We start from the raw sequence: 45,756 nt of genomic DNA, 5'->3' as shown, positions 1-45,756 counted from the left end.
TGGGGGGGGGGGGGGGGCGGGTATTTTAAAAACCCCCCCCCCCCGCCGCCCCCCCCCCCCCCCCCCACCGCACTCACCCCTTCGCCGCAAACGTCCCATGGAAGCCCAGTGGCACCGCATACGGCAGCCATGCCTGCGCCAGCGGACCCTCATCAATCCGCCGCGCATCCAGCACCGCAATGCCGCTGCGTTGGTTCGCCGAATCCAGCAGCGTACCGACCAGCCAGCCGTCGTCCGCCTTGCGGCTGCCCGGACGTGGCACGAACACGTGCTCCTCGGCCAGGATATCGGTGCCATAGCGCCACACCTGGCGGCGGCCACGGTCGACGTCAAACCCGGCCACACCATTGAAGTAGGGCGCGCTGTGCTCGCCCTGGATCACCGGGGTGTACAGGCGAGCACCCTTGTCACCGGCAGTGCGGCTGTCGAACATCGGGAACTCGATGCCGCGGATGCCCGTCTCTTCCCAGCGCGCGGTGCCGCTGCGCAGGTCTAGGTGCAGCTCCAGCAGGCTGGCGTCGGAGTTGGCGGCGTGGGCGGCATCGCCCTCCATCGCTTCCTTCATCGGCGAGCGCGCTTCATCGATGTCGTCATGACGCACCGTGCGCATCACGATGCGGCCGTTCTTCTCGTACGCATCGCCGAAGTGGTAGGCGGCGGTGAACGCCGCTTCGAACCAGCGCGCGGTATCCGGGGCGGACTTGGGCACCACCGCGATCCGGCACGGGCGCTGCGGTGCGAACTGCATGCGCTCGAAGAACGCGCCACCGCCTTCCTTGTAGTCGAAGGGCATCAGCATGAAGACCAGATGCGAATCGGTCATCGCAAACGCATGCATGTAGCCCATGAACGGGGTATCGACCACACTGGCCGAGCGTAGCTGCCCGTCGGCACCGATGTGCCATACCAGCAACCCGGTGCCACCCAGCAGCGAGATGCTGCCGAAGTTCCAGACGCTGCCATCGCGATCCACCAGCGGGTGCGCCGAGAACGGGATCGATGCCAGATCCGGGCGCCAGGTCGTGGCACCGATCGTGCTCAGTTCCTGCGGGTCCATCTCGAAGGCCGAGCCTGCCTCGCACAATGCGAACAGCCGGCCATTGACCACCATGACCGAGGTGTTGGCCGCATTGGCGTCGTCGTTGTTACGTACTGCTTGGCGGTTCGGCACATCGGTGCCGGCGGCAGGGTAGAGGAAGCGCCCGGCTTTCTGTTCGCGGGTGAACTTGGGCGTGGTCACCATCTGACCGCGATGGGTCAGAGTGCCATTGCCATTGAACTGCCAGCCGTGAACCATGCCGTCGCCATCGAACCAATGGTCGTAGCGGAAGCCGTTGCGTTCCTTCCAGGCCGGCCCGTTGCGGTAGAGGGTGCCGGCAAACCCCGCCGGCAGCCGGCCCTGCAGATCCACCGTGGCCGGTCCGAGGCTTTCGGTGGTGACGCTGCGCCACCCGGTCAGCCACGGATGCTGCTCGCGGGCCTGGGCAAAGGCGGCCGCATCGCCGGCCAGTGCAGGTACGGCGCGCAAGGCAACGCCGCCGATGGCAGCGGTGGTGGCAACAGACAACAGCGACTGCAGGAAGCGGCGACGGTCCATGTGGGATGCCTCAGCGCAGGATGATGGTGATGGTGGAACCTTCGGCCGGCACGTGCACGCGGGCTTCTTCCCAGGTGGGCTTGCGCATCACCTGCGGGTTGTTACTGAAGCCGTAGCCTTCCACCGGTACGCCCAGCATGTTGGTGTCCAGCTTGCCATTGTCATTTTCGTCCTGGGTGACCATCACCGCGTAGTCGCCCGCCGGCAGGTTCTTGAAATCGAAGTGGGCGGTGTCGCCGGTCACTTTGGCCGACTGCGCCTGCACCGGCTTGGCCTTCTGGTTCCAACCGTCCGGACCATCCACCACCGACATGTGCAGGGTGCCGGTCTGGACGCGGATATCCTGCAGATTCACCTGCAGGTCGCCCGCATTTGCAGAGGCAGCCACCAGCAGGCAGGCATAGGGAAGGCAGTTCATCAGGCTGCGGATCATGGCGCTCGCTCCAGGTTGGGTGTGTGGGGCCAGTCTGCCCAGCCCGGCCACCTCAACCCATGCCCAGTGGTCATCGATCCGCAGTGCCAGAAGTCACTTTCTGCCCCACCCCCATTGCCGAACCGGGCAGCGGGCGGGCAGCATGCGGCCATGCCCTCCTTTCTGCGCAACCTGATCAGCCCCCTCAGCCTGGCCGGCCTGCTGACCATCGTGGCGGTGGGGCTGTCGCTGGGCGTCGCCACCCAGGGCGAGCAGACCCTGCGCTGGGTGGCCCTGGGGGTGTTCATGCTGTTGTTCGTGAGCTACGACCACCTGCCCATCCGCTCGCACTGGCGGCTGGCCAGCGATGTGCTGCTGGCGCTGATGGCGCTGTCCCTGGTCTGGCTGGAGCCGCGCGTGGGCACCCTGCCGGTCCTGCTGGTGGTGCTGGTGGCACACCTGGCGGAACATTGGCCGCCGCGCACCGTGCTGCTGTCGGCACTGGGATTGAATCTGTGTCTGTATTTCGCCCTGCGGCTGGGCGGGGCGACCCATCCGTTCCTGGTCGTGGTCATCTACGCCGGCTTCCAGGCCTTTGCCGCGCTCACCGCCCACTATGCGCGCAGTTCCGAACTGGCCCGCGAGGCCCTGGCCCGGGTCAACGCCGACCTGCTGGCCACCCGCGCCCTGCTGGCCGACAGCGCCCGCGACGCCGAGCGCCTGCGGTTGGCGCGCGAACTTCACGACGTGGCCGGACACAAGCTCACTGCGATGCGCCTGAACCTGCGTGCCCTGGCCAGCGACGCCACCCCGGCCACGCGCGAGCGCGTGCAACTGGTGGAACAGCTGTCGGCGGAACTGCTTGGCGACATCCGTCAGGTCGTACAGAGCATGCGCGACGAGCGCGGACTGGACCTGGCTACGGCGCTGCAGGCGCTGGCCACCCCGTTCCCGCGCCCGGGTCTGCAGGTGCATATCGGCGAACAGGTGCGCATCGCCAACCCGCTGGTGGCCGATGCCGTGCTGCGGCTGGTGCAGGAGGCGTTGACCAATGCCGCACGGCATGGCGATGCCGATACCGTATGGCTGAACATCGACAGGGAAGAACACGGCGTGCGCATCGACATCCGCGACGACGGCCAGCGTGCCGAGCGCATCCGCGAAGGCAACGGCATCACCGGTATGCGTGAGCGACTGGCCGCTGTGCATGGGCATCTGGAGCTGGCGCGTACCGAGGCCGGTGGCATGCATCTGACCGCGAGGTTGCCCACATGAGCGCGGTGCCCGCGCTGCGGGTAGCCCTGGCCGACGACCAGGCACTGGTGCGTGCCGGTCTGCGCGCCCTGTTGCAGGGGCTTGGCATCGAGGTGGTGCTGGAAGCCGATGATGGCCAGGGGTTGCTGGATGGCTTGGTCGCGCACCAGGTGGACGTGGTGCTGAGCGACGTGCGCATGCCCGGTGTGGACGGTATTGCCGCCACCCGGCAGCTGCGTGAACGCGGCGACACCACGCCATTGCTGCTGCTTACCACCTTTGATGAAAGCGACCTGCTGCTGCAGGCCAGCCAGGCCGGGGCACAAGGCTTCATGCTCAAGGATGCCGCGCCGGAAGATCTGCACGAGGCCATCCTGAAGGTTGCCAGCGGAGAGACCCTCCTGCTGCCGGTGAGCACCGACCCGGTGCGGGCGCGTTATCGTTTCCACGACGAGGCCCCGCCGAGCGACACCTTTGGTGAAAAGGAAGTGGCGATTCTACGGCTGCTGGCGGGTGGGTACTCCAATAAGGAGATCGCACGCACGCTGTTCCTCGCCGAGGGGACGGTGAAGAACTACGTCTCCACCATCCTGGACAAGCTGGGCACGCGCGATCGTACGCGGGCAGTGTTGAAGGCGATCACGCTGCGGATCATTTGAGACGCGAACCCAAAGCGTCACTCCGCTAGCCAGTATCGCTCCAACTCGAACGTATCCTTGTCCAAACGTCGAATCCAGATGAAGCCCCTTTGGTCTGGAACGGTCACGCGCACGACCTCTTCCACCCATTCTTCAGAGTACGCGGTCCCTTCTTCGGTCTGGAACCACGGACTCCACCAGATCTGATAGCTCGGAAGATGGGTTCCGATGTCATACCGGACACTGAAGACGCTGAGAGGGTTCTGCTTCAGTTCGATCCGCGCGGCGTTCTTCCAGAATTCCGGGAACAGACCCGCAGACACGTCTGAGGCGAATGCCAATGCACCGTCAATGTCATCGAACGCCTGATCAATGCTTTCCTCGGCAATCGCCAACCTGCTCGCCATTGATGACTGGTCGTCATACTGGACGTAGACCATGACTCTGCCAACCTGGAACTCGCAGATATTTAGATTTCCTTCCTCCGCGTCCCAATGACCGAGCATTTTGTCAGGGTGCGGGGATATCCTCATGGTCCGCACTGCGTCTTTCATCCGTAAATTTAGGCAATGGTACACGGTTGAATGGGCTGGGCATCGGCAGCGACCACTTCAGATTCACCCCCAACGTTCCCAACACAATCATTCCCACGCCAACCAACTGGATCGCGCTCAACCGGTGTCCGTACACCGCATAGTCAAGCAACAGCGCGACCAACGGGTACACAAACGCGATCACTGCAATGGTTGCCACCGGCAAATGGCGGTACGAGGAGTAGAACAGCACATACACAACGCCGCTGTGGATGATGCCCAGCCCGATCAGCCACACCCAGTGGCCGCCCAGATGCAGCGCACTGGCGTCGGCAAACCCCGCGAGCATCACCACACCCACCAGGCACTGCACTGTCACCAGTGCGAACGGGCGTTCGCGTCCGATCTGCCGTGACATCAGCAACGACGCCCCACACAGCAGCGCCGCCAGCAAGGTCAATCCGATACCCAACAGGTAGCCGCTGCTACCGGACAGCACCTGCATCGGATCGGCCGATGCAGCCACACCGACGAAGGCCAGCACCGTCCAGCCCCAATCCGCAGGACGCGTGCGCTCCTTCAATACCAGCGCAGCCAGGATCAGCATCACAAACGGGAAACAGTGATACACCATCGTGGCGACGCCGATGGAGGAACGCGCCATACCGGCGAACAACGCTACCCAGTTCAGCACCAGCAGTACGCCGGAGATCACCGCGCCGCGCAGGAACACCCGGTCACGCCACACGCCGTGCAGGTGACCACGCGCGGTACCCCACGCCAGCAGGAAGACCGCACCGAACAGGCAGCGGTAGAACACCGCCGTGATCGGGTCTTGTCCACTCTCGTGCACAAACACGCCGACCGAGCCGATCAGAATTTCGGCCACCACCAGCTGCCACAGGGCCAGCCGGGTCTGGGAGGGGGAGGACGCCTGCATGGCCGTATCCAGTTGGGGGGACGGCCAGTCTGTTCCTCCACACCCGACCGATACAGACTCAGCTAGAATCAATTTCGACCAGTACAGATGGCAACACCATGCTGCTCTACTCCGCCATTGCCGCCACCCTGCGCGATCAGATCGCACAAGGCGTCCTGCGCGCCGGCGAACGCCTGCCGTCGATCCGGCAGCTCGCCAGCAGCCACGGGGTAAGCCCCGCCACGGCGGTGCAGGCCTGCCTGCAGCTGGAACGCGAAGGATTGGTGCAGGCGCGGCCGCGCTCCGGCTACTACGTGCAGGCCAGCCCGTTGCCACCGCGAAGCAGCGCGCCGCGCCGGCGCGTGCCGCACCCGGTCGACAACCCCGCCCTGGCGCGCCTGCACGAACTGCTGGCACGTACCGACCTGCTGGCCCTGCACAACGCCTCGCCCGCCACCGAGCTGCTGCCCGCCAGGGCACTGGCTACCTCGATGGCCCGCACCTTGCGGCACAGTCAACGGCAGGCGTTGGACTACGCGCCGCCGCAGGGACACGCACCGTTGCGGCGCCTGATCGCCCAGCGCTACGCGCGCCTGGCCACCGACGTGTCACCCGACGAAGTGGTGGTCACCGCAGGATCGATGGAGGCAATCAGCCTCGCGCTGCGCGTGCTGACCCAACCCGGCGACGTGGTCATCGTGGAAACGCCCACCTACCACGGCATTCTGCAGGCCGTAGCCGCGCACGGTCTGAAGGTGCTGGAACTGCCGCACCGGCACGGCGGCGGGCTGGATCTGGCGCGGCTGGACGTGCTGCTGGAACAGACCCCGGTGCGTGCCGCTGTGCTGGTGCCCAACTTCCATAACCCGCTCGGGACGGTGCTGGCTGACGCCGACAAAGTGGCCCTGCTGGACAGCTGCGCCCGCCATGGCACCGTGGTGATCGAAGATGACATCTACGGCGACCTCAGCTGGTCGGGCGAGCGCCCACCACCGCTGCGCCACTTCGACACTCGCGGCCAGGTACTGACCTGCAGTTCATTCTCCAAGACCTTGGCACCAGGCCTGCGCGTGGGCTGGATCCTGGGCGCCGGCTGGACCGACGCGCTGGTGCGCGCCAAATACCACTCCACCGTGGGCAACCCGACCCTGCCGCAGCTGGCCCTGGTGGACTACCTCGAACAGCACGACCTTGACCGGCACCTGCGCCGGCTGCGCCAGCAGCTGGCCGACAATGCCTGCCGCATGCAGGACGCCATCGCACGTTACTGGCCAGACGGCACGCGGTGCAGTGCGCCGAAGGGCGGGCTGTCTCTATGGCTGCAGCTGCCCGACAACGGCGACGCCGATGCATTGGCGTCTGCCGCGATGGACGAGGGCATCGGGATCTCACCCGGCGTGCTGTTCTCCAGCCGTGGCGACTACCGCGACCATGTGCGGCTGGGCTGTGGAATGGTGTGGGACAAGCGACTGGAGAACGCCGTGCAGCGATTGGGGACGTTGGCGGCGCAACGCCGTCTTCCCGGAAATGTTCCATGTCATCATGACCGTACTCCAGCGGTCCCGGAATCACCATGAAGGTCCACTTCGTCATCCATGAGTCCTTCGAGGCCCCGGGGGCCTACCTGCAGTGGGTGCAGGAACGCGGTCATACCGCGACCTTCAGCCACCTCCACGGTGGCGACACGCTGCCCGCGGATGCCAGCCAGCACGACATGCTGGTGGTCATGGGGGGCCCGCAGTCGCCCGCCACGTCGCAGGCCGAGTGTCCGCACTTCAACGCGAAGGCCGAGATGGCCCTGATCCGGGCGTTTGTCGACGCGGCCAAGCGGGTGGTAGGTGTCTGCCTGGGCGCGCAGCTGCTGGGCGAAGCCTTGGGTGGGCAGCACGAACACAGCCCGGAGAAGGAGATCGGTAAGTTCCCGATCACGCTCACGCCGGAAGGGCGCGCCAACCCGAAGTTCGCCGGTTTCGCCGATGTGCTGGATGTCGGCCACTGGCACGGTGACATGCCGGGACTGACGCCTGAGGCAACGATTATTGCCTACAGCAAAGGCTGCCCACGCCAGATCATCGAGTACAGCCCCCGCGCCTACGGCTTCCAATGCCATATGGAATTCACGCCGGAGGTGGTGGAGATGCTGATTGAAGCGTCCACGCAGGAGCTGGCTGCATTGCGAGATCGTCCGTACGTGCAACAGGCTGATGTGCTGCGTGCACAGGACTGGTCACAGATGAATCAGGCGCTGTTCGGCTTCCTGGACAAGCTGGAGGCTGAACGCGCCTCCTGAGGGCGACCGCAGACCCCGCTCTGGTAGAGACGGTCGCAAGACGTCTGCCGATAGCAACGATTACTGCTTTAGCGCATGAAAGCGGCCCGCTATCATGCGATCACCGAATTCGATTTCCGCTGGGGTCCAGGGTGAAAGCTGTTGTGATCATTGATGTTCAGCAGGGCCTGTTCGGACCGGACCCCACGCCGGCCAGTTCGAACGAGGTGATCTTCCGCATCAATCGGCTCACCGAGCGCGCCCGGCAGCACAATGTGCCGGTGATCTTCGTGCAGCACGAGGCGGCGCAGGGCGACCATTTCCGCCATGGCAGTGAGGCGTGGGCCTTGGTATCCGAGCTTGAAATCGCCGAGACAGACCTGCTGTCGCGCAAGACCACGCCGGACTCCTTCCACAACACCGACTTGGCCGCCACGCTGTCCGGCCTGGGTGTCACGCATCTGGTGGTCTGCGGCTACGCCACCGAGTTCTGCGTGGACACCACGGTGCGCCGCGCCGCCGCGCTGGGCTATGAGATCACGCTGGTCGCCGACGCACATACGACCCATGACAAACCGCATGCACCGGCGACGGCGATCATTGTCCACCACAACGCGACGCTGCCCAGCATCCGCAGCTTCGGGGTGAAGATTGCCGCCGTACCCGTAGATGAGGTTGTGTTCTAGGCGTTGCCACTGGTCGCGGGCAGCCGTGCCGGCGTCGGGCTTCCGTGCTTCAAGCCAAACAGCGGCCGCAGCCATGCCACCCGGCGGATGGCCTCATACAGGAAAAGCGCCAGCGCAAAGGTCATCAGCACCAGCAGCGGCCCTTCCACACCCGGTGAAAGCCCAAGCGGCTTCAAGTTGTGCGCGGCCACCACAATGATGGTCTGGTGCAGGATGTAGACCGGGAACACTGCCGACACCAGATAGCGCAGCGCGCGACTATCCCCAGGGCTCCAGTGCCGGGCAAAGCCCAACACCGCCACGATGGCGCACCACTGGTCCAGACCCCACACGGCACGCATGGCTATGCGCAGCATTTCTGGTGGGTCGGCGTCGGCGTAGGCGTAGCCGCGGAAGTACGCAAGTAGACCGGCCCAACTGGCCAGCCACAGCAGCAGCGCCAGCCAACGTAGGCGCGCGAGTGCCTTCCAGAAGGGCGCAGCGCGCGCCAGCAGAAACCCCAGCAGAAACACGCTGAAGTACTGGGCATGACTGTACCAGTCATCGATCAGCGCATGGGTCTGCTCGAATCGACTGGCCAGCGCGATGCGCAGCACTCCCAGCAGCAGTGCCGGCAGAATCAGAGCGCCCAGTCCGGACAGCGGTCGCTCCAGGACCTGCCCCATCAGCTGCAATACACGCGGAGCAAGCGCCCAGATCAGCCAGAGCACGGCGGTGTAGGCCCACAGGTAAGCAACGAACCACAGGTGGTTCCAAGTGGGCACGTACAGGCAGCCCTCGGCATCGCAGAATCCGTCGTAACCAGTGAAGTACTGCCCCAGGAAGGCGAAGTAGCCGGCGTGATACCCCCCGGGCAGCTGCTCCACCACTTCATAGTAGGACTGCGGCGGCACGACCACGGCAATGCCGAACGCCAGCGGCACCAGCAACCGCCAGGAGCGGGATCCCAGCAGCCGGCGCTTGCTGCCTGCGTCGGGGTCGGTCCCGGTCGGCCCGCCAAACAGATACGCGGTGGCCACCCCGGACACCAGGAACAGCAACGACAGCCGCCATGGGGAGCTCAGCATCATCAGCGGCTCCAGCGTGTTACTGGCGTATGGGCTCTTCACGTGCCAGCTCCAGGTCACGTAGTACATGCCCACGTGGTAGAGCACCAGTACCCCGAAGGCGCAGACACGGACCCAGTCCAGATCGTAACGGCGGTGCATGCCCAGCTCCTGTCGAAAGAGTGCCTACGCTGCAACATGTTCGACAGGGGTATTAGCGCAGAGGGCCAAACGGCGGGGGTTTGGGGACGAACCGACCGCGGATAGTGACGAACGGAGATGGTCGTCAGGGCATGTGCTACCTAAACTGGCACCATGACCCCCCCAGCCTTGATGCCCTACGAACGTTACCTGCCCTGGCGGCGCGTGTGCGAAGCCGGATTCTGGCTGCTGCTTATCGGCGCGAACCTGGTAGGCAACAGCATCACCACGCTCATCGAACTGCGGCGGTCCGATCCTGCCGCCGAGGTCTGGCAGCCCGTCGTCTGGGAGGCCAGCAGTGCGCTGATGTGGCTGCTGCTCATTCCCGTGCTGGTGGCGTACACGCGCCGGTTTCCCTTGCATTGGGACACCTGGCGGCAATGGGCAATGGCCTTTGTGCCATTGAGCGTCGCTGTCTGTCTGGTGCACGTGGCCGGAATGGTCACGCTGCGCGTACTGGCCTACCGGGTAATGGGAATGGAGTACACCTTCGGCCCCTGGTCGCGCGAGCTCGCCTACGAGTATCTGAAGGACGCGCGCAGCGTTGCCACCATCATCCTGCTGATCGAAGGCTATCGCTTCCTGCTGCGGCGCTGGCAAGGTGAAGCGAGCGTACTGACCGAGCCGGATGAAAGCCCACCGGTTGAGTCCGTGGAACGCCCCGGCCGCTTCGTGGTGCGCAAGCTGGGTCGCGACTTCCTGATTGCCGCTGACGACATCGAATGGGCGCAATCCTCCGGGAACTATGTGAACCTGCGTGTACGCGGTCATGACTATCCGCTGCGCAGCACCTTGGCCAGTCTTGAGAGCCTGCTCGACCCCAGTCGATTCCAGCGCATCCACCGGAGTTATCTGGTGGCGCTGGACCAGATCGCTTCGCTGGAACCGCTGGATACCGGCGATGCCCGTGTGCACCTGCGCGACGGCACTGCGCTGCCCTGCAGCCGGCGCTATAGGCAGGAGCTGCGGGAGCGGGCTGGACTGGGGGTCAGTTCAGCAGCGACCGGAGGATAAGGACGCCTGCAACCACAAGCGCGCCCCAGAACAATAGACCCACCACTGCGCAGGCCGTTTCGGATGGCTCCTTGCTGGGCCGAAGCGTCACCAGCACGATATGGCCGGTGCCCTTGATGATGGCCTCGAAGAAGATGCCCACGAGTACGTAGACCACGAAGCGGAACACGCCGCCGAGCAGGCCTCCTGCGATGTCGTCCAATGGCATGTGTGGTCCTTACTGCCGGGCTTTCGGGTCAAGCAGCCACACCAGCACATCCCGATGCAGGGCTTCGACTTCAGTCGGCGTTTTCCCGCCCCCAAGGCTGTGCCGCATGCCGGGCACTTCCCGGTAACGGAACAACACACCTGTGTCCCGCATGCGCTCGGCCAGTTTGCGTGCGGACGCCACCGGCACCGAGCCATCGCGCTCGCCATGCACCACCAGCAGGGGGGCGCGAAGATCACGAAGGATGTTAGCTTCCACCGCATCCAGGCGACTGGCCCAGGCGGCATACGTGTTGGCCTCGCCCATCCAGTCACGACCGGGCACCGGCTGCATGCGGATCTCGTCCATCTGCTGGCGCAGCGAGGTTCGGCATTCGGTGGCGTCCGCATTCGTGGCACACACCATGTCTTCCATCGACGCCGCCATCGGTACACCGCCGCCGAAGCCGATGAGGGCCACTGCGTGTGTTTGCGGGTAGTACGACGCAAGCCGTGCACCCACGCGCCCGCCGTCGGAGAATCCCCAGATCAGCAGATCTCCGTTCCACCAGTCCGCATGGGCGCGCAGGTATTGAAGCGCGCGCAGGTGGTCCACGACGCGCTGATCGATCGTGTAGTACTGCTTGAATTCCTGGCTGCAGGCAAAGTCCGGACCAATCTCAATATCACCGTCGGCGTTCTTCTTCGGGACGGTGGGACCAGGCTTTTCGACGATGGCGACAGCGTAAGGTTCTTTCGTCGTGTCTCGATGCAGCAGCCACTGCGCCGTTTCGTCCTCGGTCGAAGGTATGCACAGTGAACCACCTATGTAGATCAGCAGCGGGACTTTTTCCTGAGTGACAGGACGCTGCAGGTGAACGCCCAGAGAGGAGCCATCCAATCGGGCGATCTGAAGGGGACTCTGCACATCAACGTTGCCGGCGGTAGCCAGCCACGAGGTAGAAAGCAGGAGCACAATGGCGCTGGATCGCGCCCAGCGAGCCAGACGTCCTTGAGCGGGCTGCACGGCTATGTTCGTTCCCTGAAGTAGTCCAAGGATAATGCCGTCATCCACATTCCCGGACAAGCGGGTCGGAATGCCTCGGCTTACATGTCCAGACACCAGTACGGCGGCGAGCCGATCGCCTCCAGAATGAACGCCGAAACGGTCTGCACCTTGCGCGAGCGCATCTTGTTCTCCGGCGAGAGCATCTGCAGGTAGATCTGGTCCGGTTGGGTGGAGAACTGCCACTGCGGCAGCAGCTTCACCATGTCGCCGCGTGCGAAGGTGCCCTGCTCGAACATCCAGTCCGGGAACAGCACGATCCCACGCCCGGCCACGGCCGCCGCCAGCAGCGCCTCGGCGTTGTTGCTGCGAAGGGGTCCGGTGACGTTGAGTACCTTCAGCGGTTGCTCGTCGCCGGCATTGACGTACCAGCGCTGCATGCCCAGCTGCCCTTTGTAGACCAGACAGCGGTGCTGCAGCAGGTCTTCGGGAGTTTCCGGCGTGCCATGGGCTTCGAGATACGTCGGGCTGGCCACCAGCTGATGGCGGTTGGGCGAGATCACCTTACCAATCAGCCCCGAGTCCACCAGCGGACCGATGCGGATGGTGATGTCCACGCCGTCCTGCACGGGATCGATGTACAGGTCGGTCAGGGTCAGCTCCACCACCAGTGCCGGATGCAGCTCCTGCAGTTCGGCGATGATCGGCGCGATGTGCCGGCGGCCCAGCGATTCCGGTGCGTTGATGCGGATCAGCCCGCTGATGCCCGCATCCTTGCCCTCCATCTGTTCGGCGGCCTGGTCGAGGATCTCCAGCGCGTCGCGCACTTGGTGATGGAACAGCTCGCCGGCCTCGGTGAGGCGCACCGCGCGCGTGCTGCGATAGAGCAGCTGCTTGCCCAGCTCCTTCTCGAGCGCGGCAATGAAGCGCGACACCGACGAGGCTGGAACACTGTATTGCCGGGCGGCGGCCAGGAAGCTGCCGGTGGCGGCAACGGTCAGAAAGTAGCGGAGAGCCTTGAGCTGCATGGGCGGCGCGGCACCGATAGGTAAATTGCGATTCCAGCAATAGTGATTTGCCGGTCGGCGTGATTGTAGCCCGTTTGGCAAGCCCCTAGCTTGATGGGCAGCGCGCAGCCACCTGCGCCCCTTCCCTACCGCAGGACACCCTGATGAGCCGTTTGTTTGAACCCTTTGATCTGGCTGGCACCCCGCTGAGCAACCGCGTGGTGATGGCCCCGCTGACCCGTGCGCGTGCACCGAATGACGCCGCCGACGAGCGCACCGCGCTCTATTACGCCCAGCGCGCCAGCGCCGGCCTGATCGTGAGCGAGGGCACCCCGATCTCCCGCGAGGGCCAGGGCTATCTGTTCAACCCGGGCATCTTCACCCCGGAGCAGATCGCCGGCTGGCGCTTGACCACCCACTCGGTGCGCGCCAACGGCGGCCGCATGTTCGCCCAGCTGTGGCACGTGGGCCGCGTGTCGCACCCGACCATCCAGTTCGACAACCAGCAGCCGGTCAGCGCCAGCTCCAAGCAGGCGGTGGGCGCACAGGCCTTTGGCTACAACGCGCAGGGCGAAGCGGCGTTGATTGAGACCCCGGCCCCGCGTCAGCTGGAGACCGATGAAATTCCGCGCATCGTGGAAGCTTTCGCGCAGGCCGCGGCCAATGCCATCGAGGCTGGCTTCGATGGCGTGGAAATCCACGGGGCCAACGGCTACCTGCACGAGCAGTTCCTCAATCCGCTGGTGAACGATCGCAGCGACGCCTACTCCGCCGCCACGCTGGAGAACCGGCTGCGCTTCACGCTGGAAGTGATTGATGCGGTGGTGGCGCGTATTGGAGCCAAGCGCACCGCGATCCGCCTGTCGCCGTATGGCCAGCTGTTCGACATGCCGCTGTACCCGGAGATCGGCGCAACCTACACCGCGCTCGTACGAGAGATCGGCAAGCGCGAACTGGCCTATGTGCACCTGATGGACCAGTCGGGCTACAAGATGGGGGACCGGCCGGCCGACGGCAGCGGCGATGGCGGCTTTGAAGGCCTGCTGCACAGCCTGAAGCCGCACCTGCCGAAGACGGCGCTGATTCTGGCCGGCGGCATGACCCGCGAGCGCGCCGAGCAGTTGATCGAAGACGGCGTGATCGATCTGGCTGCGTTCGGTGCCAGCTTCATCAGCAACCCCGATTTGGTGGCGCGGTTGAAGAATGGCTGGCCGCTGGCTGCGCCGAAGCGCGAGTCGTTCTATGGCGGTGGCGCGGAAGGGTATATCGATTATCCGACTTACGCTGAGGCGTAATGGCGGAGTCCGCACCGCCGGGTTTCAGGGCGGTGCGGTTCCAACCAGACGGGTGCATGGTGCGAGCAACCGGCATCAACGTGGTGGTAGGCCTTGACGCCAATCTGTCGCAGACCCCAGGGAAGGACCAGATAGCGTTGCACATGGGTTGTGCCGTGCAGATCGAATGGCACGAAGTACATCGTCTCTACCAGGAAGGGTGCTTCGACACGGGCAAAGACATCGGCCCTTCCCAGCGCCACCTTGCGTCCACCGAACTCGAGACCGGTGACGCCCCGGCGCTGGATATCCTGAAACGTCAGGTCAGCGCATACCGGTACGGCGCGCCATGCAAGTGCATATCCTGCGCCGATCACAAGCGCCATCGCTGCAACGGTACCGATGGCGAACACCTTCCACTTCTGCATGCTGGATTCTCTCACTTCTCAGTATCTGCGGCATTGATCGCCGGGCAGACATCAAGTTCTTCGGAGACGTGCAGACGGCCTTCTGTATCCCTCACTCGGGCTCGAACTTTTCCCGTATAGCCCGGTCCTGGCCAAAGTTCGGCGGTCACAAAGACGTCCATCTGATCACCGGATTCAAAGCGAACCTGACGCTCTGAGCGGGCGTACTCATCCAGGTCTCCGCCGAAAATCTCGTAAGATCGTGGCGGAACGAACTCGATGTCGAACGAACGCGCATGAAGCCAGTCACGCTCCTGTCCAGGTGCAGAGAGATGAAAAGCGATGCGTTCCGTAGAGCGATTGGTCAGCCGTAGTGGAATACGCGTGTTGTCCCGCGTATCCAGACACGTCGTGCCCTTGGGCTGCACAAGCACAAGCTCAGACCCGATGGGCGCTGCCTGAGAAAGCGCCTGGCCCGAAGCGAACAGTGAAACTACAGCGGCAGACATCCAGAGGCGCATGGTGACGATCCTTCGCGGCGTGTGTACACGTACCCATCATCCCGCATTCCGGGGATGCAGGTAACCATCCCCGGCCCTGTACGAGTCCAGAACCTGTGCTAACGTCCGCCTGAGACCCGGGCCATCCGGCCCGATCCCATGGAAGAGGGAGGCGCGCAATGGAAGACGACGTCAATCTGTACCGGCCCAAGAGCCTGAAGAAACGTGATGCCCATCACGATGCTCAGTTGGCGCGTGAGGTGGAGACCATCAACAGGGGTATTCGCCGTGCACTGGGGCCCTTACCGTTGGGCGGATTGCCCAAGGTGATCAAACGCAAGCCGCTGTTAGCCAACCCTGGTAGCCCAGCGGAGGCGACCGCAGATCCCGATCATGCATCCACGCCTTCAGCCGTAGTCCCATAGCCCTTCGCTGAAGTCGATGCTCTCCGCGGTGACGTTGCACGGTTAACGCCATTAGCGACGCGACCTGTCGTCATTGGCCTTAGGTGATGTGTCTCAACAATCGCGCCAAAAACCTGTGCTACCGTCAATTTCAACGTCGGCGTGCATAGCTGACGCATCGGAAGACGGATACGTACGATGGACGATGACGAGAAGCGCTTGATGCCCAGAATTTCCAAGCACATGGCTGCTGCCGCCAGCCTTGCCTTGGCGGCCTGTGCCACCACAGGGGGCGCATCGCCTCCCACCCACAAAATGCAGGAGAGTGCACCGATGGCACATGCGCGGTTTACGTATCCAGAGACGCCGGTGCTGACGAGTGGTGAGCTGGCTCCGGCGGGTGATCCTGCCAAGGCAGCTGAGATGAATGATCAGGCACCCGCATGGCCGCTTCGCTTCGACAAACACAACTTTTCGGCACGCTGCCACGACACGCTTACCTGCGAAGTGGTTTACGACGGTGTTCACCATGGTTCGGATAAGCCGACTCGCGCTTCTGCGTCGTATGGTCCGGACTATCTGAAGGATTGGAACGGCGGGCATGGCGGCGTGCGGAACTTCCCGCCGCCGGCAAAAGTGGTGTGGACCTCAAAGGACGGGACGTCGCACGAGACGGAGATCGACATCGGCGAAATCTTTGCGGATCAGCTGGTTCGGCACTATGTGCCGAGGGAGGAGGTCGCTGCAGTACCCAACGGGCGGATCAGCGTGAACCCGGCGATTCTGCTTGAGGTCAACGACCGGACCATTCGCGTCTACATGAAGGCCTTCATTCCTACCAAACACCTGCAGGCACCAGGAAACCCGCTTTCTGCGGTGCGTAGGGATCTCGTACTGGTCAAGACATACACCTACTGAGCCAAAGGAATGATCCCATGGGTGAGCTGAGCTCAAGCACAGGAAGCCGTCCTGCCAGCGCCGATGATCTTCGACTGGAGCAGACACTGCGCGAACAGATGGCGCAGCTATCTGTCCCGCTGCTACAACGCAGCGCCAATACGCATGAGCACCTTTTCTTCGCGTTTCTGGATGGCACAGGGCAGGACCTCAATAACCCCAAGCTCGGTGCTCCCACGACTATCGGCTTGGCGTTTAAACAGGCCCAGGTGATTGCCGATGAGCCAGATAGCCGGGTGGGCGCGCACTATTCCAGAGGCATCGGCACGCAGCAGAATGCAATCGGACGCGCGCTTGATGGCGCATTCGCGTACTCATGGGACGACGGCATCAAGGAAGCCTACCGGGCATTGGCTGACCAGTCGCAACAGTGGAAGCAAGCAGACCCGGATGCGCAGATCCGTGTGGTAAGCGCAGGCTACAGCCGTGGTGCGGTCCAGGTCGCGGGCCTTGCACGCCTGGTGGATGAGTACGGCATCGCCAATCCATCCAGTCTGGAGTTCGGGCAGGACAGGAATGGCAACATCAGCGTCATCAGCAAGCTGCCACTTCTTGTTGCCCCCGGCCAAGCTGTGCAGGCCACACTGCATCTGGACCCCGTAGCCACCACGATGCCCGCCAACTACGACGCGCGTCTGCCGCCCAGCGTGATCTCGCGCGTCTCCATTCTTGCCGCCGACGAGCGCCGCGAACTGTTCCCGCACCAGACCATCAACGACCCGGGCATGACGCCGGATCGTCTGGCGATCAATGTCACCGCGCCGGGTGGACACTCCAACGTGGGGGGCGGCAACAGAGAGCCGGGCCTGGAGATTCTCACCGGCAACGCCGCGATGGACTATCTGAACCTGCTGAGCGACCGACCGCTGTTCGATAAGCGACCAGTGCCAACTGACTTGTCCACGGTCACCGTGTATCAAGCCGGCGGTGCCACCGCTGCGTTCGGATTGAAGCTGGACAACGACGGCCAGCGCAATCTGCGTGACGAGCTGGCCAGCTGCAAGATCGTCGATCCCTGTCGTGATTCAGAGCCTGTGGACCAGAAGCTGGCGTCGCAGTTCGAGTACCGGTCCATCCAGGTGGACGTCCTCGAACGGGCGCAGTTGCAGGCGTTGGTGCAGCAAGCCGTGGAGCGGGATCTGGATCACACGCGACCGGGGCCGGATTCGCCTCAACATCCGCGTCATGGCGCGCTGCTGCAGATCCGCGAAGGTGTACAGACGGCCGAGCGCGACGGCCAGATCAGGTTTGCCAGCGATAGCGAGCGTGAGCAGTTCAGTCGCTCGGCGCTGGCGAGCTTGAGCGACGGGGCGCCCAACGTGTCACGCGTGGATGCGGTAGTCATCGGCAACAAGGGGTATGCCTTCCTGGTCGAGCACGGCAGCAACCCGCACGATCAGCGGCGGGTGCCGTTTGACATCGAGCAGGCAAAGCAGACGCCCGTGGCAGTGTCTGACCAGAAGCTGGAGGCAGCCAGCCGGGACGCTGATCAGCAGCAGAATGTGCAGCGGCAGCAGTCTCCTGTCAGGGAGGCAGAGGAACCTGCCGTCAGCGGTTTCTCGCGATGATGTGTGGGCTTCGCAGCCGGCGGCGTAATGCCTCCGGGTTGCTCCTTGAGCGAACTTGACGATCTGCCAAGTGGAACCTGAATGGGGTGCCGTAGAATGGGTCGGCAATGCCGTCACCCACCTCACACCGACATGCAAGGACGACCATGAAGCTGCTCCGCAACCAGATTCCCAACGACATCGGCAAGTGCGTTGACCGCGATGACTACGAGTTCTGCATCCAGTCGGTGGACGTGACCAGCGACGGCAACAGGGCGTTGCTGTTGGGCATCTACGAGGATCCGGATTTCCCCGAGGTCTTCATCTACGACGCGCGCACCGGCGTAGCACGCCAGGTCGAGAGCGACGACGCGTTCATCGATGTACCGCTCGGCAAGGCGTTCTGGGCTCCGAACGACCAGGACTTCTACCTCAATCGTCATGACTGCGACGATCTGTACAAGATCGAGCTGGACCCGGAGACGTATTCGATCACGGCGTTCGAGGATGTCGAAGAGACCGATGACTACATCGTGGCCCGGCTCAGGGAAGTGCTGGACCTCATCCACGACGATAACAACTACAAAGAGCCGGTCGTTCCGCCCAGCTACGAGAACAAACACCACGAGTTCCTGGTGAAGCTGGTTGACGCGTTCAGCTCTGGAATTCGGGCGCAGACCAATCTCGTCAAGCTGTTCTGGAGCAACTATGAGCCAGAGGCAGCGAAGACCCGCGCACGTGACTTCAAACGTCAGTTCCAGGGTCACTATTATTCAATGGAGCAGATGAAGCAGGAGCTCGGCGTGGAACTGGACACCAGCGAGGTCAAAGCCGCGCTCGATGCGCTTGAAGCGCTGTACGAGCCAGCTACCAAGAGCGACGCCTAGTCCGCAGGCACAGGCTCACCGCTCGCGTGCACTGTGTAGTGGATCACCACATACACGGTGCCGCTGGTCGAGTGGAAATTCCGCAGCGCCTCCGCCTCGTTGTGAAACCGGGTCAGGCGCTCCGTCTCCGCGTCCGGCGCATCGCGTACCTGCATGTCAAATGTTGTGGGTCGGTCCGGGGTCAGCGTGTAGCGCGCCATGACCCCGAAGCTGGCTTCACTCTTTGCGAAGGCGGCGGCGGCGATCGGCTTGACTGCGGCATGGAGCCGCATCAGCTCGTCGTGCGGCAGGTTGCGCACGCAGCGATCCTGAGGACTCATCATCTGAAAGTCGGCAAGCGTGATGTTGGCGGCAGGCTTGCCCTCGGCGTTGGGCAGATAGATGCCTATCGCTTCTCCGCAGAAATGTTCCTCGAAACCCTGAGTCGTCTCCGCGCTGCCGAGCGCGGGCATCAGTGCCAACAGCACGAACAGACTGGATCTGGCTGTGATTGCGTTGAACATGGTCCTTCATGCTCCAAGGTGGGCGGCTGAACTGCCGAAGCTATAATGCCGCCTCGGACAGCCGGAGGAAAAGGATCTCCACCCCATGCGCCATCACCGGATTACCTTCGGCTGCGTTCTTGCCCTCGGACTCGGCTCGCTCGTCGCCTGTGCGAAAGGGCCTGCCGCTGCAGGCGTGGGGCCAGTCGTCACCATCGATCGCGCCCCCGTGCCCAAGCGCTATTCGGCACCGTTGCCCTTTACCGTGCAGGGCCTGCATGCCTGGGAAGAAGGCGATCCGGCACTGCCGCCGGTCGGGCACGTCGTGGACCATCTGCTGGCGGGCGATGCCGGGATGTTCAAGCGGCTCCAGCGCTCGGCCAAGCGCGTTCCGGTTGACCAGACCCTGGCCTGGGCCGAAGGTTGGCGGTCGCTGACGCGGCTGCGCGTCGCCTCCGAAGCGTTCTGTGCGCAGGCCAGGCCGGTCATGGCCGGGGCGGCCTCAGGGTTTCGCAACGCACTTTCAGGCGCTTTCGCGGCCAACTGCCGGAAGCCCGAGGACGCGTCTCTGCTGCTGCGTGCCGACACGCCTTATTGGGCGGTGCTGGAAGCCTATGAAGACCTCATCGACGTCAACCCGACGCCGCCCCCGTTCGACCAGGTGCTGGTAGGCGCTGCACAACAGGCCATCGACAAGGGCAACCGGTTTGAGGCCTGGGGCGCAGCGTTGACGCTTGCCCGCCGGCCCGAGCCTGAAGCCTGGGAGGCGCTCCACGCCATCCAAAAGCGCATGCCCCCGGGTGAGCTCGCGGACGAGCTGGCCACCAGTTTCTACCGGACCGGCGATCCTGCATTGCACGCGATTGCCGCCCGGGTCTGCGCCGGCATGGACAAGCAGCATTACGTATGTGAAGAGGGGCCACGCAAGGATTCGCTGGACGCAGCGCTTGAGGCACGGCCGAAGGACACAGCAGCGGCTGTTGAGTCGGCGCGGGCGCAACTGGTCAGCCTTGGGTTCAGCCGGTTGGAAGATTCCTCCGGCCGAACGTACGAACATGCTGATCCGACCACCCTGTTGACCCAGGCCGGCTACATACATGCGTTCGATGCCGAGACCGGTCGGTTCCCCAACGAGCACGAGGCCGTGCTGCGTCCGCTGGCTCAATTGGTACAGCCTGCATTGGACGGCGCGGTGTTTGAGGAAGTATTCCCTACGGACGAGGACGGTGCTTACACCTTGGTGGCCTATCTGGACGGCAAGCGCTATCGCACTCCCGCACGAAACCGGGGCGACTGGTATGACGTGGACGCGGTGTTACGCCTGCTGGAGGCGATGCTGGAAGATCGTGGCCGGCCCGAGCGCTTTGCCTCGCTCCATACCCGCGACCAGGTGGCACTGATCGTCGGCGGCCCGCGTTCGGCCATCGACGGAGCATTCAGCGTCGGACTGTTGCAGCCAGGAGAGTCAGACCAGGCCGAACGCCACGGCAAGGCGTCTGAAGAATTTGTACGGAAGCGGTTGGAGGCCGAGCAGTAGCGAGTGATGGGTCTTTGATCTACCGATTTTCATCAATGGGAAAACCTGGAATCTACACATGAGAAAGCTTGTTCTTCTGTTTTCACTCGCTCTTCTGGCCGCGTGCCATAAGTCCCCATCCCTCCAGGGCAGCTGGGTGGTCGACCTTGTCGCCACGACTGACAGGGCCAAGGCCGCTGGCCTGCCTGATTCCGTCGCTGGCGAGATCCGCGAGATCTATGACGGGGGCCTGCTCGAGATTACGCCTGACACACTCGCCATTCGCATTGAGGGCATTCCCGAAGCAATCACCCGAAACTACAAAGTGGTAGGTGAGTCAGACGGTTGCTACACCCTTGAGATCAGTGGCGACCCCGGCCGGCACGCGTACTGCATTGAGGGCGAGTCCCTGGTCGTGCGTGATCCAAGCGCAAAGATTGCCCTTGTCTACAAGGGGCGTTAACAGCTTTGTCGCAAGGGGGCGACCTCAGCGACGAGAGTTCCCTGAACCCCCGCTTCATTCATGTACTGGTCAGTTCAATATTCAGGGGCGATTGAGACGTCCAACGGATAATTAACACCTGTCGACCATCCGCTCTCTCCCCTCCCCCAAGCGGTGTGGTCGGCAAAACCAAAAATAAAAAAGGTGTGTCCCGATTATGAAGACCTCTCTGCTTGCTCTGGGCCTGATGGCCGCGCTGCCGTTCGCCGCTTCCGCCGCTGATGGCCTGTCGTACAACTACGTGGAAGGCGGTTACGTGAACACCGACGCCAAGGGTGGCGATGCGGACGGCTGGGGCGTGAAGGGCTCCGTGGCTGTGCATCCGAATTTCCACATCTTTGGTGACTACAACGCGCAGGAAACCAAGCGCGGCAACGCCGACGTGGACCAGTGGCGCATCGGTGCCGGCTACAACTACGGCATCGCCCCGACCACCGACCTGGTCGCCCGCGTTGCCTACCAGAAGTTCGACCCGAAGCACGGTCTGGACTTCAACGGCTACAGCACTGAAGTCGGTGTGCGTACCGCGTTCACCCCGAACTTCGAGGGCTACGCGATGGCCGGCTACGAAGATTTCACCGAGAAGCACGGCATCAACCCGGACGGTGAGTTCTATGGCCGCGTGGGTGCGCAGGCCAAGTTCACCCCTAACTGGGGCCTGAGCGGCGAAGTGAAGCTGGCCAAGGGCGGCGACAAGGAGTACTTCGTTGGGCCGCGCTTCACGTGGTGAGTGTTGAAATACTCATGCAGTACGTTGTTGTGTGACGTGTGACCTCTCTCCCACGCGTCATGGAAAGCCCGGCTCCCTAGCCGGGCTTTCTTTTTTTCAGGCCAGGCGGAACACCGCCACCGCCTCCATCAGCGACTGCGACTGCTGTTCCAGGCTGCGGGCGGCGGCGGTGGCTTCTTCCACCAGGGCCGCATTCTGCTGGGTGGTCTGGTCCATGCTGACCACGGCCTGGTTCACCTGCTCGATGCCGCTGGCCTGCTCGGTACTGGCAGCGGCGATCTCATTGATGAGGTCGGTGGTGCGTGCGGCCGCCTGACGCAGGGTGGTGATGGCTTCGCCGGCATTGGCGCTGATCTCCAGCCCGGCTTCGACGCGCTCGCCGGAGGCGTGAATCAAGCCCGCGATCTCTTTCGCAGCGGTGGCGCTGCGTTGCGCGAGCGTGCGCACTTCGCTGGCCACCACGGCGAACCCCCTGCCCTGCTCGCCGGCGCGGGCGGCTTCCACGGCGGCGTTGAGCGCCAGGATGTTGGTCTGGAAGGCAATCCCATCAATCCTCTGTGATGCGGTTGGAGGCCTCGCTGATCTGGGTCATCACCCGCACCACGCCGTCGATGGCCTCGCCGGTGCGGCGTACCGCCACACCGGCATCCTGTGCGGCGCGATCGGCCTGGCGCGTGTGCTCGGCATTCTGCTGCACGGTGGAGGTGAGTTCCTCCATCGACGCGGCGGTTTCCTCCAGGTCGGCGGCTTGGCGCTCGGAGCGCTGCGAAAGATCCTCGTTGCCGGCGGCGATCTCGGCCGCGGCCGTGCTGATGCTGCCACTGGCCTGCTGGATGCGACCGATGATGTCGGTCAGCTGGGTGACGGTGGCATTGGCATCGTCGCGCATGCGGGCAAACACACCACGGGCGTCGCCGTCCATGCGCGCGGTGAGGTCGCCGCTGGCGATCTGCTTGAGCAGGTGCGAGATCTGCTCCAGGTTGGTATCGGCGCTGGCGATCATGGCGTTGAGGTCATCGATCATCGCGCGGAAGCCGAACTGGAAGCGCTGCGCGTCGCCGCGCTGACTGAAGTCGCCGGCGGCGGCCGCTTCGGCCAGGCGGCGGATCTCGGCGTTGATGGCTGAGAGATTGGCCTTCACCGTGGCCATGGTGCGGGTGATCTCGGCCTTTTCGCCGGGGTAATCCGGAACGCTGTGGTCGAGGTCGCCGACCGCGTAATGCGCCATCACCTCCATCAGTTGCTGCTGGGTCTGTACGTGCGCATCGACCAGAGCATTGGTGTCGCGCGCCATGGCCCCGAACTGCCCGGCAAACGCGGTGTCGTCCATGCGATAGCTGAGCGTGCCGGCATCGTGCTCGCGCGCCATGGCGTTCTGTGCGTCCATCAGCGCACGCAGCTGCTGCTGCATGCGTGCCATGCCTTCCAGCAACGAGCCGATCTCGTTGCGACCGCAGTTGCGGAACGGCGTGTCCAGGTTGCCGTGGCCAATCGCGGTGGCGACCTCGGTGGCATGCCGCAGCGGGACGTTGATGCTGGTGGTGAGCACGCGCACGGCCACCATCAGCAGCCCCCAGACGACGATGAAGATCACCCCCAGGCGCGCCATGGCGGCCCAGAACGCCGCAGACAGATCATCCACATACACGCCCGAGCCGACCACCCAGTTCCAGTCGGGAATTCCCCGCACTTCGGTGATCTTGGCCACCGGCACGTTGCTGCCTGGGCGCGGCCACTGCTGGTCGACCACGCCGCCGCCCTGGGTACGTACCAGGCGCAGGAACTCCACATCAGCGGGCGCGTCGGCAATGCTGCCCACCAGGGCGTCATTGGCACCGTTCATCAGGCGACGGGCGCGCTTCTCATCCAGTATCTGGTTGATCCACACGTAGTTGTCCTCGCCATACCGCAGGTCATGGACCACGGCCAGGGCCTTGTGCTGCGCCTGTTCGCGGGTCAGCACGCCCTGCTTTTCCTGCGCGGCGTAGTGGGCAATGGCGGTGGTGGTGGCGTCCATCACCTGGGCCAGCGCCTGGCGGCGCTCGGCCATCAGCGAGGCGCGCGTGGTGACGCCCACATAGAGGCAGATGGCGGCGATGCCGACCACGGCGATCACGTTGATGAGGTGCAGGCGGGTCGAGATGCGCAAATTCCGCAGCCGCGACCCCAGGGCAGCGGCCATGCCGCGGCGGGAGGGGGGAGGTGTCATGGGGACTCACGAAAGAAGAGGCCCCGGTGCACGGGAGAGAGGTGTGCACCGGAGCGGGTGGCCGCAGGGGGGCGGCCGAGGGACGGCGGGAACGGCTTAGAAGGTGACCTTGGCCTGCAGGCCAAGGGCCAGCACGTCCTGGGTGTTCTTGTAGCGGAACGCACCCGGCTTGGTGATGTACTGCACGTCCGGACGCAGCGACAGCCAGGGCTTGAGCTGGAAGGTGTAGGCCAGCTCGACCAGCTCTTCGGCGGTGTTGAGTTCGAAGTCCGGGTCGGTGATCAGGCCCATGGCCTGCAGTTCCAGCTGCCGCTGCATCTGATGCGGGTTCACCGAGGCACGCACGTAGCCCAGCGCGATGCGGTCCTGCGGGCGGCTGTCGATCAGGCCCTGGTAGACGAAGCCGGCCGAGAACCAGCGGTGGATGGCGGCCGTCTGCTGCGACTGCGCGGTGTACTGGGCGAACAGGCTCAGGCCGCCGTTGGTGGCGTTGTTGGTGACCTTCTGGTCCACCATGACGTAGCCGCCTTCGCGATGGTCGGCGATCTGCCCGGCACGGTCACCCACCATGGCCATGTCGCTGGTGTCGTAGTAGTAGCCCACCTTGTAGTGACCCGGGTAATTACCCTTGTTGGCCGTACCCGGGGCCCACTCGAACTCCACCGGATACAGGTGACCGGTGGTGCCGTGTTCGTGCAGGCTCCAGCGGTTTTCCTCCAGGTTGTAGTTCGGGTTGACCAGCACCATGCCGGTGCGCAGCGTGGTTTCCGACGTCGGGTGGATCGTGATGTGGGTGGCCCAGCGCGGGCGCGGCCAGTTGGTCCAGCCGGCGCTGGTCGACAGCGAGATCGGATGCGCACACAGTGCAGCGTTCACGAAATTGGTCATGATCTGGTTGATGCCGAAATCATTGCCCATCACGTAGTAGCCGGCCTTCCAGTTCATCTTCCGGTTGAAGAAGTTGTGGTCGTAGCTGAGCTCGGTGAGGCGGGTGAACTGGTCGCTGTAGATCTCCTGGATCGGCATGTAGTCATTGCCGGCCAGTTCCTGCGAGGCACCGCGACCGCGGCGGTCGTTGATGGTCAGGTGGAAGCGACCATCGCCCCAGAAGTTCGTCAGCTTGCCCATGTCCACGTCCACCCCGACCTGGGTCTGGAACGCGTTGCGGGCACTGTGGTCGATACCGCCGGAGACCACGCCAGCCGCTTCGGTGATGAAGCCACCGCGTACGTTGATGCCCTTTTCAGCGAGGTCGGTGCGCACGCCATTCCAGTCACCGGTCATGGTCTGGCCGGAGAACGCGTTGCCGTTGTCGGCCATCGCTGCGAACGGGAGGGCCAGCAGCAGGCCGCACAAGGCCGTGACTGCCTGCGGGCAGCCCTTGAGGGGGGAGGTGTTCATTGCAATCCTTTGTTGCAGTGTGGGGAGTTCGCGGGTGCGGCGCGGTGGCCGCACCCGGTGTTGCAAAGATCGCCGTAGCTCAGCGGCGCAGCACCAGCGGGGTGCTGAGCGGCGAAGTGGCACCGTCGGGGCTGGTCGCGGTGGCGGTAACGTTGGCGGCCTGTGCGGCGTCAGCCGAGGTCAGCGGATAGACGAACTGGCCCCTGCCGCTGCCGTCCACCGGCACCTGCACGAAGCCGACATACCGTTCGGCCTCCAGTGCACCCGCGGTGCCGTTGGCGAACAGCTCCACGCGGTACAGGGTGTTGGGCGAGCCCTGGATCTCACCCTTCACGCCCACCGCGCCCTTGGCCATGCCGAGGGTGGCAAGCAGCGCGGGAGCCGCCTGGCCATGGTTGGGAGCTGCTTCGCAGCCTTCCACTGCGCCATCCAGCGCGCAGACCGTTTCCAGCTTGCTGACGTCGCTTTCCACGCCGCCACCCCGGTTGCCGATGAAGCGGCCATGCTCCAGCCCGGGCACGTTGAACACGATCGCGCCCTTCAGCTCGGGCAGGCAGGAGCCGCCGGCAAAGCAGCGGCGGATGTCCACGCCATTGCCATGCATTTCGTTGGCTCTGATGGTGTTCACCGCTGCACCGGTCACGCGGTTGCGGCCGGGGCTGGCGTCCTTACCCGCTTCGGCCTGCGGACGCACCGACACGGCGACGCGGTTGCCGGTCATGGTGTTGCCGTCGACGATGTTGCCGGTGCCGCTCAGCGTGACCGCCGACGAGTTGCCGGTGAAGGTGTTGCCGGAAATGTAGTTGCGGTTGCCCCAGTTCAGCTGCACACCGTCGGACAGATTCTCCCAGTGGTTGTGCACCACCATGTTGTCGTTGCCCCACAGGATCTCCAGCCCCTGCGAAGGCTCTTCATTGGCCTTGTCGTCGCTGGTGATGAAGTTGCCGGCGATCAGGTTGAAGGCTGCGCCGCGGGTCATCTCCATCGCGTCGCCGTTGTTGACGAAGCGGTTGTTGAGGATCTTGTTGTGCACCGTGGTGGTGGCGGTGGAGTTACCGTTGCCGTCGTCACCGGTGACCATGATGCCGGCCCCGCCCTTGTTGCCGACAATGCGGTTGTCGCGGATGAGGTTGCCGCTGGCGCGGTTGACCAGGATGCCGATGCAGAAGTTGCTGATCTCCAGGCCGCGGATCTCCACCGCCTCGGTGTCACGCAGGATCAGGCCGGGCTTGGTGGTCGTGCGCACGTTGGTACCGTACTGGCCGGGCACGGCACCGGGGCAGGCACGGGTGCCCGGGCCCTGTACGTAGGCACCGCCATCAATGGCGACGAAGGTGCCATTGCGTGCCCAGTCCACGTTCTCGATCACCACCGGGCCCTTGATCGGCGGCAGCTCGCGGGTGGGGCGGATCACGTACGGAGCCTGGCCGATGGCGGACAGCTCAATGCGGTAGTGCCCGGGATTGGCGTTGTTGGTTTCCAGTGCCCAGCGCAGGGTACCTTCGCTGCCGTCATCGGTGTAGCGCGTGACTTTCAGGACCTGCTGCTCGCCGCGCGGCAGCGCGGGTCCGGCCAGGGTCTGGGCAAACGCGGGGCTGGCCAGCAGGGCCAGGGCCAGCAGCGAGGGAGCGATGTGTTGCGGTTTCATACCGGGTATTCCTCAGAGTGACGATGTCGTCAGGGGGGTATGGAGGGCGGACGCGCCGGGGATGACCCGGCCGGCGTGCCGGTTCCACTGGACCTTGGTGCCGAAGCCCAACCGGTTGTCGGTCAGCTTCAGGCGCACCAGATGGATGTCCCACACGGCGGCGGTCATGCCGGCCGCCAGCGGGAAGCGTTGGTAGTAGCGCTGCAGCGCCGGGGCGGCCAGGCCGGGGGTATCCAGCTGCCGGGCCACGCCCAGGAACTGCACGCCGTGGATCTGGCGGATGTCGTCGAACTGCGGGGTGATGGTGCCGGCGACCTGGCGGTTCACCGACAGCATTTCGCCGTGGCGGGTGTCCAGCGAGCTCATCAGGATCAGGCGCTGTTCGCTGTCGTCATACACGTAGAACGCGTTGGCGGCCCACGGAATGTCGTCGTAGCACACAGCCAGCGACAGCACGTTGTACTGGTTGAGCACGGCCTGCAGCGCGGTGGGGACTTCATGCATGGTGCGCCTCCTAGAAGAACCGTACCCACAGCGCGGAGATCGGCATGGCCAGAATCAGCGCGGGCAGCATGTTGGCCACCGGGAACGACTTGATGCCGCAGATGCGCAGGCCGGTGGCCAGCATCAACAGACCGCCCACCGCCTTGAAGTCGTCGATCATCGCCGGGGTCGTCATCGGCAGGATCAGCGTGGCCCCGTAGGCCAGCGCCAGCTGCACGGCCAGCAGGACCACGGCGATGGTGGCCACCGAGTAGCCCAGGGTGATGGCGAAGATAGCGGCGGTGAACAGGTCGAGGAACGACTTGGCGATCAGGATGGTGGCGTCGCCGGTCATACCTTCGTTCATCGCCCCGAAGATGCCGGTGCCCGACGCCGCGAACAGGACCAGGATGGCGACGAATTTCTCCAGGAATTCGTCATGGCTGATGCCCTTGGGAGCGGGAGCGACACGCTCCACGATCGCCTTGGCGCTGGCTCCGACGCGGCCGATGCCACGCTCCAGCCAGATCACCTCGCCGAGCAGCGCGCCCAGAATGGCGGCCAGCACCATCACCGGCATGTGCTTGACGTTGGCGATCATCACCACGCCCATCGCCATCGAGGCGGCCCCGAAGGTGAGCGGCATGGCACTGCGCACGCGCTCAGGTATGCGGGTGGACAGCGCTGCGCCGGCCAGCGCACCAAACAGCACGGCCCCGGCGTTGATCCACGGTCCTACGATCATGCGGCTTCTCCTTCGGCCAGCGTGGCGTCGATGGTCTCGCCCCAGCGCGGGGTGGACGGGTGCTCCAGACCGAGCAGGCCAATGGCGCGCGCAGCGCTGTGCGCGATGATGTCGTCCACGCTCTGCGGACCGGCATACAGCGAAGGCACGGGCGGGAATACGATGGCCCCGTACTCGGTGACCTTGGCCATGTTGCGGATATGACCCAGGTGCAGGGGTGTTTCGCGCGCCATCAGGACCAGCTTGCGGCGCTCCTTCAGCACAACATCCGCGGCGCGGGTCAGCAGGTTGTCGGTCATGCCGTTGGCGATGCACGCCAGGGTGCGCATCGAACACGGTGCGACAATCATGCCGAGCGTGCGGAACGAACCGCTGGCAATCGGTGCACCCACCGCACCGGCGGGGTAGACCACGTCGGCCAGTGCTTCCACGGCGGCGCGGTCAAACGCGGTTTCATGCTGGCGGGTGAGGCCCGCCGCCTTGGACATCACCAGATGGGTCTCGGCCCCCAGCTCCCGAAGGAGCTGGAGGGCTTTGACGCCATACTGGAAGCCGGTCGCGCCGCTGATGCCGACGATGACTCGGGGCTTTTGCATGGCACTACTCCCCTTACTTCCGGAAGCCCGGAATGAAACGCGCCACGTCCACTTCCATGAACTGCGAGCGCTGGAAGTTTTCCTTCAGCTTGTACGGCACGGTGCAGTCATAGATGGTCTTGCAGGTGATGCCGTGGTCGCGGATGGACGGGCTGAATGCCGGGTCCTGCGAAGGATCGAGCGGGTGGCAACGCACGCCGGGAATGAACACCGTATCGACGTCGCCCTGATAACGCGTGGTCATCGCCCAGATCACGTCGGACAGGTCGAACAGGTCGACGTCCTCGTCCACCAGGAACACGTGCTTCAACTCCGAGAAGGCCGCAAAGGCAAGCAGCGCCGCCTGGCGGTGGCGGCCTTCATCCTGCGGACCGCGCTTGCCCACCTGCAGCACCGCCACGTACTTGCCGGTGCCTGGCGAGGGGCAGTGCACATTGCGCACCAGACCCGGCAGCGCACGTTCCACCAGTTGCAGGATGCTGGCCTCGGTGGGAATGCCGGCCATGTTGGTGTGTTCGTCGCTGGGGCCGATACAGGTCTGCAGAATCGGGTTGCGACGATGGGTGACGGCCTTGACCTTGATCACCGGCACTTCCAGCTTGGCCTCGCCGGTGTAGCCGGGGAACTCAGGCATGGCCTTGCCGGTGTTGGTGTTCTGGTCTTCGCGCACGCGGTAGTTCGGGACCAGTTCGCCTTCAATCACGATTTCGGCATTGGCAATGGCACGTGCGCCCACCGAAACGCCTTCCACCAGTTCCACCGCGCGGCCGCGCAGGCCACCGGCAATGGACAGCTCGTCAAAGCCCAGCGGCGTGGTCGGCGGCTCGAAGCAGGCCCCGATCTCGATGGCCGGATCGACACCGATGCTGATGGTGATCGGCAGCGCCTTGCCCGCCTTTTCCGCCTTGATCCGGAACTGGTCGAGGTGACGGCCGGGGACGAAGTACATGGAGATCTCATCGCGGCTCTGCACGCACAGGCGATGGATGGTGACGTCGTGCTCGCCGGTCTCCGGGTCAGCCGCGTAGGCCATGCCCAGGGTGAAGTACGGGCCGGCGTCTTCCGGGGTGTTCTTCGGGGCCGGCAGCAGCGTGCGCAGGTCGAAGGCCGGGTCGCTGGCCAGATGCACCACTTCCTGGCACACCGCCTTCTCGCGTGGGATCACCACCGGGGCGATGGCCTTGTTGACCGAGTCCTTCAGCAGGAAGCCGAGCTTTTCCTTTTCCACGCCGAACATGCGTGCCACGCGTTCGCGCGAGGCGAGCAGGCCGATCAGAACGCGAACGTTGTCGAAGCCTTTGACCTTGTTGAAGACCATCGCCGGACCGGTGCGGGTCGGGCGCATGACAGTGCCGCCGGCACCGACGTAGCGGTACACGCCTGACAGCTCTGCTTCGGGGTCAACCGGTTCGTTGGTTTCGATGTACTCGCCTTCGTACTGCTTCAGCAGTTCGATGGCGGAGCGCAGGTCGGTGACCTGCGATGCGTTGGGGAGGGTGTTGCTCATCAATGTGTCTCCGGGAGTGCCTGAGACGAATACTCCGCCTGTGGTCTGCCATGCACATTGATTGGAATCAATTCAACACATTGATTTTAAAGGCTTTTATGGAAAAACAAACGCCCTCGCCGCCTGGCGGCGGTGAGGGCGTTTGTGTAGGTGAAGCGTAAGCGGTGGGCTTCAGGAAACTTTGCCAAAGTGTGGCGAGGTCAGGCCTGCGGCAAGACCACGCGTACGGCCAGACCGCCCTCTTCCACATTCCGCAATGAGATGCTGCCGCCATGCGCCTGGATGCAATCGCGCGCAATCGCCAATCCCAAGCCCACGCTGCTGCTGGCATCACGATTACGCGCGGCGTCCAGCTGGAAGAACGGCTCGAATACGCGTTCCATCATGTCTTCTGGAATGCCCGGGCCTCTGTCCTGGATGACAACCAGAACGCCGTCATCGCCCGCATTCTCGAGCGAGACACGCGTGGCTCCGCCGTAGGTGACGGCATTCTCGATCAGATTTCCCAGCCCACGGCGCATCGCCATCGGTCGGCAGCGGTAGGTCAGTGCCGCAGGTGCATGCAGCGCCACATCCCGCCCCAGCGCGGCGTGGCGATCGCACAGTTCACGCAGCAGCCGCGCAAGGTCCACCGGCTCACTGGCCTCGGCACGTGCATTGGCGGTAGCAAAGCGCAATGTCTCGTCCACCATCAACCGCACTTCTTCCAGCGTGCGCAGCATCTCGGTGCGTTCTTCGCTTTCCGGCAGCATAGCGGCTTGCAGCACCAGCGAAGTGAGGGGCGTGCGCAGGTCGTGGCTGATCGCCGCCAGCATGCGGGTGCGCTCGTCAACGAAGCGGGTGATGCGTTCGTGCATCTCGTTGAACGCCACGGCAATTTCGCGGATCTCATCCGGGCCCTGCACATGCAGGGGTTCCAGCCGCTCGCCACGGCTCATGCGCTCGGCCGCTTCGGTGAGCGCCGTGGTAGGCCGCAGGATGCGATTGACGAACAGGTACATCAGGATGAGCACCGGCGGGATGCCCATCAGCAACGAGAACCGCAGCAGCTGCCAGCTTTCGCGCCACAGCGACTGCACCGGCAGGGTCTGGCGCGTATGCAGCCAACGACCATCGCCGAGCGCCAGGTCGATTTCCAGGCATTCCAGCTCATTGCCTGCGACCTGCAGGGCGGGGCGACCGGCATCCGGCCGGCACGGCATGCGCACCGCCACGGCACTGGCCGCCAGCCGCTCGCGCAGTGCGGCGGCCAGCTCAAGCTCGCGCTCGCCCATGCTGACCGGGCTGGGCGTGGTGTCTATCCACAGCTGCGCCACCTGCGTGTTGAACGTGTCCAGCCATCGAGTGTCTGCGGCCGGCTGCTGCTCGGCCAGTCGATACGCGGTCAGCGTGCGTGACAACGCATGTTCGCGGGCAATGGGGTGCAATGCGCCGGCGCGTGACCACAGCCCGATGGTCCCGAACAGGCTGCCGACCAGGAAGCCGCCCAGCATCAGCGCCGCCAGCTGACCGCCCAGACTGCGTGGCAACAGCTTCATGCGCCCACGCGCTCGACCTGCGCGGCCAGCAGATAGCCGGTGCCCCAGACGGTCTTGAGCAGCACCGGGTGGCGCGGGTCATCTTCGAGCTTGCGGCGCAGGCGGCTGACCTGGCTGTCGATGCTGCGGTCAAACGCGAGGCTGTCGCGGTTGACCAGGTCGAGCAGGTCATCGCGGCTGAGCACCTGGTTGGGACGCTGCAGGAACGAGAGCAGCAGGCGCTGTTCCATGGTGCTCAGCGGCACGTGCACACCGGCGGGGTCGTGCAGGCGATGGTGGGCCAGGTCCAGCGACCAACCCTCGAAGTGCAGCACGCCGCCGTCCTCGCGCGGCTGTACCGCTGCGACCGATCGTCGCAGTACGCTACGGATGCGCGCGACCAGCTCATCGACGTTGAATGGCTTGGTGACGTAGTCGGCAGCGCCGGTATCCAGACCTTCGATGCGATCCGGGTAATCGGTGCGTGCGGTGAGCATGATGACCGGCGTACCGTAGGTGCTGTCGATGTGTCGGCACAGCGAAAGACCGTCTTCACCGGGCAGCATCAGATCCAGCACCACCAGGTCATAGTGCTGCCCCTGCAGGCGGGCGCGGGTGGATGGACCGTCGGCGGCGGTGCTCACCTCATAGCCCTGTCGGCGCAGATAGGCCGCCAGCGGTTCGCGGATGGAGCGATGGTCATCGACAACAAGCAGGTGGGTCACGGCGCACGCGGGTACAGGTTCAGACACGCACACGGTACCAAGCAGACGCGGCGTGCGCCGCCACATCTGGCCACAACTGACTGTGCCGCCTCTGGCACGCTTGGCGCATGGATAGTTTGTCCGCGCCCAACAACGGCGACGCGTTGATCGCCGTTTCCGCCGACGACCGCCCGCTTCGGCCCGTCAGCAAAGCGCAGTGTCATGCCGGCGACGGCATTCTGCATCGCGCGTTCTCGCTGTTTCTGTTCGACCCTGCAGGGCGCGTGCTGCTGCAGCAGCGCAGCGCGCGCAAACCGTTGTGGCCAGGTTACTGGGCCAACAGCTGTTGTTCGCACCCGCGCTGGGGCGAGACGCTGCGCGAAGCCGTGCAGCGACGCTGCGTGGAAGAGTTGGGCGTGACCCTGATCGACGCGCCACGTTGGTGTTTCGATTTCACCTATTGGGCGCGTTACCAGTCAGACGGTGCCGAGCATGAGCTGTGCCATGTATTCACCGCGCGCATTCCGTCGGATGCACCGCGACCCAATCCCGAGGAGGTGGCAGCGCTGCGCTGGGTGGAACCGGCAGCGCTGGATGCGGAGTTGGCCGATGCGGATGCGCAGCTGACGCCGTGGCTGCGGATGGAATGGCCGCGGTTGCGTGGGATGTAACGCGGAAACACAAACCCCGGCTTTCACCGGGGTTTGTGTTTGCATCACTTGAACAGCGTGTCCGGGTACTCCGGCTTCTGTTCGCGGGCCAGCAGGGCCTGCAGGCCTTCGGCCGGGGTCTGCTCACCGTGCAGTACGGCGCGGACGCCGTCGGAGATCGGCAGGTCAATGCCGTGGCGGCGGGCCTGGCGCATGACCTCGTCTGCGGTCTGCACCGATTCCACGACCTGGCCGATTTCACGGATGGCGTCCTGCAGCGTCTGACCGCGACCTAGGGCGAGGCCCAGGCGGCGATTACGCGAGAGATCGCCGGTGCAGGTCAGCACCAGATCGCCCAGCCCGGCCAGTCCCATCAGGGTTTCCGGCTTGGCACCAATGGCCGCTGCCAGCCGCAGCATTTCGTTCAGACCGCGGGTGATCAGCCCGGCACGGGCATTCAGGCCAAGCTGCATGCCATCGGCCACGCCAGTGGCCACTGCCAGCACGTTCTTCATGGCACCGCCGAGCTCAGCACCGACCATGTCATCGCCGGTGTAGGCGCGGAAGGCAGGGCCGTGCATGGCTTCGGCCACCTGCTGGGCGAAGTCCACATCGTCACCGTGCACGGTGATGGCAGTGGGCAGGCCCTGGGTGACTTCCTTGGCGAACGAAGGCCCGGTGACGACCGCAAGCGGCACGTCCGGACCCAGTACTTCGCGCGCGACTTCGTGCAGGAAACGGCCCGAGCCGGGCTCGAAGCCCTTGGTTGCCCAGGCCACACCCGCGCCCGCCGGACGCAGCGGAGCCAGCGCGCGCACGGTTTCACCAAAGGCGTGCGAGGGCACCACCACCAGGATCCAGGTGGCACCGGCGACGGCGGCGGCAAGGTCGGTGGTCGCGCGCAGCGATTCCGGCAACGGAATGCCCGGCAGGTAACGGGTGTTCTCGTGACGCTGGTCGATGGCCTCGACCATGGCAGCGTCGCGGCCCCACAGCACGGTCTCACGACCGTGGCGGGCCAGCAGGCTCGCCAGGGCGGTACCCCAGGAGCCTGCGCCAAGAACGGCGATCTTGTCTGCGTTCTGAGTCATCGAAACGCCGATCAGGCGTTACCGGCCGGCTCGGAATCGGCCAGCGAGGTGCCGCCCTCTTCCTGGCGCTGACGCAGGGTTTCGGCGTACAGGCCTTCGAAGTTGATCGGCTGCAGGAAGAACGGCGGGAAGCCGCCGGCCTGGATCAGGTCGCTGCACAGCTGACGCACGTACGGGAACAGGATGTTCGGGCACTGGGTGCCCAGCAGCACGTCGATCGCCTGCGGCTCCAGGCCGATCAGGCCGAACACGCCAGCCTGCTGGATTTCAGCCACGTAGGCGGTCTTGTCGCCGGCCTTGCAGGTCAGGGTGACCGCCAGCACGACTTCAAAGGCGTTCTCGCCCAGGCGCTGCACGCGCTGGTTCAGATTGAGCTGCAGTTCCGGCTGCACCGCTTCGTTGAAGACGCTCGGAGCATTGGGCGATTCGAAGGAAACGTCCTTGACGTAGATCTTCTCAACGGTGAAAGCAGGACCGGTGACGGCGTCGGCCGGCGCGATGGCGCCGTTGGTGTTCTCTTCGGACATTTCCTGATGCTCCAGAATGAATGCAGTAATGAATACAGTAGAAACCGATTGTTACATGCCCTGCTATGCGGGCGTGTGGCAGCGCGCACAAGGTGCGCGATGCGAATCGGGCAAAATCAGTTGCGGCCCTTGACCAGCGGCAGCTCGGCCTGCTGCCAGGACGGAATGCCGCCCTCGAGCACGCTCACGTTCTCGAAACCGGCCTTCTTCAGCGCCTTGGCTGCGGTTTCCGAGGCGTTGCCGGTACGGCACACCAGCACCACCGGGCTCTGCTTGGCGTTGGCCACCAGCTTGTGCTCCGGGCCGAACTGGCTGGGCTGCGCGTTGCGGCTGCCGGCAATATGGCCTTTTTCGAAGTCCGACGAGGACGACAGGTCGACCACCACGGTGCCACCGGCGTTCATCAGCTGGGTCAGCTCAGCCGGCTTCAGCCCACGGTAGCCGCGGGTCATACGGCGGATTTCGGTGACGATGATGGCCACGGTCAGGCCGACAAAAGCCGCCGACAGCATCGGGTTTCGGCCGGCAAAGGCCAGCAACTCTTCGTAATTCACTCAGATCACGGGTCAATTAAGCGGGGGCCGATTGTCGCACATGCGGGCGAACCGGCGTCCAGCGGGGGTTTGAGGGGGGTCAGCGGGTCTGCCAGAGGTCCGGCAGGCCATTGGCCTGCAGCCAGCGCTTGGCTTCGGCATCCCAGCGCCAGATCTCGTTCACCCGCACCACGCGCTCGGCCTGGGTGTTGTTGTTGATCACCCGCACTTCGGCGCTGCGGCCAATGCGGCCATTGGGCATGCCCACGTTGTCGCTGCCCCGGTAGCCGGCGATCTTCACCTGCTCGAAGCGGCTGCGCTCCAGGTCGGTGATGGGGTGCTCTTCGGCGTACTCCGGGTCGAGGTAGGGAATGAGGTCGTCGAGGTTGCCCCAGCGCAGGGTGGAGTCGTACTTGACCTGGGTTTCCTCCAGCTGCTTGCGCATCTTCTTGGTGATTTTCTGGCTGTCGGCAGCAATGGCCGACACGCTGGTCAGCGCGAACAGGGCCAGCAGCAGGATCTGGAAGGTACGACGCATGCGAATTCCCCAATAGGCAAGGTGCCCATCCTACCTTCTTGCGAAGGCCACGTAGCGGCCGCTCAATTCAGCTGCCGGCTTGCCGGCCTCGCCGGGCTGGCGGGCCAGCACCTCGATGCGGGCCTTGCCGCGCTGGCCAAAAGTGGCCAGAAACACGTCCCAGTCAGCCTCGTCGACGGCCTGGGCCTGAGCCGACAGGTCGCCATAGACCGGGGCGAGATAGCGCACGTGGCTGTCGGCGACATAAACGTCGGCGTCGAAGCCGGCCAGTCGCAGGCGCAGGGTGACCAGCGCCCACCCGGCCAGGGTCAGCGCCGACGCCAGGCTGCCACCGAAGGCATTGCCTTTGTCGTTGACGTTGGCGGCCAGCGGTGCGGTCAGCGCCAGCTGGTTGTCCTGGTAGCCCGCCACGCGGATCTGCATGGCGGCCACGGGCGGCATGCGGTCCAGGACCTGCTGGAGCGCGCCCAGATGATCGGGCAGGGAAAGCAATGGAGACATCGGTACGACGACGTTGCAGCGAAGGACTCGCATAATGCCCGGAATGAACAACCACGCACATGTGCCGGAATGGACCCTGGTGTCGCTGCGCCCCCGCGGCCAGCACGCGGCGATGCGGCGGACCGCGCAGGCGCTGGGCGGGCAGCTGCTGGCATTGTCGCCATGGGCCCTGCGGGCGTGCGATGACGCCGCCACCCGCGCCGCGCTGGTCCACGCCCTGCAGGCCGACCGGGTGGTGTTCACGAGCCCGGCGGCGGTGCACGCCGCAGCCCGTCTGGGCACATTGGCCAGCCCCCATCCGGGCGCATGGCTGGCCGTGGGTGCCGGCACCGCCGCCGCGCTGCACGCGCACGGGGCCGAAGGGGTACGCGCACCGGAACGGATGGACAGCGAGGGCCTGCTGGGGCTTCCAGAACTGGCACACCTGCAGGGCCAGTCCGTGGCACTGGTGACCGCCCCCGGGGGACGCGGGTTGATCGCGCCAACGCTGGAAGCGCGCGGTGCGCGGCTGCAGCGGGTAGACGTGTATGCGCGCACCCCGCTGCGCCCCGCCCCGCGCGCCCTGCAGCGACTGCGCCGGCAACCGGACCCGTGGGCGCTGGCGCTGAGCAGTGCCGAGGCGCTGGCCTGGGCGGTGGCGGAGCTGCCGGCCGACCTGATGGCGCGCCTGCGCAGCAGCCCGGTGGTCGTCGCCAGTGAGCGGCTGGCGGGGTTGGCCGAGGCCGAAGGCTTTGCCCGTATCCAAGTGGCGCAGGGCCCGCAACCGCTACAGTTGGCCCGGGCAGCGCATGCGGTCATCACCGCCCGCGCACCTGACTGAACAGGGAAGACCGGTGGCCTTGCGGGCCGCGCGGCGGACGGGCGATGCTGTGTGCCTGATCGCTCGCCAGCTCGTGAAGACACCGGCGCGAACGACAAGGATGCGTACATGAATGAGCTTGAATCACCTCCGCCACACCGCCCTGCCCTGCGCTGGATCGTGCCACTGGCCGTGGTCGCGGTCGGTGCAGGCGCGGCCGGCTGGTGGGGCTGGAGCCAATGGCAGGCGCAGCAGACCCGAAGTGCCCAGCGCGAGGCCGAAGCCGCCTTGCTGGTGCAGGGGCTGAGCGACAGCCTGGAAGCACTGCGTCGCGACCAGCGCTCCACCTCGCAGCGGGTGCAGGACGCCGCCGCCACCAACCGGGTGCTGCGCGATGAAATGCTGGGCCTGAGCCAGCGCAGCGCGCTGCTCGAGGAAAACCTGGCCAAGCTGGCCGACAGCACCCGCCATAGTGCACAGGCACTGCAGCTGGAAGAGACGGAACTGCTGCTGAGCCAGGCCGGGCAGCGCCTGGCCTATGCCGACGACGTGGACGGAGCCAAGCGCCTGTATGCGCTGGCCGCCACCGCGCTGGAGGATGTGCAGGGCAACGATTACCTCAACCTGCGCCAGGCGCTGATGCAGGAGCGCAACGCGCTGGACACCCTTGGCCCCGGCGTGCGTACCGGCGTGCTGCAGCGGTTGGGCACCTTCGCCCAGTCCCTGACCGCGCTGCCCGAGCGGGTGGAAGCGCCGGCCGGCGCGGTGGCGACGCCGTGGTGGCACACCCTGCTGGCTCCGTTCGTCACCATCACCCCCACCGCAGCGCAGGGGCCGCTGAGCAGCGCCGAGCGCGTGGCCGCGTGGGACTCGCTGCAACTGGAATTGACCCTGGCGCGCGCGGCCGTGGAGCGCGGCGACCAGGTTGCGTTTGAACAGGCGCTGGACAGAGTGGGCCTGTGGCTGCCGCGTCTGTGGCCGGATTCACCCGCTCTGCGCGAGCGACGTGCTGAACTGAGGCAACTGCGCACCAGCGTGCTGCGCCCCGCCCTGCCCGAACTGGGCAGCACCCTGCAGCAACTGCGCACCTTGCGCGACGGGAGTTAGACAATGAAGCCGATTCAATCCGTGGTGGTCCTGCTGCTGGCCGTGGTGCTGGGTGTGGTGGCCGCGCAATGGCTGGGCACCGAGTCGCTGCGCCAGTACGGCGAGGTGATTTTCCGCCACGGCGGCATCGATTACCGCTCCAGCGTGCCGCAGGTGGCACTGATGGTGCTGGTGGCCTTACTGGTGCTGTGGCTGTTGTGGAGCCTGGCGTCCTCGCCGTTCCGGGCGTGGGGCCGCTACCGCCGCAAGCAGGGCCGGGTGAAGTTGATCGACGGCCTGCAGGCGCACGAATACGGGCACTGGCAGCGCGCGGAGAAGTCGCTGGTGAGTGCTGCTGAAGACACCGAAGTCAGCGCAGTGGCGCTGACCACGGCGATCCGCAGTGCCGAGGCGCGCAATGATGCCGCCAGCGTTGAGCAGTACCTGCAGCGGCTGGCCACCGCGGACGCCACCGGCTACGCCCTGATGCAGGCCGAGCGCCTGCTGCAGCTGGAGCGTCCGGTGGATGCGATCAACGCGTTGGACGCGCCGGGCGTACAGCCGCTGCCGCCGCGTGGCCTGTGGCTGCGCACCGAGGCGTTGGCCCGCGCCGGCCGCGCACACGAGGCGTATGGCCAGCTCGGTGCGCTGCGCAAGCAGAAGATCCTGCCCGACGAGGACATGGCCGAGCTGGAAAATCGCCTGGCCGCGCAGTCGCTGCTGGAAGCCGCCGACGTCAACGCACTCGCCGCGCAGTGGGAAGCCACCCCGAAGGCGCTGCGCAGCGACCCCGACGTGGTCAGCGCCTATGCGCTGCGCGCGGTCGCGCTGGACTGGGAAGAGCCGGCCCTGCTGAACCTGGAACAGGCGCTGGACACCCGCTGGGACGAATCGCTGGTCACGCTGTACGGGCAGATGCCGGTGGAGAAGCTGGCCACCCGCCAGAGCAACCTGCAGCGCTGGCTCGGCCAGCAACCCGGCAGCCCGGCGCTGCTGCTGGCGCTGGGTCGCATTGCCGCACGCCAGGGCGAACATGTGCAGGCCGAGGATTACCTGCACCGCGCGATTGCCGCCGGTGCAGGCCCGGATGCATGGGAAGCGCTGGGCCAGGTGTTCATCGCCCGAGGCGAACCGACGTTGGCCGCGCAGTGCTTCGGCAATGCGCTGCGCCAGCAGCGCGGGGAAGACAGCGTGGCCCTGGCGCGCGCCGACGCGGCCGCCGCACCGGTGGCTGCCGTGGTGCCGGAACGGGCTACGGTGGAAGAACAGTCACTGATGAGCGAACCAGCACCGGTGCTGGACCATCCGGTGGATCATGACGCGTTCGGGAATCGACGCGAACCGTAATCGGTAGCCCCGGACACAAAAAAGGCCGCCTCTTTGGCGGCCTCTTTTATTTCTGCGATTCGTCGATCAACGCTCGACGATCGCCACCACGCCCATGCCACCGGCGGTGCAGATCGACACCAGCGCGCGGCCACCGCCGCGTTCGGCCAGCTGCTTGGCCGCCGTCGCGATCACGCGTGCGCCCGTCGCGGCGAACGGATGGCCCGTGGCCAGCGACGAACCCAGCGGGTTGATCTTTTCCGGGTCGATACGGCCCAACGGCGCATCCAGGCCCAGGCGGTTGCGGCAGTAGTCTTCACTTTCCCACGCACGCAGGGTGCACAGCACCTGTGCGGCGAAGGCTTCATGGATCTCGTAGATGTCGAAATCCTGCAGCGTGAGGCCATTGCGCTTGAGCATTTCCGGCACGGCAATGGTGGGAGCCATCAGCAGGCCCTCGCCGTGCACGAAATCCACCGCCGACACCTGTGAATCGCGCAGGTAGGCCAGCGGCTCGTGACCGTGGGCGCGCGCCCATTCCTCGCTGGCCAGCAGCACCGCCGCCGCACCGTCGGTGAGCGGGGTGGAATTGGCCGCGGTCAGCGTGCCGCGACCGGAGACCTTGTCGAACGCCGGCTTCAGCGTGGCGAGCTTTTCCAGCGAGGTATCCGCGCGCAGGATGTTGTCGCGCTCCACGCCGCGGAACGGCGCGATCAGGTCGTTGAAAAAGCCACGCTCATAGGCGGCGGCCAGCTTCTTGTGCGAGGAAACGGCCCACTCGTCCTGCGAATCGCGGGCGATGTTCCATTCCTTGGCCATGTCCTCGCAGTGGTCACCCATGCTCTTGCCGGTGCGCGGCTCGGCCACGCCCGGGAATTCCGGTTTGAGCTCGCTGAACTTGAAGCCGGAAGTCAGCGCTTTGATCTTGTCGCCGGTGCTCTTGGCGCGATTGGCCGCCAGCAGGCGCGCGCGCAGCTTCTTGCCGTACACGATCGGCACGTCGGACGTGGTGTCCGAACCGCCGCCGATGCCCGATTCAATCTGGCCCAGCGCGATCTTGTTGGCCACGGTGATGATCGTGTCCAGCGAAGTGCCGCAGGCGCGCTGCAGGGTGATGCCCGGGGTAAGCGGGGACAGGCCCGAGGACAGCGTCGCTTCGCGGCCGAGGTTCCAGTCGCTGGAGTGCTTGATCACCGCACCCATCGCCACTTCGCCCAGCTGCTGGCCGTGCAGGCCGAAACGTTCGACCAGCGCGCCCAGTGTGCGCACCGACATGCCGAGGTTGCCGACATCCGAATACGCGGTGTTCTGCCGGCAGAACGGAATGCGGACACCACCAAGGATGGCGACGGGACGAGCGTTGGGCATGGGCATACCTGACATGGAAGGGGTGTCTGCAACATGGCCTGCACGAAGGAGCAGGCATAATGGAGCCAAGTGTAGCTGCCGCCCTGTGATGGGCCAACCGTGAAACCATGAGCAAACCCGACCCCGGCATGAATGCCCTAGGCGTACTGGCACTGGAACTGGCCGGCGGCGACGCCCCGCGCCACGCGGCGCTGTCGTCCGCCCAGGCTGGCGAACTGGCCGAACGCATCGGCCGCGACCTGGCCAAGCTGGTCCCCGGCGCAAGCGGGCTGGACCTGGTGTTCTTCGGAGCCCATTTCGATCCGGCCGAGGTATTGCGCCCGGGCTGGCCCATTCACCGTCGCCTGGAAGAGCTGCAGATGCGCGCCCCGGGCCGCAACGAAGGCCCGCGCCTGCTGGCGTTCGGCACCAGCGAAGACGGCGAGATTCCGCTGCCGCTGCAGGCCGATGCCACCCTCACCGGCGGTGGCCTGCGGGTGGTGCCGTTCGTGCTGACCGGCAGCGAAGTGGCCCAGACCCAGGCCGTGGCCGAGGCGCTGGAAGACGTCCTGCTGGCCCAGGGCATGGCCGGGGCGGACACCGCCCTGCTGACGCAGAACGCCTTTGGGGCGCAGATCGAGCACGCGCGGTACTTCACCGTGAACGACCTGGCCGCGATGATGTCGATGCAGTACGACAACCAGGGCCTGGCCGCGCTGTGGCCGCTGATTGAAACCGCCGTGCTGGCCCCGCAGGCCGAAGAATGGCTGGATGCCGCGCCGGAGCCGCTGCTTCGATACGCTGACGGCGAAGTGCGTATGGCGCTGTTCGACCCGGCCGGCTGGTGCAACTTCTACAACCACGGCACCGGTGACTGCGAGCGTCTGCAGGGCATCTACGACCAGTACCTGATGCGGCAGCGGCAGATGGCCGCGGTGCTGGAAGCCCACGGGCTGCCGGTGCTGTTCGTGCATTGCGAACCGGGCCAGGAGCCGCGCGAGCTGCTGGCGCGATGAAACCAAGCCCTGCATGGACCGCAGTGGCAGCGGCGATGGTCCTGATGATGCTGCCGACAGTCGCCTGCGCTCAAAGCGACAGCGCACCGCTGACGGCCACCGAGCGGCTGGCCGAACTGAAGAGTATGGGCGCACCGACGCATGAGCTGCTGGCCGACGACAGCTCAATGGAGTTCGCCAGCGCCGCTGAGTTCCTCCGGGAGTTGCCCGCTCGCAAGGGCGTGGTTCCAGATACTGCCCGGCCCGCCCTCGATGGCGGCAGTTTCTATACCAATGACCCCGATCCGCTGTGGAATGTTCCGCTCGGTGAGCAGACGGTGCGCGACGGTGATCGCATTTCCTGGATGCTGTTGGCATCCCCGCATCCGGCGGCACCGGCCGTCCTGCGTGTGCACGATCACGCGGTAACCGGACCGGACGGGATAACCCACGTCACCAGTCGATTGGGACTGCTGTGCGAGGGGGAGGCGGAGGCCTGTGCGGAGCTGCACGCGGTGCGCAGGTCGATGATTCCTGCCTTGAGAGACGCGCAGGACGAGTGAACCATTTGCGTCGTGCAATCCACCAGTAAGGTTTAATCAAAGCGCACTGCTTTGACGAAGCACGGCCGGATTTCGCTGGCGCTGTGAATGGACGTCCGCCGTGGTGCGAACCCACGAACATGTCGCAATCTAAAGTCCGTACGCGGATGGTCGTTATACTTGAATGACCCGCGCGTGGAAGGCATGGGTAGACCTCCACAAGCACAAGGAAGAGAGATGTCGATCCTGCCCCGTGGCCACGTGCTGGCCCTGTTGTCCGCCGCGCTGCTGCCGGGATCCGCGATGGCCGCGGCCACCTGCGAGGTGATTCCCGATTCGATGACAGAGTTTCCTGCCTCGGTCGGCAAACCGGAGTACAGGAAGGAGCTGCTTCCGGCACATGATGTCCGCCTGAAAGTGACCGTGGGTCCCGATGGCCGCGCAACCGAAGTGGCGGTCGAAAGCAGCCAGGACCCTGAGCCAGCACGCAGAAGCGCGTTGCTTTGGCGCTATCAGTGCCAGGGCAAGCAGGGTGGCGTGGCCGAATGGGTGCTGCACCATCCCGCGCAGCAGTGCCAGCTGAACATCACCAGCAAGAACTACAACCCGCCCCGCTATCCGCCCAAGACGTTCCGCGCCGGCGTGCAGGGCCAGGTCCTGCTCGGCCTGCAACCGCAGGGCGACCGCCAGCTGGCACGCAAGGTCTACGTCGCCAAAAGCAGTGGCTCCGAAGCCCTCGACCAGGCCGCGCTCGAGGCAGGAAGGAAATGGTCCTTCGACTGCAGCGGCCCCGTGGACGGCACCGAGCCGGCGCAGGATGCCCCTATCACCTTCGCACTGAACTGATCGCCATGCCCAACAACGTCAACTCCCGTCGCACCGCTCGATTTTTCGCCACCGCCGCGCTGCTCGTCGGCCTGGCATCCACGTTCAGTGCGGCATCGCAGGTGCGCATTCTTGGCAATGAGCCCGACAAGGAACCGATGGAATACACCAGCGTGGCCGGGTTCACTAAAGGGCTGCCCGCGCGCAAGGACGTTGAAGTACTGGAAATGCTGAAGCTTGAGCCGGGCATGCTGGCCTACCAGACCACCAAAGCGTCCTTGGCCGCGAGTCCGAACTTTGAGTCGCGCACGTGGATCATCTTCACCGAACCTCACGTGATGGCACCTTCGGTCGCACGCCTTCGCACCTATGTGCCTCCGCGCGAGCTGATGGATCGCCGTCAGGCCTGGGCCACCCTGTGCGAAAGCACGGAGGTCGGCTGCGCACTGCTGGACGCGTATATGAAACGCGTACTGGCGCGGGACCCCCGATAAAAACAACGCCGGCTTTCGCCGGCGTTGTTCTTTGCGTACTGACGCGCCATGCGCGTCAGCGCATCCTTACTGCGGAGCCTTGATGACCGCACAGGCCAGGCGGGCACCGGCGTTGCCGGTCGGCTGGGTCTTGTAGTCGTCCGGGTCAGCATGGACGATCAGGCCACGGCCGATGATGTCGAAGTCATTGCCCTCGCCGATGTTGACGTTGGTCGAGACATTGGTGTCGACCACGGCCTTGCCTTCCGCATCCGCCTTGATGTTCGGCATGTCACCGCCGTGGTGCGGAGCGGCTGCCACGCTGCCGTGGTCTTCCTTACCCGGGTTGAAGTGGCCACCCGCGCTGGCACCATCGGGCGCGCTGCAGTCGCCGGTTTCATGAATGTGGAAGCCGTGCTCGCTGTTCGGCTTCAGGCCGGTGACTTCGCCCTTCGCGTGCACCTTGCCGTCCACCACGCTGAAGGTGATGCTGCCCTTGACGTCGTTGCCCTGGGTCGGGGCCAGCTCGGCCATCGCGGTGTGGTTGGCGTGCGCGTCGCTGCTCATCATCGCCGGCGGCGCGTCGTTGGCGGCAGCAGTGGCATCGGCGGCCGGGGTGGCTTCCGGAGTCGTTTCAGCCGGCTTGTTGCAGGCGGTCAGGCCAATCGTGGCAATGGCGGCGAACAACGCGGTATGGATCAGACGCATGTGAATCTCCTTGCAGATACAACAGAGTGAAGTAGCGAAACCGAACGCGCGTCAGCGCGTGACCCGGATGACGCCACAGGAAACGCGGGCACCGGCATTGCCGGCGGGCTGGCTACGGTAATCGTCGGCATTGGCGTGCACGATCAAGGCGCGCCCGGCGATGTCATTGGGTGCACCACCACCAAGCGTGACCCCCGGCAGGCGCACATCCACATTGACCCGGCCCTGCGCGTCGGCGCGCAGGTTGTCCATGTCACCCAGGTGATGCGCGCCACCCGTGGTGCGGCCATGCGGCTGCTGGGTGGGATTGAAGTGCGCGCCGGCACTGGCGGCATCCACGGCACTGCAGTCGCCGCGCTCATGCGCGTGGAACGCCGCCGTCTGCAGCGGCTGCAGGCCGCCGATCACGCCGGTGATATGCACGCCACGGGCATCGGGCACCACCGCCAGGCGGCCGCTCACGATGCTGGCCGAGGCCGGCGACATGTTGACCTCAGCCATCTTCGCCGTGCTGATGGTGGGCATCGGCGGGGCCGGCGGCGGCGGTGGCGGCGTGCTGCTGCACGCGCTCAGTGCCAGCAGCGCGGCGCTGCCAATGAGAATTCGGGTACTGCGCATGGAAGACTCCTTGTATTTCCAAACTAACGGCGGCGCTGTCCATGGATCATGAAAGCGACCACCACGTGCGTGTTACACCCATGAACAGGGCATTCATCCGCCGCGACGGCGACCCGCGCCCAGCTTGCGGGTCAAGGTGTTGCGGCCCAGCCCCAGCCGTGCCGCCGCTTCGGCGCGGCGGCCGTGGGTGATCTGCAACGCGGCCTCCAGCAGGGCCTGGTCCACGCGCTCGCGCACCTGCGCGTGCAGCCCTTCGGCCCCTTCGGCCAAGCGTTGCCTCGCCCAGGCCGACAGCAGCGCTTCCCACTGCCCCGGGTCGCCCTGGCTGCGCGTACGCGCGCCGGGTCCCCGGTGCAGGGCGCTGTCCACGTCGGCCCCGCCGATGGGGTCCGCCGCCGCCAGTGCCGCCCTGC

At 65.2% G+C, this 45,756-nt stretch carries 52 protein-coding genes; 22 read left to right on the top strand and 30 right to left on the bottom strand.

Annotated features, from left to right (window positions below):
* Window positions 1–73: 73 nt before the first annotated feature.
* A complete protein-coding gene (locus QMX83_RS04165) occupies window positions 74–1,597 on the bottom strand; it encodes a carotenoid oxygenase family protein (RefSeq protein ID WP_282295393.1) in 1,524 nt (507 codons plus the stop codon).
* A 10-nt stretch (window positions 1,598–1,607) separates the two neighbouring features.
* A complete protein-coding gene (locus QMX83_RS04160) occupies window positions 1,608–2,030 on the bottom strand; it encodes a DUF2141 domain-containing protein (RefSeq protein WP_282295392.1) in 423 nt (140 codons plus the stop codon).
* A gap of 150 nt (window positions 2,031–2,180) precedes the next feature.
* Between QMX83_RS04160 and QMX83_RS04155 the strand changes: the two genes are divergently transcribed.
* The gene (locus QMX83_RS04155; RefSeq protein ID WP_282295391.1) at window positions 2,181–3,284 is read left to right on the top strand and encodes a histidine kinase; all 1,104 of its coding nucleotides are present in this window, start codon (window positions 2,181–2,183) and stop codon (window positions 3,282–3,284) included.
* A gap of 5 nt (window positions 3,285–3,289) precedes the next feature.
* The gene (locus QMX83_RS04150; RefSeq protein WP_282295395.1) at window positions 3,290–3,922 is read left to right on the top strand and encodes a response regulator transcription factor; all 633 of its coding nucleotides are present in this window, start codon (window positions 3,290–3,292) and stop codon (window positions 3,920–3,922) included.
* Window positions 3,923–3,939: 17 nt separating this feature from the next.
* Here the strand turns inward: QMX83_RS04150 and QMX83_RS04145 are convergent, their stop codons facing one another.
* Window positions 3,940–4,341, bottom strand: a complete 402-nt coding sequence (locus QMX83_RS04145) for a hypothetical protein (protein ID WP_282295390.1) — start codon at window positions 4,339–4,341, stop codon at window positions 3,940–3,942.
* Window positions 4,342–4,411: 70 nt separating this feature from the next.
* Window positions 4,412–5,374 (bottom strand): DMT family transporter, encoded by a 963-nt coding sequence (locus QMX83_RS04140; RefSeq protein ID WP_282295389.1) that lies wholly within the window; start codon window positions 5,372–5,374, stop codon window positions 4,412–4,414.
* A 98-nt stretch (window positions 5,375–5,472) separates the two neighbouring features.
* Between QMX83_RS04140 and QMX83_RS04135 the strand changes: the two genes are divergently transcribed.
* The 3 genes from QMX83_RS04135 to QMX83_RS04125 all read left to right on the top strand — a co-directional run bounded on the left by QMX83_RS04135 (window position 5,473) and on the right by QMX83_RS04125 (window position 8,308).
* Window positions 5,473–6,930 carry a PLP-dependent aminotransferase family protein gene (locus tag QMX83_RS04135; protein ID WP_282295388.1) on the top strand — a complete coding sequence of 486 codons (1,458 nt, stop codon included), beginning with the start codon at window positions 5,473–5,475 and terminating at the stop codon, window positions 6,928–6,930.
* Window positions 6,927–7,643 (top strand): gamma-glutamyl-gamma-aminobutyrate hydrolase family protein, encoded by a 717-nt coding sequence (locus tag QMX83_RS04130; protein ID WP_282295387.1) that lies wholly within the window; start codon window positions 6,927–6,929, stop codon window positions 7,641–7,643. The genes QMX83_RS04135 and QMX83_RS04130 overlap by 4 nt, the downstream gene beginning before the upstream one ends.
* Before the next feature lie 143 nt (window positions 7,644–7,786).
* Window positions 7,787–8,308 (top strand): cysteine hydrolase family protein, encoded by a 522-nt coding sequence (locus QMX83_RS04125; RefSeq protein WP_282295386.1) that lies wholly within the window; start codon window positions 7,787–7,789, stop codon window positions 8,306–8,308.
* Here QMX83_RS04125 and QMX83_RS04120 read toward each other — a convergent pair.
* Entirely contained in the window at window positions 8,305–9,516 is a 1,212-nt protein-coding gene (locus QMX83_RS04120; RefSeq protein WP_282295385.1) for an acyltransferase family protein, read from the bottom strand. The two genes, QMX83_RS04125 and QMX83_RS04120, sit on opposite strands and share 4 nt — an antisense overlap.
* A 153-nt stretch (window positions 9,517–9,669) precedes the next feature.
* On the opposite strand from QMX83_RS04120, the gene QMX83_RS04115 reads away from it, so the two are divergent.
* Window positions 9,670–10,569, top strand: coding sequence for a LytTR family DNA-binding domain-containing protein (locus QMX83_RS04115; protein WP_282295384.1), 900 nt, complete (start codon window positions 9,670–9,672; stop codon window positions 10,567–10,569).
* Here QMX83_RS04115 and QMX83_RS04110 read toward each other — a convergent pair.
* The 3 genes from QMX83_RS04110 to QMX83_RS04100 all read right to left on the bottom strand — a co-directional run bounded on the left by QMX83_RS04110 (window position 10,544) and on the right by QMX83_RS04100 (window position 12,789).
* Complete coding sequence (locus tag QMX83_RS04110; RefSeq protein WP_282295383.1) at window positions 10,544–10,777, bottom strand: hypothetical protein; 234 nt, start codon at window positions 10,775–10,777, stop codon at window positions 10,544–10,546. The two genes, QMX83_RS04115 and QMX83_RS04110, sit on opposite strands and share 26 nt — an antisense overlap.
* 9 nt (window positions 10,778–10,786) lie before the next feature.
* The gene (locus tag QMX83_RS04105) at window positions 10,787–11,782 is read right to left on the bottom strand and encodes an alpha/beta hydrolase (protein ID WP_282295382.1); all 996 of its coding nucleotides are present in this window, start codon (window positions 11,780–11,782) and stop codon (window positions 10,787–10,789) included.
* Between the two features lie 80 nt (window positions 11,783–11,862).
* Window positions 11,863–12,789, bottom strand: a complete 927-nt coding sequence (locus QMX83_RS04100; protein WP_282295381.1) for a LysR family transcriptional regulator — start codon at window positions 12,787–12,789, stop codon at window positions 11,863–11,865.
* A gap of 143 nt (window positions 12,790–12,932) precedes the next feature.
* Here QMX83_RS04100 and QMX83_RS04095 point away from each other — a divergent pair, with 143 nt between their 5' ends.
* The gene (locus QMX83_RS04095; RefSeq protein WP_345782612.1) at window positions 12,933–14,063 is read left to right on the top strand and encodes an alkene reductase; all 1,131 of its coding nucleotides are present in this window, start codon (window positions 12,933–12,935) and stop codon (window positions 14,061–14,063) included.
* On the opposite strand, the gene QMX83_RS04090 is transcribed toward QMX83_RS04095, so the two are convergent.
* Both QMX83_RS04090 and QMX83_RS04085 read right to left on the bottom strand, forming a co-directional pair.
* A complete protein-coding gene (locus QMX83_RS04090) occupies window positions 14,048–14,470 on the bottom strand; it encodes a hypothetical protein (protein ID WP_282295380.1) in 423 nt (140 codons plus the stop codon). The two genes, QMX83_RS04095 and QMX83_RS04090, sit on opposite strands and share 16 nt — an antisense overlap.
* An 11-nt stretch (window positions 14,471–14,481) precedes the next feature.
* Window positions 14,482–14,970 (bottom strand): hypothetical protein, encoded by a 489-nt coding sequence (locus QMX83_RS04085; RefSeq protein ID WP_282295379.1) that lies wholly within the window; start codon window positions 14,968–14,970, stop codon window positions 14,482–14,484.
* A gap of 158 nt (window positions 14,971–15,128) precedes the next feature.
* Between QMX83_RS04085 and QMX83_RS04080 the strand changes: the two genes are divergently transcribed.
* The 4 genes from QMX83_RS04080 to QMX83_RS04065 all read left to right on the top strand — a co-directional run bounded on the left by QMX83_RS04080 (window position 15,129) and on the right by QMX83_RS04065 (window position 18,744).
* Complete coding sequence (locus QMX83_RS04080) at window positions 15,129–15,374, top strand: hypothetical protein (RefSeq protein ID WP_282295378.1); 246 nt, start codon at window positions 15,129–15,131, stop codon at window positions 15,372–15,374.
* A gap of 177 nt (window positions 15,375–15,551) precedes the next feature.
* Entirely contained in the window at window positions 15,552–16,271 is a 720-nt protein-coding gene (locus QMX83_RS04075) for a hypothetical protein (RefSeq protein WP_282295377.1), read from the top strand.
* A 17-nt stretch (window positions 16,272–16,288) separates the two neighbouring features.
* A complete protein-coding gene (locus QMX83_RS04070; protein ID WP_282295376.1) occupies window positions 16,289–17,878 on the top strand; it encodes a DUF2235 domain-containing protein in 1,590 nt (529 codons plus the stop codon).
* A 146-nt stretch (window positions 17,879–18,024) separates the two neighbouring features.
* Window positions 18,025–18,744 (top strand): hypothetical protein, encoded by a 720-nt coding sequence (locus QMX83_RS04065; RefSeq protein WP_282295375.1) that lies wholly within the window; start codon window positions 18,025–18,027, stop codon window positions 18,742–18,744.
* Here the strand turns inward: QMX83_RS04065 and QMX83_RS04060 are convergent.
* Window positions 18,741–19,247, bottom strand: coding sequence for a hypothetical protein (locus QMX83_RS04060; protein ID WP_282295374.1), 507 nt, complete (start codon window positions 19,245–19,247; stop codon window positions 18,741–18,743). The two genes, QMX83_RS04065 and QMX83_RS04060, sit on opposite strands and share 4 nt — an antisense overlap.
* Window positions 19,248–19,332: 85 nt before the next feature.
* On the opposite strand from QMX83_RS04060, the gene QMX83_RS04055 reads away from it, so the two are divergent.
* From QMX83_RS04055 to QMX83_RS04045, 3 genes are all read left to right on the top strand, one after another.
* The gene (locus QMX83_RS04055; RefSeq protein WP_282295373.1) at window positions 19,333–20,763 is read left to right on the top strand and encodes a hypothetical protein; all 1,431 of its coding nucleotides are present in this window, start codon (window positions 19,333–19,335) and stop codon (window positions 20,761–20,763) included.
* A gap of 58 nt (window positions 20,764–20,821) precedes the next feature.
* Entirely contained in the window at window positions 20,822–21,205 is a 384-nt protein-coding gene (locus tag QMX83_RS04050) for a hypothetical protein (RefSeq protein ID WP_282295372.1), read from the top strand.
* A gap of 196 nt (window positions 21,206–21,401) precedes the next feature.
* Entirely contained in the window at window positions 21,402–21,974 is a 573-nt protein-coding gene (locus tag QMX83_RS04045) for an Ax21 family protein (protein WP_282295371.1), read from the top strand.
* Between the two features lie 96 nt (window positions 21,975–22,070).
* Here QMX83_RS04045 and QMX83_RS04040 read toward each other — a convergent pair whose 3' ends face one another.
* The 10 genes from QMX83_RS04040 to QMX83_RS03995 form a co-directional block, all read right to left on the bottom strand.
* Window positions 22,071–22,478: a methyl-accepting chemotaxis protein gene (locus tag QMX83_RS04040; RefSeq protein ID WP_282295370.1), complete on the bottom strand. Its 408-nt coding sequence runs from the start codon at window positions 22,476–22,478 to the stop codon at window positions 22,071–22,073.
* Between the two features lie 43 nt (window positions 22,479–22,521).
* Window positions 22,522–24,183 carry a cache domain-containing protein gene (locus tag QMX83_RS04035; protein ID WP_282295369.1) on the bottom strand — a complete coding sequence of 554 codons (1,662 nt, stop codon included), beginning with the start codon at window positions 24,181–24,183 and terminating at the stop codon, window positions 22,522–22,524.
* A gap of 96 nt (window positions 24,184–24,279) precedes the next feature.
* Window positions 24,280–25,584 (bottom strand): carbohydrate porin, encoded by a 1,305-nt coding sequence (locus tag QMX83_RS04030; RefSeq protein ID WP_282295368.1) that lies wholly within the window; start codon window positions 25,582–25,584, stop codon window positions 24,280–24,282.
* A 79-nt stretch (window positions 25,585–25,663) separates the two neighbouring features.
* The gene (locus QMX83_RS04025; RefSeq protein ID WP_282295367.1) at window positions 25,664–27,232 is read right to left on the bottom strand and encodes a NosD domain-containing protein; all 1,569 of its coding nucleotides are present in this window, start codon (window positions 27,230–27,232) and stop codon (window positions 25,664–25,666) included.
* A gap of 12 nt (window positions 27,233–27,244) precedes the next feature.
* Window positions 27,245–27,736 (bottom strand): pyridoxamine 5'-phosphate oxidase family protein, encoded by a 492-nt coding sequence (locus QMX83_RS04020; protein ID WP_282295366.1) that lies wholly within the window; start codon window positions 27,734–27,736, stop codon window positions 27,245–27,247.
* Between the two features lie 10 nt (window positions 27,737–27,746).
* Complete coding sequence (locus QMX83_RS04015) at window positions 27,747–28,460, bottom strand: DUF554 domain-containing protein (RefSeq protein ID WP_282295365.1); 714 nt, start codon at window positions 28,458–28,460, stop codon at window positions 27,747–27,749.
* Window positions 28,457–29,056, bottom strand: a complete 600-nt coding sequence (locus tag QMX83_RS04010; protein ID WP_282295364.1) for a UbiX family flavin prenyltransferase — start codon at window positions 29,054–29,056, stop codon at window positions 28,457–28,459. Before QMX83_RS04010 ends, QMX83_RS04015 begins: the two co-directional genes overlap by 4 nt.
* Before the next feature lie 13 nt (window positions 29,057–29,069).
* Window positions 29,070–30,563, bottom strand: a complete 1,494-nt coding sequence (locus QMX83_RS04005) for a UbiD family decarboxylase (RefSeq protein ID WP_282295363.1) — start codon at window positions 30,561–30,563, stop codon at window positions 29,070–29,072.
* Window positions 30,564–30,763: 200 nt separating this feature from the next.
* Window positions 30,764–32,101, bottom strand: a complete 1,338-nt coding sequence (locus QMX83_RS04000) for an ATP-binding protein (protein ID WP_282295362.1) — start codon at window positions 32,099–32,101, stop codon at window positions 30,764–30,766.
* A complete protein-coding gene (locus QMX83_RS03995; RefSeq protein ID WP_282295361.1) occupies window positions 32,098–32,805 on the bottom strand; it encodes a response regulator transcription factor in 708 nt (235 codons plus the stop codon). Before QMX83_RS03995 ends, QMX83_RS04000 begins: the two co-directional genes overlap by 4 nt.
* Window positions 32,806–32,912: 107 nt before the next feature.
* Between QMX83_RS03995 and idi the strand changes: the two genes are divergently transcribed.
* Window positions 32,913–33,455: an isopentenyl-diphosphate Delta-isomerase gene (gene idi, locus QMX83_RS03990; RefSeq protein ID WP_282295360.1), complete on the top strand. Its 543-nt coding sequence runs from the start codon at window positions 32,913–32,915 to the stop codon at window positions 33,453–33,455.
* A 44-nt stretch (window positions 33,456–33,499) separates the two neighbouring features.
* Here the strand turns inward: idi and QMX83_RS03985 are convergent, their stop codons facing one another.
* The 5 genes from QMX83_RS03985 to QMX83_RS03965 all read right to left on the bottom strand — a co-directional run bounded on the left by QMX83_RS03985 (window position 33,500) and on the right by QMX83_RS03965 (window position 36,624).
* Window positions 33,500–34,525 (bottom strand): NAD(P)H-dependent glycerol-3-phosphate dehydrogenase, encoded by a 1,026-nt coding sequence (locus QMX83_RS03985; protein ID WP_282295359.1) that lies wholly within the window; start codon window positions 34,523–34,525, stop codon window positions 33,500–33,502.
* An 11-nt stretch (window positions 34,526–34,536) separates the two neighbouring features.
* Window positions 34,537–35,052 carry a protein-export chaperone SecB gene (secB, locus tag QMX83_RS03980; RefSeq protein WP_282295358.1) on the bottom strand — a complete coding sequence of 172 codons (516 nt, stop codon included), beginning with the start codon at window positions 35,050–35,052 and terminating at the stop codon, window positions 34,537–34,539.
* A 116-nt stretch (window positions 35,053–35,168) separates the two neighbouring features.
* Window positions 35,169–35,606, bottom strand: a complete 438-nt coding sequence (locus tag QMX83_RS03975; protein ID WP_282295357.1) for a rhodanese-like domain-containing protein — start codon at window positions 35,604–35,606, stop codon at window positions 35,169–35,171.
* A gap of 79 nt (window positions 35,607–35,685) precedes the next feature.
* Window positions 35,686–36,123: a hypothetical protein gene (locus QMX83_RS03970; protein ID WP_282295356.1), complete on the bottom strand. Its 438-nt coding sequence runs from the start codon at window positions 36,121–36,123 to the stop codon at window positions 35,686–35,688.
* Window positions 36,124–36,153: 30 nt separating this feature from the next.
* Window positions 36,154–36,624 carry a YiiD C-terminal domain-containing protein gene (locus QMX83_RS03965; RefSeq protein ID WP_282295355.1) on the bottom strand — a complete coding sequence of 157 codons (471 nt, stop codon included), beginning with the start codon at window positions 36,622–36,624 and terminating at the stop codon, window positions 36,154–36,156.
* Between the two features lie 43 nt (window positions 36,625–36,667).
* Here QMX83_RS03965 and QMX83_RS03960 point away from each other — a divergent pair, with 43 nt between their 5' ends.
* The 3 genes from QMX83_RS03960 to QMX83_RS03950 all read left to right on the top strand — a co-directional run bounded on the left by QMX83_RS03960 (window position 36,668) and on the right by QMX83_RS03950 (window position 39,856).
* Window positions 36,668–37,444, top strand: a complete 777-nt coding sequence (locus tag QMX83_RS03960; RefSeq protein WP_282295354.1) for a uroporphyrinogen-III synthase — start codon at window positions 36,668–36,670, stop codon at window positions 37,442–37,444.
* A gap of 108 nt (window positions 37,445–37,552) precedes the next feature.
* The gene (locus QMX83_RS03955) at window positions 37,553–38,530 is read left to right on the top strand and encodes a uroporphyrinogen-III C-methyltransferase (RefSeq protein ID WP_282295353.1); all 978 of its coding nucleotides are present in this window, start codon (window positions 37,553–37,555) and stop codon (window positions 38,528–38,530) included.
* A gap of 3 nt (window positions 38,531–38,533) precedes the next feature.
* Window positions 38,534–39,856 (top strand): heme biosynthesis HemY N-terminal domain-containing protein, encoded by a 1,323-nt coding sequence (locus QMX83_RS03950; RefSeq protein WP_282295352.1) that lies wholly within the window; start codon window positions 38,534–38,536, stop codon window positions 39,854–39,856.
* Between the two features lie 66 nt (window positions 39,857–39,922).
* Here the strand turns inward: QMX83_RS03950 and QMX83_RS03945 are convergent, their stop codons facing one another.
* Window positions 39,923–41,218: an acetyl-CoA C-acetyltransferase gene (locus QMX83_RS03945; RefSeq protein ID WP_125359571.1), complete on the bottom strand. Its 1,296-nt coding sequence runs from the start codon at window positions 41,216–41,218 to the stop codon at window positions 39,923–39,925.
* A 92-nt stretch (window positions 41,219–41,310) separates the two neighbouring features.
* Between QMX83_RS03945 and QMX83_RS03940 the strand changes: the two genes are divergently transcribed.
* The 4 genes from QMX83_RS03940 to QMX83_RS03925 all read left to right on the top strand — a co-directional run bounded on the left by QMX83_RS03940 (window position 41,311) and on the right by QMX83_RS03925 (window position 44,038).
* Window positions 41,311–42,198 carry a hypothetical protein gene (locus QMX83_RS03940; protein WP_282295351.1) on the top strand — a complete coding sequence of 296 codons (888 nt, stop codon included), beginning with the start codon at window positions 41,311–41,313 and terminating at the stop codon, window positions 42,196–42,198.
* 35 nt (window positions 42,199–42,233) lie between these two features.
* Entirely contained in the window at window positions 42,234–42,740 is a 507-nt protein-coding gene (locus QMX83_RS03935) for a hypothetical protein (protein ID WP_282295350.1), read from the top strand.
* A gap of 216 nt (window positions 42,741–42,956) precedes the next feature.
* The gene (locus QMX83_RS03930; RefSeq protein ID WP_282295349.1) at window positions 42,957–43,565 is read left to right on the top strand and encodes a TonB family protein; all 609 of its coding nucleotides are present in this window, start codon (window positions 42,957–42,959) and stop codon (window positions 43,563–43,565) included.
* Window positions 43,566–43,570: 5 nt separating this feature from the next.
* Window positions 43,571–44,038, top strand: a complete 468-nt coding sequence (locus QMX83_RS03925; RefSeq protein ID WP_282295348.1) for a hypothetical protein — start codon at window positions 43,571–43,573, stop codon at window positions 44,036–44,038.
* A gap of 66 nt (window positions 44,039–44,104) precedes the next feature.
* On the opposite strand, the gene QMX83_RS03920 is transcribed toward QMX83_RS03925, so the two are convergent.
* The 3 genes from QMX83_RS03920 to QMX83_RS03910 form a co-directional block, all read right to left on the bottom strand.
* A complete protein-coding gene (locus tag QMX83_RS03920; protein WP_282295347.1) occupies window positions 44,105–44,725 on the bottom strand; it encodes a superoxide dismutase family protein in 621 nt (206 codons plus the stop codon).
* Window positions 44,726–44,776: 51 nt separating this feature from the next.
* Window positions 44,777–45,343: a superoxide dismutase family protein gene (locus tag QMX83_RS03915; RefSeq protein WP_282295346.1), complete on the bottom strand. Its 567-nt coding sequence runs from the start codon at window positions 45,341–45,343 to the stop codon at window positions 44,777–44,779.
* A 93-nt stretch (window positions 45,344–45,436) separates the two neighbouring features.
* Window positions 45,437–45,756 (bottom strand): helix-turn-helix domain-containing protein (locus QMX83_RS03910; protein WP_282295345.1); only part of this gene is annotated, 320 nt, incomplete at its 5' end.

Origin of the sequence: Stenotrophomonas sp. PS02289, from assembly GCF_029960115.1 — a bacterium.
Classification (GTDB): Bacteria; Pseudomonadota; Gammaproteobacteria; order Xanthomonadales; family Xanthomonadaceae; genus Stenotrophomonas.
Note: the sequence above shows the minus strand (reverse complement) of the source record. Positions and strands in the feature narration are given on the sequence as shown.

Excerpts from the sequence above, each read along its gene's own strand:
- QMX83_RS04165 (WP_282295393.1), bottom strand. The coding sequence starts at position 1,597 with ATGGACCGTCGCCGCTTCCTGCAGTCGCTGTTGTCTGTTGCCACCACC.
- idi (WP_282295360.1), top strand. The coding sequence starts at position 32,913 with ATGGATAGTTTGTCCGCGCCCAACAACGGCGACGCGTTGATCGCCGTT.
- QMX83_RS03935 (WP_282295350.1), top strand. The coding sequence starts at position 42,234 with ATGGTCCTGATGATGCTGCCGACAGTCGCCTGCGCTCAAAGCGACAGC.
- QMX83_RS04130 (WP_282295387.1), top strand. The coding sequence starts at position 6,927 with ATGAAGGTCCACTTCGTCATCCATGAGTCCTTCGAGGCCCCGGGGGCC.
- QMX83_RS04035 (WP_282295369.1), bottom strand. The coding sequence starts at position 24,183 with ATGACACCTCCCCCCTCCCGCCGCGGCATGGCCGCTGCCCTGGGGTCG.
- QMX83_RS03950 (WP_282295352.1), top strand. The coding sequence starts at position 38,534 with ATGAAGCCGATTCAATCCGTGGTGGTCCTGCTGCTGGCCGTGGTGCTG.
- QMX83_RS04085 (WP_282295379.1), bottom strand. The coding sequence starts at position 14,970 with ATGCGCCTCTGGATGTCTGCCGCTGTAGTTTCACTGTTCGCTTCGGGC.
- QMX83_RS03925 (WP_282295348.1), top strand. The coding sequence starts at position 43,571 with ATGCCCAACAACGTCAACTCCCGTCGCACCGCTCGATTTTTCGCCACC.
- QMX83_RS03970 (WP_282295356.1), bottom strand. The coding sequence starts at position 36,123 with ATGCGTCGTACCTTCCAGATCCTGCTGCTGGCCCTGTTCGCGCTGACC.
- QMX83_RS04160 (WP_282295392.1), bottom strand. The coding sequence starts at position 2,030 with ATGATCCGCAGCCTGATGAACTGCCTTCCCTATGCCTGCCTGCTGGTG.
- QMX83_RS04115 (WP_282295384.1), top strand. The coding sequence starts at position 9,670 with ATGACCCCCCCAGCCTTGATGCCCTACGAACGTTACCTGCCCTGGCGG.
- QMX83_RS03915 (WP_282295346.1), bottom strand. The coding sequence starts at position 45,343 with ATGCGCAGTACCCGAATTCTCATTGGCAGCGCCGCGCTGCTGGCACTG.
- QMX83_RS04055 (WP_282295373.1), top strand. The coding sequence starts at position 19,333 with ATGCGCCATCACCGGATTACCTTCGGCTGCGTTCTTGCCCTCGGACTC.
- QMX83_RS04075 (WP_282295377.1), top strand. The coding sequence starts at position 15,552 with ATGGACGATGACGAGAAGCGCTTGATGCCCAGAATTTCCAAGCACATG.
- QMX83_RS04065 (WP_282295375.1), top strand. The coding sequence starts at position 18,025 with ATGAAGCTGCTCCGCAACCAGATTCCCAACGACATCGGCAAGTGCGTT.
- QMX83_RS04095 (WP_345782612.1), top strand. The coding sequence starts at position 12,933 with ATGAGCCGTTTGTTTGAACCCTTTGATCTGGCTGGCACCCCGCTGAGC.
- QMX83_RS04090 (WP_282295380.1), bottom strand. The coding sequence starts at position 14,470 with ATGCAGAAGTGGAAGGTGTTCGCCATCGGTACCGTTGCAGCGATGGCG.
- QMX83_RS04070 (WP_282295376.1), top strand. The coding sequence starts at position 16,289 with ATGGGTGAGCTGAGCTCAAGCACAGGAAGCCGTCCTGCCAGCGCCGAT.
- QMX83_RS04050 (WP_282295372.1), top strand. The coding sequence starts at position 20,822 with ATGAGAAAGCTTGTTCTTCTGTTTTCACTCGCTCTTCTGGCCGCGTGC.
- QMX83_RS03940 (WP_282295351.1), top strand. The coding sequence starts at position 41,311 with ATGAGCAAACCCGACCCCGGCATGAATGCCCTAGGCGTACTGGCACTG.
- QMX83_RS04155 (WP_282295391.1), top strand. The coding sequence starts at position 2,181 with ATGCCCTCCTTTCTGCGCAACCTGATCAGCCCCCTCAGCCTGGCCGGC.
- QMX83_RS03945 (WP_125359571.1), bottom strand. The coding sequence starts at position 41,218 with ATGTCAGGTATGCCCATGCCCAACGCTCGTCCCGTCGCCATCCTTGGT.
- QMX83_RS03955 (WP_282295353.1), top strand. The coding sequence starts at position 37,553 with ATGAATGAGCTTGAATCACCTCCGCCACACCGCCCTGCCCTGCGCTGG.
- QMX83_RS04005 (WP_282295363.1), bottom strand. The coding sequence starts at position 30,563 with ATGAGCAACACCCTCCCCAACGCATCGCAGGTCACCGACCTGCGCTCC.
- QMX83_RS03960 (WP_282295354.1), top strand. The coding sequence starts at position 36,668 with ATGAACAACCACGCACATGTGCCGGAATGGACCCTGGTGTCGCTGCGC.
- QMX83_RS04120 (WP_282295385.1), bottom strand. The coding sequence starts at position 9,516 with ATGCACCGCCGTTACGATCTGGACTGGGTCCGTGTCTGCGCCTTCGGG.
- QMX83_RS03965 (WP_282295355.1), bottom strand. The coding sequence starts at position 36,624 with ATGTCTCCATTGCTTTCCCTGCCCGATCATCTGGGCGCGCTCCAGCAG.
- QMX83_RS03985 (WP_282295359.1), bottom strand. The coding sequence starts at position 34,525 with ATGACTCAGAACGCAGACAAGATCGCCGTTCTTGGCGCAGGCTCCTGG.
- QMX83_RS04025 (WP_282295367.1), bottom strand. The coding sequence starts at position 27,232 with ATGAAACCGCAACACATCGCTCCCTCGCTGCTGGCCCTGGCCCTGCTG.
- QMX83_RS04080 (WP_282295378.1), top strand. The coding sequence starts at position 15,129 with ATGGAAGACGACGTCAATCTGTACCGGCCCAAGAGCCTGAAGAAACGT.
- QMX83_RS04135 (WP_282295388.1), top strand. The coding sequence starts at position 5,473 with ATGCTGCTCTACTCCGCCATTGCCGCCACCCTGCGCGATCAGATCGCA.
- QMX83_RS04145 (WP_282295390.1), bottom strand. The coding sequence starts at position 4,341 with ATGGTCTACGTCCAGTATGACGACCAGTCATCAATGGCGAGCAGGTTG.
- QMX83_RS04015 (WP_282295365.1), bottom strand. The coding sequence starts at position 28,460 with ATGATCGTAGGACCGTGGATCAACGCCGGGGCCGTGCTGTTTGGTGCG.
- QMX83_RS03920 (WP_282295347.1), bottom strand. The coding sequence starts at position 44,725 with ATGCGTCTGATCCATACCGCGTTGTTCGCCGCCATTGCCACGATTGGC.
- QMX83_RS04140 (WP_282295389.1), bottom strand. The coding sequence starts at position 5,374 with ATGCAGGCGTCCTCCCCCTCCCAGACCCGGCTGGCCCTGTGGCAGCTG.
- QMX83_RS04100 (WP_282295381.1), bottom strand. The coding sequence starts at position 12,789 with ATGCAGCTCAAGGCTCTCCGCTACTTTCTGACCGTTGCCGCCACCGGC.
- QMX83_RS04000 (WP_282295362.1), bottom strand. The coding sequence starts at position 32,101 with ATGAAGCTGTTGCCACGCAGTCTGGGCGGTCAGCTGGCGGCGCTGATG.
- QMX83_RS04020 (WP_282295366.1), bottom strand. The coding sequence starts at position 27,736 with ATGCATGAAGTCCCCACCGCGCTGCAGGCCGTGCTCAACCAGTACAAC.
- QMX83_RS04110 (WP_282295383.1), bottom strand. The coding sequence starts at position 10,777 with ATGCCATTGGACGACATCGCAGGAGGCCTGCTCGGCGGCGTGTTCCGC.
- QMX83_RS03930 (WP_282295349.1), top strand. The coding sequence starts at position 42,957 with ATGTCGATCCTGCCCCGTGGCCACGTGCTGGCCCTGTTGTCCGCCGCG.
- QMX83_RS04060 (WP_282295374.1), bottom strand. The coding sequence starts at position 19,247 with ATGTTCAACGCAATCACAGCCAGATCCAGTCTGTTCGTGCTGTTGGCA.
- QMX83_RS04010 (WP_282295364.1), bottom strand. The coding sequence starts at position 29,056 with ATGCAAAAGCCCCGAGTCATCGTCGGCATCAGCGGCGCGACCGGCTTC.
- secB (WP_282295358.1), bottom strand. The coding sequence starts at position 35,052 with ATGTCCGAAGAGAACACCAACGGCGCCATCGCGCCGGCCGACGCCGTC.
- QMX83_RS04045 (WP_282295371.1), top strand. The coding sequence starts at position 21,402 with ATGAAGACCTCTCTGCTTGCTCTGGGCCTGATGGCCGCGCTGCCGTTC.
- QMX83_RS04030 (WP_282295368.1), bottom strand. The coding sequence starts at position 25,584 with ATGAACACCTCCCCCCTCAAGGGCTGCCCGCAGGCAGTCACGGCCTTG.